The following is a 45,189-nucleotide window of genomic DNA, read 5'->3' on the forward strand; positions in this document are numbered from 1 at the left end:
CCCGCGGCGTCGGCGTCGGACGCGGGCGGGCACGCCCGCGGAAGCCCCGCAGGCCCAGGCCGCCCCGCAGGCCCAGGCCGCCCCGGAGGGCACGCCCGCCGCAGGCGCGGACGCCGCAGATGCCGCTCCCGCGGAGCGCAAGCCCCGCCGCCGCACCCGCACCCGCCGCCGCACCCAGCCGGAGGACTGAGCCTCCTCACGGCCGTCACGGCCATTGACGCCCGAGCCCCAGGCCCGCCTTCGCCGCGGGGTCCTGGGGCTCGGCGGTTTCTCCCCCACCCCGCCCCTTCCCGAAACCGGGGGCTGCGCCCCCGGCCCCCGCGGAGGTGTGCGTCCGTGCGGGCCGCACCCGCGGGCTCCCGGGCACGGCGCCTTCGCGCCGCGTGCCCCGTCCACGGACAGGTACGAACCCCCAACGGCGAATCTGTCTGCGGCCGCCGCGCAAACCCAGGGGACGGCCGGCCCAGCCGCGGCGATAGCCTCGTGTCATGAGTCGGCCGCCCACGTTCACCCCGCCCCCCTCCGCCCGTGCCCGCGCACTGCGCACCGCGCGGGGGGAGTTCGCCGTGCTGGAGGCGCTGCCCGCGGGCGAGCCGCGCGCGGACGCGCTGATGCTGCCCGGATACACGGGGAGCAAGGAGGACTTCATCGCGCTGTTGGAGCCGCTCGCCGCCGCGGGCTACCGGGTCGTCTCCGTCGACGGACGCGGGCAGTACGAGACGCCCGGGCCGGACGACCCGCAGGCCTATGCGCAGGGCGAGTTGGCGCGGGACGTACTGGCGCAGGCCGAAGCGGTCCGGGACGGCGGCGGCCACGCCAGGCCCCTGCACCTGCTCGGGCACTCGCTCGGCGGCCAGATCGCCCGCGCCGCCGTGCTCCTCGACGCCGCGCCCTTCGCCAGCCTCACGCTCGTCTCCTCCGGGCCCGCGCAGATCGCGCCGTCCCAGCAGCAGAAGGTCAAGCTGCTCGGCGAGGCCCTCGCCACGATGAGCATGGCGGAGGTGTGGGAGGCCATGCAGGCGTTCGAACCGCCGGAGGACGCGGCGGCCGAGGCCGGAAACGGCGCGGATCTGCGCCGCCGCTGGCTGCGTCACACGCCCGCCCAGCTGCTGGCCACCGGGCGGCAGCTGACGGCAGAACCGGACCGGGTCGGCGAACTCGCCGCCGTACGGGGGCTGCCCAAGCATGTGCTGTCCGGCGAGCGGGACGACACCTGGCCGGTGTCGCTGCTCGACGCGATGGCCGAGCGGCTCGGCGCCCGCCGTACGGTCATCGCGGGCGCCGACCACTCCCCCAACACGGACCGGCCGGCGCAGACGGCCGAGGCGGTCGCGGCGTTCTGGGAGCGGTGCGACGCCCCGCTCTGACTCAGCGGCGGTCAGGTGACGGACCGCAGATGCTGCCAGAAGCCGTCCCGCAGCACCCGCCTCAGCTGGGCGTGCCCGCGCAGCGATCCGCGCAGCACGCGCTCCGCCTCGATCAGCAGGTCCTGGTCGATCGGCCCGGGCAGATACGGGTGCCCCGGCAGCAGCTCCGTCATCGCGTCGCGCCCCCGCTCCGCCAGCCAGGCCGCCGCGATCTGCGCGCCGACGAAGCGCACCTCGTCGCGGGAGGGCGGCGGCTGCTGTGCGTCGGCGTCACCCGCGCCCTCCCCCTCGTACATCGTCACGGGCCGCCTGGTGACATAGGGCCGGCAGAAGTCGAGGTCGAAGGTGCGCTGGCTGTCGACCTCCCACAGCAGCGGCTCCGCCTGGTTGCCTCCGTCGGCCGCCTCGATGCCCCACAGATGGACCCGCGCCCCGTATCCCTGCGCCGCCTCGACCGCGGAGACCAGATCCTCGTCCCCGCCGACCAGCGCCGCGTCGCTGATGGCGCGGTGCCGGGCGAGTGACTCCAGGTCGCCGCGGATGAGGGAGTCGACGCCCTTCTGCTGGTTGCTGGCGTTGAGGTTGCCCAGCCGCACCTTCACATCCGGCAGCCCGGCGATGGACTGCTGCTCGGCCGTGTGGATGCGGCGGCGGGCGCCGTCGTACCAGTAGACCCGCAGCAGCCTGCTGTCGGCGAAGATCGTGCGGGCCTTGTCGATGAACGCGTCGATCAGCCCCTCCGCGTCCAGGTCGAAGGCGCGCCGGTCCTCGGTGCCCGTGACCAGCAACCCGGCCGCAGCATAGACGTAACCCGCGTCCACGAAGATGGCATGCGTGGACGGGGTCTTGGCGACCTCCGCGAGCATCCGCTCAAGGAGCGCGTTGGTGCGGTCCAGACGGGCGGCGATGTCCTGCCCCGGTGGGGAGCCGTTCTCTGAGTCGTTCATACGGGCGTCGTTCATACCGGCCTCATTGTCCGCGGGGCGCGGCCTTACTCGCGAGTAGTTAGCCATCCAAAAAATTTCCTTAGCGTAGGGAATGTTTTCTGGAGGGCACCTGTTCTCACCGTACGTACGCTCACGACGAAGGGAGAGTCATCTTGCGCTTCGAGATCATGCGACTCGACGACATCGACGGCGCCGCGGTGGACAGCACGGTGGTGGACGCCGCCTCCGTGAACCGGCTGGTCCAGCAGGCAGCGGCCATCGGGCAGCGCATCTACATCCGCCCGGCGGACTCCGCCGGTGCCTCGTACACCTCGTACACCTCATAGCCGGCGGCGCGCCGCTCACGCACCCCGGACGACCTGGGTGACACCGTTGATGATCTGCTGCACGGCGATCGCGGAGAGCATCATGCCCGCCAGCCGGGTCACCAGCACCACACCGCCGTCCTTGATGACGCGGATGATCAGCAACGAGTGACGCAGCGTCAGCCACAGCACCGCGTGCATCGCGGCGATCGCCGCCCAGACGGATATCTGGCCGCCGAGGCCGTCCGCCTTCTCGACGGCGAGGATGACCGAGACGATGGCGCCGGGGCCCGCCAGCAGCGGCATGCCCAGCGGCACCAGCGCGACGTTGACGTCCTTGGTCTGCTTGGGTTCGTCCGTCTTGCCGGTCAGCAGGTCGAGCGCGATGAGCAGCAGGAGCAGACCTCCCGCGATCATCAGCGAGGACTCGTCCACATGCAGATAGGCGAGGATCCGCCGGCCCATGATGCCGAAGAGGGTGATCACGCCGAACGCCACGGCGACCGCCTGCCACGCCATCCGGCGCTGCACCTTGGCCGGACGGCCCGCAGTCAGGGCGAGGAAGATCGGAGTGATCCCGGGGGGATCCATGATGACGAAAAGGGTCAGGAACAGAGAGCCGAAAAGGGCAGCGTCGAACACAGTGAGGCCTTGCGGTGACGTGGGTCGTACAGGGGCGGGCGAGGACTACGGGCGCGGTCCCCCGGCGCCCGGGACGGGGAACGCTCCCGTCGCCCGGCGCGTGATCTCGCCGTAGATCTCCGGGTCGGTCGTGTACTCGCCGAGCCGGCAGGTCTTGCGGCTGCCGTGGTAGTCGCTGGAGCCGGTGGCCAGCAGCCCGAGATCGGCCGCGAGCCCGTGCAGCCGGGCGCGGGTGGCGGCGTCATGGTCCATGTGGTCGGCCTCGATGCCGTCGAGACCCGCGGCGGCGAGGCGGGCGACGGCCTCCTCGGGCACCACCTCGCCGCGCTTGACGGCGAGCGGGTGCGCGAAGACGGTCACCCCGCCGGCGGCCTTGACCAGGCGGATCGCCTCGAACGGGTCCAACTCGTGGCGCGGCACGAAGACCCGGCCGCCGTCCGCGAGCCACTCGCGCGTGAAGGCGTCGGAGACGGTCTCGACGACGCCCAGGTCGACCAGGGCGGAGGCGATGTGGGGCCGGCCGACCGAGCCGTCGCCCGCGATCCGGGCGACCTGCTCCCAGGTGACGGGAACGCCCAGCTCCCGCAGCTTTGCGACCATCGCCCGCGCACGCGGCACACGGTCGTCGCGCACCAGCTCCCGCTCGCGCAGCAGCTCCGGCTCGTCCGGGTCGAAGAGGTACGCGAGCATGTGCAGGCTCACACCCTCGATACGGCACGACAGTTCGGCTCCGGTGACGAGGGTGAGGCCCTCGGGGAGCGCGGCGGCGGCTTCCGCATGGCCGCGGGTGGTGTCGTGGTCGGTGAGCGCGACGACGTCCAGTCCGGCCGCGGCGGCGTTGCGCACCAGCTCGGCCGGGGTGTCCGTACCGTCCGAGGCCGTGGAGTGGGTGTGCAGGTCGATGCGCACGACGCGTGACTCCGGAGCGGCTCGGGGCGGAGAGGGGGACGCTCCAGGATAACCGCCCCCCGGCGGCGCCGGGACCGTCGCGTGTCCAACGCCATAGCCGGTGGGCGCCCGGGCCCGGAGGGGCTACGACAGCAGTCGGGGGGAGAGCGCCCCGCAGGGGAGGAGTTCGACCTCCGCGCCCGCGTCCCGCAGATCCGTGAGGACCAGTTCGTCGTACATCAGCAGACCGGACTGCTCTGGCCAGGCGATCGCCCACAGCCACAGCCCGCGCGCCTCGCCCGCGAAGACCGCGCGGTCGTCGGGCGCGCCCGCGACATGCCACAGAGGGGTGGGCCGGCCGGCCGCGAGGACCTTCGCCTCGGGCTGCTTGTCGACGCAGATGTGCGGGCCGGGGTCGGGGCCGTCCGTGCCCGCATAGCGCGCGCCGAGGCCGACGCCGAGCTCCTCGGCGACCAGCAGCAGCTCACCCAGGCCGCCCAGGGGCCCGGGGCCCGAGCAGGCGACGGCGGTCGCCCGGCCGCCGCTGCGGTCGTCGCCCGCATAGGCCACGCCCGTGTACAGCCAGCCGACGGGCAGCGGCCACGGCATCCACACCGGCACCTCGGCCCGGTGCACGACGACGCCGAGGGCCTCGACGCTGGGCGGGATCACCGGTTGCAGCGGGTGCACGGCCCCATGCACATCGCACTGCCAGGAGTCGGCGAAGAGACCGGGCGCCCTGACCCGGCCACCGCACTTCGGGCAACTGGGTTCGCCCCTCATAGCGTTCCACGGTCCTCTCCGGCCGTCGCCGCGTCAAGGACGATCACCCGTCCGGAGCGCACCGCCGTCGCGTTCAACCGCTCAGTCCAGGGCCGCTGACCTGCGCAGCGGATCGCGCAGATCGGTTCCGCCGGTGAGCCAGCGCTCCTCGAGAGCCTGCGCTCCGTGGACCCGCTTCCAGGCCGCCTCGTTGGGCGTCATCGGCAGCAGCGGCAGAAAGCGCACCGGATCCCTCGGGGCGTCCAGCTCCAGGTCCTCCACCAGGCCGCCCGGCTCCGCGACCAGCACCGAGGTGAACGGCGCGCCCGGCCACAGCGGCCCGCCCACGTCCAACGAGGCCCCGGGGGCCACGACCACCCCCTCGACCTGCGGCGAGGCAGCCAGTACGGCGAGCGGGCGGAGCACCTTGTCGGTGTCGGCGAGACCGGCGCGCACCGAGAGGACCAGTTCCGCGCGCGGACCCTTCACGGGATCGGCGAGGGCCGCCGTGGGGTCCGTCATCGGCTGGGCGGACATGCCGAGCGTGGCGTAGCGGACGATGTCGCCGCCCCGGTCCACAAAGCGCAGCACCTCGATGCGGTCTGTGCCGAGGAAGGTGACCGACGCCCGCGCGTCCGGCTCCCCGAGCGCCGTACGCAACCGTGTCTCGACGAGAGCAAGAACATCTTCCATGCGGCGAGCATAAAGCGCGTATGGAACGGGCAAAGGAAAGGATTGGCCCTCAGTCGGCTGATAGTCTTGGCCGCTGGTCGGGGCACTCGCGTTGAGACCCGTAACCCGACGACACGTCATCCCCCACGGGGGACCGGCCGGAGGAGGTGGGGCTGCGATGGATCGAAGTCGATCGTGCAGTACCAGCCGCTCTTCCGGACCGCCTTCACTCCGTCCATGAGCTGACCCCGGTCTGATCCGCCGGGGCCTCCCGGGATCTGCCCGGACCTCACGGGCGAGCTGAGCCTCCCGCACGGCGCACGCCGGAAGAGCACGTCACCTTTGCATTCCGCCTGTCTGCAGCGAACGCCGTCCCTTCCACGGACTCGCGGTGCCGCCCGCTTTGCGGACGTGCGCGCCCCGGTCGCCCATGCGCACCGGCCCGCCTCACGTCCCCGTTCCGGGCTGTGCCTCGTATGCCGCCGACGGCCTTCAGTCGTGAAGGAGCCAGCCATGTCGATGATCCGTGACCTGCGTGCCGTGGTCCGTCCCGCCCTGCGCCCCGCACTGCGCAAGAACGGCGCATACGGCTCGTACAACGCGTACGACCCCACCCGCGACGCGTCCGCCTCCAGTGCGGTCGTCGACTGCGCCGTCTACCGCGACGGGCGGCGGCTGGAGGACGAGAGCTGCCTGACGCCGCACGAGGCGATGCTGCGGGTGCGCGAGGGCGGCGGCTTCGCCTGGATCGGGCTGCACGAGCCGACCGAGGAGGAATTCGCCGGAATCGCGGCGGAGTTCGGGCTGCACCCGCTCGCCGTCGAGGACGCGGTCCACGCACATCAGAGGCCCAAGCTGGAGCGGTACGACGACACGCTGTTCACCGTCTTCAAGACGGTCCACTACGTCGAGCACTCCGAACTGACGGCGACGAGCCAGGTCGTGGAGACCGGCGAGGTGATGTGCTTCACCGGGCGGGACTTCGTCATCACCGTCCGGCACGGCGGCAAGGGCTCGCTGCGCGCCCTGCGCCACAGCCTGCAGAAGGACGCGGAGCTGCTGGCCAAGGGGCCGTCCGCGGTGCTGCACGCCATCGCCGACCATGTCGTGGACGGCTATATCGCGGTGGCCGACGCGCTGCAGGACGACATCGACGAGGTCGAGATCGATGTGTTCTCCGCGCCCGCGAAGGGCAGCCCGCGCGGCAGCGACGCCGGGCGGATCTACCAGCTCAAGCGTGAGGTGCTGGAGTTCAAGCGGGCGGTGACCCCGCTGCTGCGACCCATGCAGCTGCTGAGCGAGCGGCCGATGCGGCTGGTCGACCCGGACATCCAGAAGTACTTCCGGGACGTCGCCGACCACCTCGCACGGGTGCAGGAGGAGGTCATCGGCTTTGACGAACTGCTGAACTCGATCCTGCAGGCGAATCTGGCGCAGGCGACGGTGGCGCAGAACGAGGACATGCGCAAGATCACATCGTGGGCGGCGATCATCGCGGTGCCGACGGCGGTGTGCGGGATCTACGGCATGAACTTCAAGTACATGCCGGAGCTGGAGTGGCGCTACGGCTACCCCCTGGTGCTCACCGGCATCCTGGGCGTCTGCTTCGCGATCCACCGCACGCTCAAGCGCAACGGCTGGCTCTAGCGGGGCGGCGGCCGGGCGCCCAGGGGCCGGCGCCCGGCACTGACCGGGCCGGGTACTGCTCGGCTGCCTCGGTGCTGCTACGGGTGGCCGTTCACGGGAGAAGTTGTTCGGCCCAGATGGTCTTGCCGTCCGTCGTGTAGCGGGTTCCCCAGCGTTGGGCGAACTGGGCCACCAGGAACAGTCCGCGCCCGCCTTCGTCGTTGGTGTGGGCGCGGCGCAGGTGGGGGGAGGTGTGGCTGCCGTCGGAGACTTCGAAGATCAGGTTCACGTCGCGGATGAGGCGGAGGCTGACGGGGCCGGAGGCGTGACGGATGGCGTTGGTCACCAGCTCGCTGACGATCAGTTCGGCGGTGAAGGCGAGATCTTCCAGATCCCAGGCGTCGAGTTGCTCGGTGGTGAGGGACCGGGCTTGGCCGACGGCGGTGAGCTCGCGGGGCAGGCGCCAGGTCGCGACGTTCTCTTCGCTGAGGGAGCGTGGGCGTGCGACGAGAAAGGCGACGTCGTCGCGGGGACGGTCCGGGAGCAGCAGGTGCTCCATGTCGTCGCAGATTTCCTCCAGCGGGCGGTCGGGGTACGCCAGCGCGAAGGCCAGCCGTGTGAAGCCAAGATCTATGTCGCGGTCGGAGGAGGCGGTGATGAGGCCGTCGGTGTAGAAGGCGAGGACGCTTCCGTCCGGTATCGGTACCTGCGTGCATTCGAAGGGCAGGCCGCCCAGTCCCAGCGGGGGTCCTGCTGGGATGTCCAGGAACTCGACGGCTTTGTCGGGGTGGGCGATGGCGGGTGGGGGATGTCCCGCACGGGCGACGTCCGCGGTGCGGGAGATGGGGTCGTACACGCAGTACAGGCAGGTGGCTCCGATCACGCCGGGGACATGGCGGTCCGCGCTCTCCGCCTCGTCGAGGTGGGCGACCAGGTCGTCGAGGTGGGCGAGGAGCTCATCGGGCGGCAGGTCGAGGTCGGCGAGGGTCTGGACGGCGGTGCGCAGGCGTCCCATGGTGGCGGCCGCGTTCATTCCGTGGCCGACGACATCTCCGACGACCAGTCCGATGCGTGTGCCGGACAGGGGCAGCACGTCGAACCAGTCTCCGCCGACGCCGGCGTGGGTGTCGGCGGGCAGATAGCGGTAGGCGACGTCCACGGCGGTCGGGGTCGGCAGGTCCTTGGGGAGCAGGTTGCGCTGGAGGGACAGGGCGGCGCGGTGCTCGCGTGCGAAACGCCGGGCGTTGTCGATGCAGACGGCCGCGCGGGCGGCGAGTTCTTCGACCAGGAGCAGGTCGTCGGCGTCGAAGGCTTCGGGATTCTTCCAGCGCACCAAGGTGGTCGCGCCCATGGTGATGCCGCGGGCGCGCAGGGGGACCACCAGGTGGGAGTGGATGCCGACTTCTCTCAGCTTGGCCGAGCGCGCCGCGTCCTGGGACAGCCAGGGGGTGGACAGGTCCACGACGGGGTCCAGCACGGGACGGCCGGTGGCAACGCAGCGGTGCTGAGGCGATGTCTCGGAGTAGGTGACCCGTGCCCCCAGTGGCGCCACAGATTCCGGGAGATCGTCTCGGATGGACTGCTGAGCGCGCCGGATCAGTTCGGCGGACCCGGCGATGAGGACCGGATCGGGCTCGTGACCGTGGATGACGGCAGCGGACAGGTCGACGGCGACGAAGTCGGCGACCTGCGGCACCAGCACCTCGGCGAGTTCCTGGACGGTGCGGTCCAGATCCAGCGTGCTGCCGATGCGGACGCCGGCCTCGTTGATCAAGGCAAGGTGCCGTCGCGCACGGTAGTAGCCGGTGACATCGAGTACCGCCTGGCCCATGCCCAGGGTGTGGCCGGCGGGGTCCTGAAGCCTGAAGGAGGAGCGGGAGCGGACGTGCGGCGGATAGGAGGAAGAAGCGCCCGGGGGATCGGCGTGGGAGACGACGACCTGTGGCTCACCGGTCTCCATTACTTCCCGGGCGCGGGCTTCGGTCATCGGACCGGCCTCTTCGGGAACGGTGTCGCTCAGTGCGCGGCCCAGCCGCAGCCGTGCGGGGACACCCTCCATGCGTTCCAGGGCAGGGTTGATCATGACGAATCTGAGTTGCGGGTCCACGACAGCCAGCCCGAACGGAGACTGGGTGAACAGTCCGCGCAGGATCGCATGCTCGCGCTCCCGCGCCTGAGTGGTGGCGAGGTCGGCGGCCACGATGAGCCAGCTCGCCTGGCGATCGGGGCCCAGCGGGCAGGCCTGCGCCCTGATCTGCAGGGGCCTGCCGTCGCGGCGGTGCGCGGTGAGCGTGCCCGTCCATCCTCGTCCGGCCAGGCTCCGTTCGGCCATCTCCCAGCGCTCGTCCCACGGGATCGCCAGGATTTCCGTGACCGGGTGTGCGACCGCGTCCGTCATGGCGTAGCCGAACAGCGCCTCGGCACCACCGCTCCAGTGCTGGACCAGGCCGTATGAGTCCACCACCACGACTGCCGCATCGGTGATGTCGAACCGAGAGCCTTCCGTCTCGCCGCCGGGCGCTGGCGGCTTGTCGGTTTTCGGTGATCCCACACCTCAATGGTGCATCTGTTCGGCTGAGTGCACTGCCGCAGGCGGCGGCGCTCTCGGGGCCGGGCGGCGGGGTTATTCGGCCGTGGCGAGGATGCCGGCCAGTGCCGCGACGGCCTGTTCGGCGTCAGGGCCGTCGGCACGCACGGTCACGGTGCTTCCGGCCGTGGCGCCCAGGCCCATCACCGCCAGGACGCCGGTCGGGTTGACGGTCCGGCCGGCGTATTCGAGCTGCACGGTACTGGCGAATTCGGCTGCGGCGCGGGCGAGCTGCCCTGCCGGGCGGGCGTGCAGGTTGGCGGGCAGGACGACGTCACTTTCGTGACCGGCCGTGGTCGTGGCGGTGGAGTCAGAGTTTGTGGACATTGCGGGCCTCCTTGGCGGCGTCGGCGACGGTCTTGAGGTCGCCGCCGGATGCGGCCGTGACGACGGCTGCGACGGCTCCTTCGACGAAGGGCGCGTCGACGAGGGTGACGTCGGGGCGGGGGTGGTCTTCCAGGACGGTGCGGGCGGTCAGGACGGAGCTGCCGAGGTCGGGAAGGACGACGACGCCACCCCCGCGGTCGGCGTCCTTGATCGCGTTGAGAACCAGGTCATAGCTGGTGCCGATCCGGCCGTCGTCGGTTCCTCCGGCGGCAGCGACGGGGACGTCCTCCGAGCCGATCTGCTCCACCAGCAGGCGAAGACCCGAGGCCAGCTCGGCGCTGTGGGACACAAGGACGATGCCAACAAGTGCGTTCATGAACGGCTACGCTAAATCTCGGAACGCCGTTCATCAATACGGAACCCGCTGTAAATTTTTTCGATGCAGCAGGCGGTGCTCGCCGACGGTCGCGTCCCGGTGGTGCACATCGCCCTTCCTGCGGTCGACCGCCCTACAAAGGCAGCCGACGAACCTCTTGACAGCCACGAAACGTGGACTTAATTTCTCGGAACACAGTTCATCCATGATGAATCGCTTGCCCGGATGCCGCTGGCTTTCCGGTTCCCAATGAGCCGGCCGCCAGGTTGCCCGACCCTGACCACCTGGCGGCCCCCTCCCTTCACACCCGCTCATGCGGAGGAGGTGAGCGCCCCATGCAATGTGGCGTGGGCGCCCAACTATGGAAGAGAACACTTACCCTCAGAAACTCCTCGCCGAGATGCTGGGCACCGCCGTGCTGGTGTTCATCGGCGTCGGTTCGGTCCCCGCGACGCTCATCGTCGCAGGCGATGCCCCGTTCACCATGGCGCAGCTGGGAATGATCTCGCTCGCGTTCGCCACCGCGGTCATCGCGATGGTCTACGCGATCGGCCACATCTCCGGCTGCCATATCAACCCGGCCATCACGCTGGCGCTCGCGGCCACAAGGAAGATGCCCTGGCGGGACGTCCCCGGCTACATCGCGGCCCAGGTGGCTGGAGCGGTGCTGGGCGCGCTCGCGATCGTGGGGGTCCTGGGAAAGAAGGCGGTCGACGTCGGCCTCGGCATCGCCGCCTACGGCACCGGTGTAGGGGCCGGGCAGGCCTTCTTCGCCGAAGCGGTCGGCACGTTCCTCCTCGCGTTCATCGTGTTCGGCGCGATCGACCGGCGCGCGCCCGGCGGCTTCGCGGGCCTGGCCATCGGCCTCGGCGTCTTCGCGATCATCATCCCGGTGGCGCCGGCCACGGCGGCGTCGATCAACCCGGCCAGGACACTGGGCCCGATGATCACAGGCGAGCTGTTCGGGGGCACGGTCCACTGGGACCAGCTGCCGGTCTACCTGGCCGCCGAGGTCATCGGCGCCGTCGTCGCCGGCTTCCTCTACGTCGCCCTCAACAAGGCAATCGCCGCAACCCCCGCCCAGAGCCCGGCGGTTGAGCCCGCCACGGCCGAAGGAGCCCTGTCATGAAGAAGCTCATCAACGCGCCCGAGGCGGTCCTCGCCGACGCCCTGTCCGGTATCGCCGCCGCCCACTCGGGGTTGAACGTCGACACGGAGAACAAGGTGATCACCCGCACGGCTGGCACCAGAGCGGGCAAGGTGGCCCTGCTGTCCGGGGGCGGTTCCGGGCACGAGCCGCTGCACGGCGGCTTCGTGGGGCTGGGCATGCTGGACGCGGCCTGCCCCGGCGAGGTGTTCACCTCGCCCGTCCCCGGCCAGATGCTCACCGCGGCCCAGGCCGTCGACGGCGGCGCGGGCGTGGTGTTCATCGTGAAGAACTACACCGGTGACGTCCTCAACTTCCAGATGGCGGCCGAACTCGCCGCCGAGGAAGGCCTCAGTGTGGAGACCGTCCTGGTCGACGACGACGTCGCCGTCCGGGACTCCACCTACACCGCCGGCCGCCGCGGCACCGGGGCCACCGTCTTCGTCGAGAAGATCGCCGGGGCCCTCGCCGAGCAGGGCGCCGACCTCGCCGCCGTCGCCGAGATGGCCAAGCGGGTCAATGCCTCTTCCCGGTCCTTCGCCGTGGCCCTGACCGCGTGTACCACGCCTGCCTCCGGCAAGCCCGGCTTCGACCTGTCCGAGCACGAGATGGAGGTCGGCGTCGGCATCCACGGCGAGCCCGGCCGCCGCAGGGAGAAGCTGCGCCCCGCCAAGGAGATCGTGGCCACTGCTCTGGACGCGATCCTCGACGACCAGCCGCTGGCCGCCGGGGACGACGCCATCGTCATGGTCAACGGCCTGGGCGCGACCCCGCTCATCGAGCTGTACGTGGTGTTCAACGAGGTGGCGCAGGTGCTCGCCGCGAAGAACGTGACCATCGCCCGCAGCCTGGTAGGCAACTACGTGACCAGCCTGGACATGGCGGGCGTCTCCATCACGGTGTGCAAGGCCGATGCCGACATGCTCGCCCTGTGGGACGCGCCCGTGAACACCCCCGCCCTGCGCTGGGGCGCCTGAACCGAGCCGGGGGCCGGCCGCGATGTCCTCAAGGGCCCGGGCCAGAGCCCTTCGCAGCCAGCTCTCCCCGGACCGCACCCCTTGCCGCATCAAGCGGCCGGCCCCCGGCTCATCTGCTCGTGAACCCGCTACGCACGCATCGAACGGAGAATTCCGTGGACATCGACCTCGCCCGCGCGTGGGTGCAGGCCATCGCCACCGCCGTGGATCAGCACAAGGACCAGCTCACCCAGCTCGACTCGGCCATCGGCGACGCCGACCACGGCGTCAACATGCACCGCGGCTTCTCCGCCGTCACCACGGCCCTGGAAGGCGTCGAGCCGGACACCGTCGGCGCCCTGCTGGTGAAGGCGGGCACCACCCTCATCTCCAGCGTCGGCGGCGCCTCCGGCCCGCTGTACGGGGGCGCCTTCCGCGCCATCGGCAAGATGCTGGATGCCCCCAAGGCCACACCGGGGGAATTCGCCCACGCACTCGCCGCCGGCCTGGACAGCATCAAGAAGCTCGGCGCAGCCTCGCCGGGTGACAAGACCATGATCGACGCCTACGCGCCCGCACTGGCCTCCTTCCAGCAGCAGGCCGATGCCGGAGCCGACCTCGCCGCGGCCGCCCTGGCCGCAGCGGACGCCGCAGAGGACGGCATGCGCGCCACCACCCCGCTGCAGGCCCGCAAGGGACGCGCCTCATACCTCGGCGCCCGCAGCGTCGGCCACCAGGATCCCGGCGCCGCCTCCACCGCCCTGATCTTCCGTGCCCTGGCCGAGACGGCGGTGGCCCGATGACAGACCGCCTCACCTATGAAGGGCGCACCGCCGCAGCCGGCACCGCGTTGGGCTTCCTGCTCAGGACCGACCGGCCCGCCACCCGCAGCTCGCTGCCGCAGCGCACCAACGGCGACGGCGCACAGCAGATCACCGACGCTTTCGACGCCGTCGCCTCCCGCCTGCTCGAGCTGTCCGCCTCGCTGCGCGAACAGGGCAAGGACGAACAGGCCGACATCATGGAGGTCAACGGCTACATCGCGCAGGATGCGGATCTGCGCGACCAGGCCATCAAGCGAGCGCACGGCGGCCAGCCGGTGGCCGTCGCCGTGCGGCAGGCCATCGACGCCTACGCCGGAGTCATCGCCGCCCTCGATGACCCGACACTCGCCGACCGTGCGGCCGATGTGCGCCAGGTCGGCCGCCGTGTCCTGGCCCACCTGTACGGCGAGACGGGCCCCGCCCCCGACCAGCCCCTGATCCTGGTGGCCCACGAGATCGGCGCGGCAGACCTGCTGGAACCGGGCCAGACCGTGACCGGCGCCGTCTCCGTCACCGGTGGCCCGAACTCCCACGCTGCGATCGTCGCCCGCTCCCAGGGCATCCCTCTCCTGCTCGCCGTCGACCCGCAGCTGCTGGAGCTGCCCGACGGTCAGGAAATCCTCCTCGACACCGACCGGGCCACCGCCGTCGTCCATCCCGGCGACGACGAACGCGCCACCGCTCTGCGGGCCGTCGACGCGGCGCGGCGCCGCAGGCTCGCGCTCGCACAAGAGCGCCACCTGCCGGCCCGGACACTGGACGAGCACGACATCATTCTGCGGGCCAATGTGGCCACGCAGGCCGAGGCCCGGACCGTCCTGACCGCCGGCGCCGACGGGGTCGGCCTGCTCCGCACCGAGCTGCCCTTTCTCAACCGCGCCGCCTGGCCCACCCGCAACCAGCACGCGGCCGCCCTCGTCCCGGTGCTGCGCGCCCTCGCCGGGCAGACCGTCACCGCCCGGACCCTCGACTTCGCCGACGACAAACTGCCGCCGTTCCTCGCCAAGGGCCTTGAGGGCGAGCGGCTCGGCCGCGGCCTGCCGCTGATGCTCGCCCAACCCGACGCCTTCGCAGACCAGTTCCGCAGTCTGCTCAGCGCCGGAGCCGACACCGACCTGCGCATCATGATCCCCATGGTCGCGAGCGTCGATGAACTGCGCGCCTGCCGCGCCCTTCTCGATGCTGCGGCCGTCGAACTCGGCGTCGGCGCACCCCCGCTGGGCATCATGGTCGAACTGCCCGAAGCCGTCGCCGCGGCTGATGAACTCGCCCGCGAAGCGGCCTTCTTCTCGATCGGCAGCAACGACCTCACCAGCCAGATCCTGGGCATCGACCGCCGCGACCCCGCCGCCACCCCGGCCATGGCCGCGCACCCTGCCGTCCTCAACGCCATCGCCGAGGTCGTCACCGCCGCACACCGCCACCACCGTCAGGTCTCCGTCTGCGGTGACGCCGCCGCCCACCCACTCGTCACCCCCCTGCTCATCGGTCTGGGCGTCGACATCCTCTCCGCAGCCCCCTCCGCGCTCGACGAAGTCCGCGCTCGCATCCGCCGCCTGCGCTACGACGCCTGCTCGTCTCTTGCCGCCATCGCCCTTACCCGCGAAAGTCCCGAAGAGGTCTGGCAGCTCGTGCAGCAAACGTGCATGCCGTCGCTGCCATGACGCCTGCCATCGCCTGCGCCGGAGCTCCGCCCCGGCGCAGGCTCGCGCCACGGCCCAGTGGCGCCAGATCTCGCCAGGGCAGACGGGCGTCGTGACCGCCGGGGCCCAAAACGGCGGGGTGTTGAGGTCAGATGGAGGGGCTGGCGGTGCGGCTCACGCCCAGGCCAGCTGTGATCGGTGCGTCCAGTAGGCGCCGGCGGGTTCGGCCAGCTCGGTGAGCCGCTGAAGCTGGGTGGGCTGGAACTTGACGCGCGCTGCCGCGAGGTTGCTGGTGAGCTGGTCGACCGTGGCGGCTCCGGAGAGCACGACGTCGGCCCAGGGCTCGGCGGCGACGGCGGCGAGGGCGACGGCATCGCACGAGGCACCGGTCTGCTGGGCGATCTCCCGCAGAGCGCTCATCTCGGGTGCCACAACATGGGGGTCGGCCAGGCGGCCGTTGGCCAGGGCCTCTTTGACGATCACCGCGCAGCCGGCGTCGTGTGCTTCGGCCAGCGCCTCACCTGCGGAGCGCTCCAGCAGGTTGTAGGTGGTCTGGACGCTGCGGAACAGCGGCCTTCCGCTCACCGTGACCGACAGTGCTGCGCGGATGGTGTCCGCCTGGTTCGGGCCGCTGGTGGACAGGCCGACGGTCACGCCCTCTTCCGCCAGTCGTGCGAGCCGCTCATGCAGGGCGGTGTCGCTCAGTGCGGGGCTGTCCGGTGTGACGGAGTGAGTCTGGTACAGATTGAGCCGGTCTCCCAGCAGGGCGCGGGTCTCGGCGACTTGCCGGTCGTACGCGGCCGTGCTGTGGTCCTTGACCTCGTGGACGTCTGCCTGGGTGCTCCAGTCGGCGGTGTAGGTGTAGCCCCACTTGCTGCCCACCACGATGTCCGTGCCGTCGGGACGGGCCTGAAGCCACTGGGCGAGATACGTTTCCGCCAGCCCGTAGGAGCGGGCGGCATCGAAGTAGCGCACCCCCTGGGCATAGGCCGCGTCCATCAGGGCGAAGGCCCGCTGTCTGAGGGCTTCGGCCGAGCGGACGGCGGGCAGATCCGTGTCCCGACCCAGCGTGATGTAGCCGGGTCGGCCGACGGCCGCCAGCCCCAGACCGATCCGCAGGGGCGAGGCCGCCCGGAGTGTCAGACTCATGCGAGGAAACCTCCGTGGCAGTTCTTGTGACAGTGGGCCGCAGCAAGCGCCGGGCGGAAACGGGTCATCCCAGGCCGATGCCAGGAGCCGGTTGACGCTTGGTGCGGGTGGAGCGGTCGGTCACGCATGGGCCGCTGTGTCGGCGAGGGCACGGAAGATCAGGGCCGTCGAGGTGGCCCCCGGGTCCTGGTGGCCGACGCTGCGCGCCCCGAGGTAGGAGGCTCTGCCCTTGCGTGCCTGCAGGGGCGTGGTGGCGCGCATGCCCTCCTCGGCGGCGTCGGCGGCAGCCGCTGCCGCGGCGGCGAAGCCGGCTCCCTGACGGATCTGCTCCTCGAAGGCAGCCACCGCGGGCGCATACGCGTCGATCATCGTCTTGTCGCCCGGGACGGCCGTGCCCAGCTTCTGGATGCTTTCCAGACCGGCGGCGAGTGCCCCGGCGAACGCGAGCGGTTCGGCGGCAGGAGTGTCCAGGGCCTTGCCCAATGCGCGGAAGGCGCCCCCGTACAGCGGTCCCGAAGCGCCCCCGATGGTGGAGATGAGGGTGGTGCCGGTCTTGATGAAAACGGCTCCGACCGTGTCCGGCTCGACGCCTTCCAGAGCCGTGGTGACGGCGGAGAAGCCGCGGTGCATGTTGACGCCGTGGTCGGCGTCGCCGATGGCCGAGTCGAGCTGGGTGAGGTGATCCTTGTGCTGATCCACGGCGACGGCAATGGCCTTCACCCACGCACGGGCGAGGTCGATGTCCATGGGGGTCTCCGTTCGATGATCGGTGCATACGGGGTCGGTGGTTGGAAGAGCCGGGGGCGGGGCGCAGTTCACACGACTGCCTCTGGAGGGCCGCGCCCGATGCACAGCCCCGCCCCCGACCCGGTTCAGGCGGCCCCGTCGCAGGGCGGAGGTGTTCACGGGTGCGTCCCACAGGGACAGCATGTCGGCATCCGCCCTGCACACCGTGGTGGAGACACCCGCCATGTCCGGACGGGTCGCATAGTTCCGGCGCCGACGCCGGCACGGACGCTTCACCTCCTCCGCGTGATGCGGGCTGTGAACGGGAGAGCAGCGCAGGGTCCTGCTGTCTTGGGCGGAAACCGGCGGCCCTGTGGGAACCCGACGGACCACCCTCTCCGGCATTGTTCATCATTGATGAACAATGTTCCGGAAGCTAAGCCCATGTTTCACGCTTGTCAAGAGGCTCAGCACCCGGTCGGCCGCAGTACCGTGCCGGGGCGAGGCCGCGATGCCGGGCTGTGCGTCTCAGGCGCCCGGGGCGTAGGCGGCCCGGCGCGGGGCCCCCAGGTCGCGGGAGAGATTGCGGGCGGTTTCCCGCACGGCCACGGCGAGTTCCCGGCGCGTCGACTCACCCAGCATGCGCTCGACCGGGCCGACGATGCCGATGGCACCCGCCACCTCCCCGGAACGGTCGAAGACCGGCGAGGCGATGCCCGCATCCCCGATGGCCGACTCCTGGTCCTCCAGCGCGTAACCGGCCTTCAGGACCTCCTCCAGTTGGTCTGCCAGCGCCTTCCGGTCGGTCATGCTGGCGCCGGTGAGCACCGCCAGCTCTCCGGCGAGCAGGCGCTCGCGCACATCCGGCGGCGACGACGCCACGACGGCCTTGCCCAGGGCGCATGTGTTCCACGGGATGCTCGCACCCACCTCGAGAATCTGCACCGCACCCTCGGGGCGGAACGCATGGTGGACGATCAGCACGTGGTCGCCCGTGAGGACGCCCACCCACACGGCCTCCTTGGTGCGGTTGGCCAGAGCGTCCGACCAGGTCAACGACCGCGTCCGCAGCTCATGCGTATCCAGATAGGCGTTGCCCAGCTGCACGAGGTTCGGCCCCAGCTGGTACTTCGAGCTGTCCCGGTCCTGTCCGACCAGGCCCTCGATCTCCAGCGTGCGCAGCAGTGCGTGCACCGTGGGCTTTGCGACGCCCAGCCGGTCAGCCAGCTCGGTCACGCCCAGCCGGGGACCGCCGGAGGCGAGTTCCCGCAAGATCTGCACTGCCCTGTGCACGGACTGGACCATCGAGATCTCCGATTCAGTATTGCCGAACAGCATTCCGGGATTTAATGTGACTGTTCATGAGCACACCCGTCGGCATCGTACTCGTGTCCCACAGCGCCCAGCTCGCTGCAGGTCTGCGCCTGCTGGTGGAGCAGATCGGCTCCGCCGCCGTTCCCGTCGTCACCGCGGCCGGAACCGACGACGGCGGGATCGGCACCAGCTACGGCCTCGTGCTCAACGCGATCAAGGACGCGGACCGGGGCGCCGGGGTGCTGGTCCTTCCCGACCTCGGCAGTTCCGTTCTGACCGCCCGCACCGTCCTGGACGACCACCCCCGCCCGGACGCCGTCATCGTCGACGCTCCCTTTGTCGAGGGCGCCGTCGCCGCGGTGGTCGCCGCCGCGTCCGGTGCCGATCTGCACACCGTCGTCAAGTCCGCTGAAGAGGCCCGCCATGTCCGCAAGCTCTGACACCTCCCCCGCCGCCACCGGCCACGAAGCAGCCGTGGTGCTTCCCGCGAACCTCCACGCCCGCCCCGCCGGGCAGCTCGCCCGCGCAGCGGGTCAGTTCTCCAGCACCATCGAGCTGGACTACAACGGCAAAACGATCAATCCCACCGGTGTCCTCGGCGTCATGGGCCTGGGGGCCACGGCCGGAAGCACGGTGACCGTACGGGCCACCGGCCCCGACGCCCACGACGCGGTCGCCGCGCTGACCGACGTCCTCGCCAGCGCCGAATAGCCCTGACCGTCATCAGGCCGCAGATGACGAGCCGGCGGGCGGACCTCCCCGTCGCAGCCTGAGCAGGCCGGCGCGGTCGGTGAGCGGCAGACGGATATACGGCTATACGGCATGAGTGCGACTGACAATCTAGGCCTGACCGCCCGCCTCGCCTCACGGCGGGGCGGGGAATGCAAGGCCCCCCTTTGCTCGATCTCAATCGTCTAGGCTGCCGGGTATGACAGACAAGCTGCTCGGCCAGGCGCTCGTCGAGGAGGCCGCCAAGAAGTCCGGCCTGATCTGGGTGCGCGGCGACGGACCCGAGCGTGCTCTGTGGCATGTGTGGCACGAGGGTGCCGCGTATGTCGTCGGCGACGGCCCCGGCGAGCAGCCCCTCCCCGGGCTCACGGACGGCGGCCGCGCCGAGGTGACCGTGCGCAGCAAGGACAAGGGCGGCCGGCTGGTGGCCTGGACGGCCGAGGTGCGCGAGCTCGCGCCTGGCTCCGAGGCGTGGGAGGCGGCGGTCGCCGAGCTGAAGGGCAAGCGGCTGAACGCGCCGGACGCGGAGCGGATGCCGGAGCGGTGGGGGCGGGAGTGCCGGGTGCTGCGGCTGGAGCCGCGGGACGTGAGCACGGAGCTGCCGGCGGATTCGCTGGCGGCGGCGCCGTTGCCGTCGGACGCGGTCACCCGTCGGCCGGTTCCGGCGGCGCTTCCCCGCCTGCTCTTCAGGCGCCGGAGAGCCTGACGCCTGTGGCGGGCGCGCCTTGACCGGGGCTCCGCCCCAGCCCTGGAGCTGGTTGAGCTGCATCTCCAGCCTCTTGCGCGAGGTGGCCACGTCGGCGACGCCGCGCCTCAATCTCCCCCAGCTACCTCCCCCAGACTCCGTCCGGAGGTACCCCCAGAGGTACCCCCAGGCGGGGCTGGATTTCCGCTCACACTGCTGACGGCACCTCCGCCTTGTCGTCCGGCGTCACCTCATCCGCCCCCGACGCCTCCAGCGCCTTGTTGCGGCGGACCGAGGCGAGGAAGGAGGCGGCGATCAGGACGACGCCTATCAGACCTGTGATGATCTCGCTGATCTGGTGCTGGATGGTGATCAGCAGGATCACGGCGAGGGCGCCGATCGCGTAGTGCGCGCCGTGCTCCAGGTAGACGTAGTCGTCGAGGGTGCCCTGGCGGACCAGGTAGACCGTGAGCGAGCGGACGTACATCGCGCCGACGCCCAGGCCGAGGGCCATCCAGAAGATGTGGTTGGTGATGGCGAAGGCGCCGATCACTCCGTCGAAGGAGAACGAGGCGTCCAGGACCTCGAGGTAGAGGAAGAGGAAGAACGCGGCCTTTCCGGCGAGGGCGACCGCGGAGACCGGCTCGCCCTGCGCCCGGGCCTTCTCCTGCTCGTGCTCGTGTTCCTCCCCTTCCTCGAGCCTGTCCTCGAAGTGGGCCGACAGGCCGCCGACCACGAGGTAGGTGATGAGTCCGGCGACTCCCGAGAGCAGCACGGTGGCGGTCTTGTCCGCGTTGCCGGTGCTGACGTGTGCGTGGGTGGCGAAGGTCATCGCGGTCGCCAGCAGGGCGATGAGCGCAAGGCAGACCCCCAGCATGTCGATCTTGCCGAGCCTGGCCAGCGGGCGCTCCAGCCAAGCCAGCCACGTGATGTCGCGGTCCTCCAGGATGAAGTCCAGGAAGATCATCAGCAGGAACATGCCGCCGAAGGCGGCGATCGCGGGGTGGGCGTCGGTGACCAGGTCCTGGTAGCGGTCGGGGTCGTCGAGGGCGAGCTGGACCGCCTCGACGGGGCCGACCTTGGCGCTGACGGCGACGATCACCACCGGGAAGACCAGCCGCATGCCGAACACCGCTATCAGGATGCCCAGGGTGAGGAAGACGCGCTGCCAGAAGGCGTTCATCTTCTTCAGGATCCCGGCGTTGACGACCGCGTTGTCGAAGGACAGGGAGATCTCCAGGATGGAGAGGATCAGGACGATCCCGAAGGCCTCCCAGCCCCACTGCCACGCGGCGAAGGCCAGGCCGGCCGCGGTGACGGCGAACGACCAGCCGAAGGTACGCAGCATCATCGTCAGCCCTCCGCCTTCACGGCGAGCACCGGACAGCCCACGCCCAGCAGGATCTGCTGGGCCGCCGAGCCCATGATCAGCTTGCCGACCGCGCTGCGCCGGCGCAGGCCGATCACCACCAGGGAGGCGTCCAGCCGCTCCGCCAGGTCGATGATCTCCTCGCCGGCGTCCCGGGCGCCGAGGACCTGGCGGATGTCGAAGTCGACGCCCAGCGCCGCGAGATCCTCGCGGACATGGGTCAGGTCGGGTTCCCGGGCGAAGCGCGGGTCCACGAGCGCGTCGCCCCGGGTGGTATTCACCACCAGCAGTTTCTCCTCACGGCGGCGGGCCTCGCCGATCGCCGCGCGCAGGGCCGCCTCCCCCTCGGGCGAGGGGACGTAGCCGACCAGGATGGTCATCTCGGACTCCAGATGTCTCAGGCGGCGGCGTTTCGCGCGCGCAGAGGGCTTAGGACGAAGCGACGGATCAGCGGCCACACCAGGACCAGCGCGACCGTCGTGTAGACCGTGTACGACACCGGACCGCCCAGCAGCCCCGACAGCTCACCGCCGGACAGCTGGAGGGAGCGCCGGCCCTGCAGCTCCGCGCGCGGGCCCAGGATCACGCCGACGATCAGCGGCAGGACCGGCAGCCCGAAGCGGCGCATGGCGAAGCCGAGCAGGCCCAGGGTGAGCAGGAGGAACAGGTCCAGGGGCTGGGCGCCTACGGCGTAGGCGCCCATCGACGCGAAGAACAGGATCCCCGCGTACAGATGCGGCCTCGGGATCTGGAGCAGCTTCGCCCAGGCCGGGGCCAGCGGGAGGTTCAGCAGCAACAGCAGCAGGTTGCCGATGAACAGGCTGGCGATCAGGACCCAGACCAGGCTCGCCTCGCGCTCGAAGAGCAGGGGGCCGGGCTGGATGCCGTACGACTGGAAGGCCGCCAGCATCACGGCCGCCGTGGCGTTGGTCGGGAGGCCGATCGCCAGCATCGGCACCAGGGTGCCCGCCGCCGACGCGTTGTTCGCGGCCTCCGGGCCCGCCACGCCCTCGATGGCGCCCTTGCCGAACTCCTCGGGGTGCTTGGTCAGCCGCTTCTCCGTGGCGTACGACAGGAACGTCGGGATCTCCGCGCCACCGGCCGGCAGCGCGCCGAACGGGAAGCCGTACGCCGTTCCGCGCAGCCAGGGCATCCAGGACCGCTTCCAGTCGCTCCGGCCCATCCACGGGCGGCCCACCGGGATCACCTCGGCCGGCCGGCGGCGCAGATGCGCGGCCACCCACAGCGCCTCGCCGACGGCGAAGATGCCGACCGCGACCACGACGACGTCGATGCCGTCGGCGAGCTGCGGTATGCCCAGGGTGAGCCGCTGCTGGCCCGACACCGAGTCGATGCCGACCAGGCCGATCGTCAGGCCCAGGAGCAGGGATACGAAGCCTCGGATGCGGGACGAGCCCAGCACCGACGTCACCGCTATGAACGCCAGCAGCATCAGCGCGAAGTAGTCGGGCGCGCCCAGGCTGACCGCCAGGTCCACCACGAACGGCGTGACCAGGACCAGCAAGAGCGTGCCGATCGTGCCCGCCACGAAGGAGCCGATGGCGGCCGTGGCCAGGGCCTGGGCCGCGCGGCCCGCCTTCGCCATCTTGTTGCCCTCGATGGCGGTGACCACGGACGAGGACTCGCCGGGGGTGTTCAGCAGGATCGACGTCGTCGAGCCGCCGTACATGCCGCCGTAGAAGATGCCGGCGAACATGATGAACGCCTGCACCGGCTCCATGCCGTACGTGATCGGCAGCAGCAGCGCCACCGTCATCGCCGGGCCGATGCCCGGCAGCACGCCCACTGCGGTGCCGACGAGGACGCCGATCAGGGCGAGGAGCAGGTTCATCGGGTCCATGACGTCCGCGAAGCCCTGCATGAGGTTGTTCAGGTTGTCCATCGCCCAGGCCTCACAGGATTCCTTGCAGGACACCGGCGGGGAGGTTCACGCCGAGGCCGATCGCGAACGCGTAGAACGTCGTCAGGGACAGCGTCGCCGCGATGAGGAGGTTGCGGACGTAGTGGCGGTTGCCGAGCGCGAAGGCGGTGCCCCAGAAGAGCAGACCGCCGCTGATCACCCAGCCGAGGCGCTCGATGAGCAGCGCGTTCGCCAGGAACACGCCGACCAGCAGCAGCACCGTGCGCCAGTCGGCGCCCTGGGACAGGTCGACGTCCTCGCCGGCCTCCGGCTCACCGCGGCCGCCCCGGGCCACATCCACGGCGTAGAACACCACGAGCACCAGCAGCAGCGCGCCCAGGATCAGCGGCACCGCGCGCGGGCCGACGGGGTCGGTGCCGCTGGTGATGTGCGGGATGCCGAGGGCGTCCACGATCACGGCCGTGCCCAGCAGGGCGAGGAACACGCACACGCCGTACTGCGCGCGGTCCCCGCCCTGACGGGACCCGGGGGTGTCCTCCACAGTCCGGTCCTTCACCGGATTCACCTGCAAGCTCATGCCAGCCCGAGTTCGGCCAGCAGGTCGGCGACCGCCTTGTCCTGCTCGGTCATGTAGGCGCCGAACTCGTCCCCGGTGGCGAAGGCGTCGACCCAGCCGTTCTTCTCCAGCTGCGCCTTCCACGCGTCCGAGTCGTGCATCTTGGTCAGCGCGTCGACCCAGGTCTGCTTCTGCTCGTCGGTGATGCCGGGCGGGGCGACGATGCCGCGCCAGTTGGTGAAGACCAGGTCGATGCCCTCGTCCTTGAGGGTGGGCACGTCCTTCAGCGCCTCGATCGGCTTCTCGCTGCTGACCGCTAGGACACGCACCTGGCCCGCCTCGACCTGGTCGAGGAACTCACCGAAGCCGCTCGCCCCGAAGGCGATCTTGTTGCCGAGGATGGCCGGGAGCAGCTCGCCGCCACCGTCGTAGGAGACGTAGTTGACGTCCGTCGGCTTGATGCCGACCGCCTTCGCCAGCTGCATCGGCAGCAGGTGGTCGGGGCCGCCCGGCGACGAGCCGCCGCCCACCGCGAACTTCTGCGGGTTCTTCTTCCAGGCGGTGACGAGGTCGTCCATGGACTTGTACGGGGAGTCCTTCGGCACGACGATCGCGCCGGCCTCCTCGATCAGCTTGGCGAGCGGCGTGGTGTCGGTCAGCGTCGCCTTGGACTTCTGCGTGTACGAGGCTCCGACGACGCCCAGGCCCATCTGCATGGCCATCTTGCCGTTGCCCTTTTCGTTCACCAGGCGCTGCAGGCCCACCGTGCCGCTCGCCCCGGGCAGGTTGAAGACCTGGACGCCGGAGGCGACCTTGGTGTCCTGCATGACCTGGGAGACGGTGCGGGCGGTGAGGTCGTAGCCGCTGCCCGGGGTGTTGGGGACCATGAGTCTCAGGCCGGTGGCGGGCTTCGAGGACCCGCTTCCGCTCCCGGACTCCTCCTTGTCGGCGGTGGCGCCACAGGCGCTGACCGCGAGCATGGACGCGGCTGCAAGAGCTCCGACAAGTGCGGCTCGTCGAGTTCTCATGGCTCATCTCTTTCGCTTGGGCCGATCCGACGCCATGATTGTGCGGTTCCTGAGACACCCCATCTCGGTTGTGTGACCATTGAAGGTTGAGTTCATAGTGGTCATAACGTCACGGTCGCCGTCCCGAAGACGGCGACGCCATACGCTCGCCGGTGAGCTGCTGAGATGGCAGCTCGCCATTGTCGTGATCGTGCTGGCCGCCGTCGCCGCGGTCTCGCTCGCGCAGTCCAAGGCGACCTTCGACCGCGTCGAGGGGCGCCGGGTGACCGCGCTCGCCGAGGAGACGGCGGGCAACCCGCTGGTGCGCACCCAGCTGGCGCGGCCCGCCCCCGCCGAGATGCTCGCCCCGCTGCTCCAGTCCACGCTGAACAGGTCCGGGGTCACCTCCGCCACGGTCGCCCGGACCGACGGCACCATCGTGGCCTCCACCAACCCCACCCTCCTCGGGACGCGGCTGCCGGTCTCCGGCAAGGACGCCGCCGGGGGCCGCGGCTGGTCCGGGGAGCTGCCGGTGAACGGCGTCACCGAGCTGGTGGCCCAGGCCCCGGTGCTCCGGGCGCACGGCGAGAACGTCGGGGAGCACCTCGGCACGGTGATGATCGGGCGGGCCTCGCCGTCGGTCTGGCAGCGGCTGGTGGGCGCCTCGTCCTATCTGCTGGTCTACCTCGGCGTCGCCAGCGTCCTCGGGGTGGCCGGCTCCTGGCTGCTGGCCCGCCGGATCAAGCGGCAGACCTTCGGCATGGAGCCGCGCGAGATCGCCGGGCTCGCCGAGCACCGGGAGGCGATGCTGTTCGGGATCGCCGAGGGCGTGGTGGCCCTCGACCCGCAGCAGCGGCTGACGCTGGTGAACGCGGTCGGCCGCCGGCTGCTGGACCTGCCCGAGAACTGCGTCGGGACAAGCCTGGCGGATCTGGGGATCGAGGGGCGGCTGTACGACGTCCTGGCCGGCAGTGCGCGGGATCATCAGGACGAGGCCGGTGCCGAACGGCGCGACGAGGTCGTCGTACGGCGGGGCCGCGTCCTGGTGATGAACCGGATGGACGTCACCAAGGACGGCCGCCGCCTCGGCTCGGTGACCACCCTGCGCGACCGCACCGAACTCGCGCAGTTGGAAAGGGAGTTGGGCTCCTTCCGCAGCACCACCGAGCTGCTGCGCGCCCAGGCGCACGAGTTCTCCAACCAGCTGCACACCATCTCCGGGCTCATCCAGATCGGCGAGCACGACGAGGTCGTGAAGTACGTCCGCGCCCTGCGCAAACACCGTGAGTCGCTCGATCTGACCCTCACCAGCCGGGTCCGCGACCGGGCGATCGCCGCGCTGCTCATGGCCAAGTCGGCGCTTGCGTCGGAACGCAAGGTGCGGCTGAAGATCTCGGAGCGGACCGCCCTGGAGCAGCTGGAGCCGACCGACTCCGCGGACGTGGCGACCGTGCTCGGCAACCTCGTGGACAACGCGGTCGACGCGGCCGCGGCGGGTGTCCCCGGCCATGACGCGTGGGTGGAAGACGCGTGGGTGGAAGTCGAACTGCGCCAAGACGCCTCCAGCGTGGAGATCGTCGTACGGGACTCGGGGCCGGGCGTGGCTCCCGAGCTGGCGCAGGAGGTGTTCCTGCACGGGTTCACCACCAAGGCCGCGCAGGGCGGCGACCGGGGGATCGGCCTGGCGCTCACGCGTCTGGTGTGCAAACGCCGGGGCGGTGAGGTGTCGGTGGCCAACACGCAGGCGGGCGCCATGTTCACCGCCCGGATGTCCGTCGGCCGACCGGCCGACCGAGCGACGGAGACAGTCCGATGATCGATGTGATGATCGTGGAGGACGACTTCATGGTGGCGCGGATCCACCGCGGATTCGTCAATGACGTCGCCAGGTTCCGGGTGGTCGGCACAGCGAACTGCGGCGAGCAGGCGCTCACCGCGGTCGCCGAGCTCCAGCCCGACCTGGTGCTCCTCGACCTCTACCTGCCCGACATGTTCGGCCTGGAGATCATCCCCCGGCTGCGCGCCGCCGGGCACGACTGCGACGTCATGGTGATCAGCGCGGCACGCGAATCGGAGGCGGTCCGGGGCGCCGTGCGCCAGGGCGTCGTCGACTACCTGCTGAAGCCCTTCGATGCGGAGGACCTCAGGGCACGCCTCGAGCAGTACGCGGCCCGGCGCGGCAACCTCTACGCGGCGGTCGTCAGCGGCCAGTCCGACGTGGACCGGGCCCTGGCACGGGGCGCGGCCCCGGCCGCCACAGCGGCCTCCTTGCCCAAGGGCATGAGCGTGGAGACCGCCGAGCTGATCGAACGCGAGCTGCGCGCGGCCGACGGCAGCCTCTCCTCGGCCGAGTGCGCGGCCCGGCTGGGGGTCTCGCGGGTCAGCGCCCGCCGCTACCTGGAGCACTTCAGCGTCACGGGCCAGGCGGAGGTGTCGCTGCGCTACGGGCAGGCCGGGCGCCCGGAGCGGCGCTACAGCTGGGTGGCCGGCTAGTGTCCTGCGCCGGAGATCCGTCGGCAGAAGCGGGCGAGGGATCTCCGGCGCATCACACTAGCCGTCGCTCGTCTTGGGGAGCTGGCCCCCGTAGTCCACCGTCTCCTCCTTCGGCGGCTCCTTCAGGGCGAAGTCCTCGCCCCAGTCCCCCAGGGTCAGCACCCCCGTCCCGCCCGCGCGGGTGAACTGGAGGGGGTAGGGCGTGCCCTCGAGGGAGACGTCGAGGACGTTGCCGCCGCCCTCACTGCCGGTGACCTTGATGGCGCGGACGCCGCCCACCTTCGTGCGGTCGCCCTTGACCAGCTCGCCGTGCATGCCGAGCAGCCCGTCCAGCAGCAGGTCCATGTCGGTGAAGCCGCGGAACTGCTCGTACGCGGGGTCGCCCTTGGGGACCTTCACATACTTGCCGTTGAGCTTCTCCGCTGCCTCCAGGTCCGCTTTGCTCGGCTTCTCGCCGCCCTTGGCGTCCGTATGGGCCCAGAAGCCGGCGTCCGCCCTGAGGTAGAGCGCGTCGCCGATCCGCAGCAGCTCGAAGGTGGTGTCTTTCGCGGTGACGGACCCGCTGCCGCCGTCCTGCTTCAGACGCATGTTCAGCTTGTACGTCGTGCCCTCGGTCACCAGCGTGCCCGACAGCCGCACCGACGGCGCCGCGTCCGCCGCCGCCTTCGCCTTCGTCTCGATCTCGGCCGCGGAGAGCTTGCCCACGCCGTTGGTCCCCGCGTCCGGATCCTCGCCGCCGCCGCAGGCCGTGAGCGACGCGGTCAGCCCGGCGCACAGCGCCAGGGAAAGCGCAGCTCTTCGCCTTCGCGCAGCGGGGGGGAGGGGAGTCACAGGCGCACTGCCTCTCTTACGCGGTGGTGGTGGCAGTCGGCAGCGTACCTGTGCGGTATTCACCCCTCCGCAGTCAGGCGTAAGAGGTTCGTGCGAGTTCCGTACGGGCGCTTCATCAGGGCGGCGCAGAACGGAACGGACTAGCCTGAAAGGCCTGGAACGCGGCATTCCGCAGTGAAGAGGAGGCGCATCGCATGGCCTCAGGCGCCCCCCGCGTCTTCGTCTCCCACCTCGCCGGCGTCGCCGTCTTCGACCCCAACGGCGACCAGGTCGGACGCGTCCGCGATCTGGTGGCGATGCTGCGCGTGGGCCGCCGTCCGCCCCGGCTGCTCGGCATGGTCGTCGAGGTGGTCAGCCGCCGCCGGATCTTCCTTCCCATGACCCGGGTGACGGGCGTGGAGTCAGGACAGGTGATCACCACCGGCGTGGTCAACATGCGGCGCTTTGAACAGCGGCCGACCGAGCGGCTCGTCCTCGGCGAGCTGCTGGACCGACGGGTGCGGCTGGTGGAGACGGGCGAGGAGGTCACCGTGCTGGACGTCTCGATCCAGCAGCTGCCCGCCCGCCGCGACTGGGAGATCGACAAGGTCTTCGTACGCAAGGGAAGGGGCGGGGCGCTGCGCCGCAAAGGGGAGGCGCTGACCGTCGAGTGGTCGGCCGTCACCGGCTTCTCACTGGAGGAGCACGGGCAGGGCGCGGAGAGTCTCGTCGCCACCTTCGAGCGGATGCGCCCCGCCGATCTGGCGAACGTGCTGCACCATCTGTCGCCGAAGCGCCGCGCCGAGGTCGCCGCCGCGCTGGACGACGACCGGCTGGCCGATGTGCTGGAGGAGCTGCCGGAGGACGACCAGGTGGAGATCCTCGGCAAGCTGAAGGAGGAGCGGGCGGCGGACGTCCTGGAGGCGATGGACCCGGACGACGCGGCCGATCTGCTCTCCGAGCTCCCGGAGGAGGACAAGGAGCGGCTGCTGGCCCTGATGCGACCGGACGACGCGGCGGATGTGCGCCGGCTGATGTCGTACGAGGAGCGGACCGCGGGCGGTCTGATGACCACGGAGCCGATCGTGCTGCGGCCGGACGCGACGGTCGCCGACGCGCTCGCCCGCGTACGGCAGCAGGATCTGTCCCCGGCGCTGGCGGCGCAGGTCTATGTCTGCCGGCCGCCCGACGAGACGCCCACCGGCAAGTACCTGGGCACGGTGCACTTCCAGCGGCTGCTGCGCGATCCGCCGTTCACGCTGGTCAGCTCGCTGGTCGAGAGCGATCTGCCGCCGCTGGGGCCGGACACCGCCCTGCCGGAGCTCACCAGCTATCTCGCCGCGTACAACATGGTCGCCGCGCCCGTCGTCGACGAGGGCGGCTCGCTGCTGGGTGCGGTGACCGTCGACGACGTGCTGGACCATCTGCTGCCCGACGACTGGCGGGAGACGGAGTTCGAGGAGACCGCGGGCCCCGGGGACACGCATGAGTAGCGGCGAGGGCGGCGGCCCGGACCGTATGGACCGCATCGAACGGCTCGAACGTCTGGAGGGGCGCGAGCGTGTGCCGTCGGGCGCGAGCGCGGTCTCCCGCCACCGCACGCGGATCGACATGCCGCGCGCGCCCCGTCGCACGCTGCTGCCCCAGTACGACCCGGAGGCCTTCGGCCGGCTCTCCGAGCGGATCGCCCGCTTCCTGGGCACATGGCGGTTCATCGCCTGGATGACCGGGATCGTCATCGTGTGGGTCGTGTGGAACGTCGCCGCGCCGGAGGAGCTGCGCTTTGACGAGTACCCGTTCATCTTTCTGACGCTGGCCCTGTCGCTGCAGGCCTCCTATGCGGCCCCGCTGATCCTGCTGGCGCAGAACCGCCAGGCCGACCGCGATCGCGTCACCCATGAGCAGGACCGCAAGCAGAACGAGCGCTCGATCGCGGACACCGAGTATCTGACCCGGGAGATCGCGGCGCTGCGGATGGGCCTCGGGGAGGTCGCCACCCGCGACTGGATCCGCTCCGAGCTGGAGGTCCTAACCAGGACGCTGGAGGGCACGCTTGAGGAGCAGCACGCCGTATTCCCGTCCGGGGACGGGAACCGGAGTGACGAACACGACCGCTGACTGCTCTTTCCGGCGGTGGGAGCCAGCGCCGTACCATCGTCCCTATGGTTACGGAAGACGCGGTGCTCGAGGCACTGTCGACGGTGAACGACCCCGAGATCAACCGACCGATCACCGAACTCGGCATGGTCAAATCGGTGGAGATCGGCGCGGACGGTGCGGTCGCCGTCACGGTGTATCTGACCGTTTCCGGCTGCCCCATGCGGGAAACGATCACCAGGAACGTAACCGACGCGGTCGCCCGGCTCGACGGGGTGAGCGGGGTCGATGTGGCGCTGGACGTGATGAGCGACGAGCAGCGGCGGGAGCTCGCCGCCTCGCTGCGCGGCGGCGGCGCCGAGCGCGAGGTGCCGTTCGCCAAGCCCGGCTCGCTGACCCGGGTGTACGCGGTGGCCTCCGGCAAGGGCGGCGTCGGCAAGTCCTCCGTGACCGTGAACCTGGCCGCCGCGATGGCCGCCGACGGGCTGAAGGTCGGCGTCGTCGACGCGGACATCTACGGCCACAGCGTGCCGCGCATGCTGGGCGCCGACGGCCGGCCCACCCAGGTCGAGAACATGATCATGCCGCCGTCGGCGAACGGCGTGAAGGTCATCTCGATCGGCATGTTCACCCCCGGCAACGCGCCGGTGGTGTGGCGCGGCCCGATGCTGCACCGCGCCCTTCAGCAGTTCCTCGCCGATGTGTACTGGGGCGATCTGGACGTGCTGCTGCTGGACCTGCCGCCCGGCACCGGCGACATCGCCATCTCCGTGGCCCAGCTGGTGCCGACCGCGGAGATCCTGGTGGTCACCACCCCGCAGCAGGCCGCGGCCGAGGTCGCCGAGCGGGCCGGCTCGATCGCCGTACAGACCCACCAGAAGATCGTCGGCGTCGTCGAGAACATGTCGGGGCTGCCCTGTCCGCACTGCGACGAGATGGTCGACGTGTTCGGCACCGGCGGCGGTCAGCAGGTCGCCGAGGGCCTGACCAGGACGACCGGCACGACGGTGCCCGTGCTCGGCGCGATCCCCATCGACGTACGGCTGCGGGAGGGCGGCGACGAGGGCAAGCCGGTCGTGCTCACCGACCCGGAGTCCCCGGCGGGCGCGGCACTGCGCACCATCGCCGGAAAGCTGGGCGGCCGTCAGCGCGGTCTGTCGGGCATGTCCCTGGGCATCACCCCGCGCAACAAGTTCTGACGGACACGAGTCCGACGGACACGAGGAGGGGCGTCGCTCGGGTGAGCGGCGCCCCTCCTCTTCTCGTATGCGCTCCTCTTCTCGTATGCGCTCTCCTCAGGTGTACGCCGCGAGGTCCTGGATCACCGAGAACCCCAGGCCGTAGGCGCTCATCCCGCGCCCGTAGGCGCCGATGTGCACCCCGCCGTCCGTGGGACCGGCCAGCACCCAGCCGAACTCCGACTCCCGGTAGTGGAACGGCGTCGGTTCGCCGTCGACCGGAAGCGACAGGCTGGACCAGGCCGGCCCCGCCAGATCGTCGGCGAGTTCGAACGCGGTCTCCGTCTGCTGCTCCAGCCAGTCGTCGCGCAGCGCGTGGTCCAGCTGCGGCGGCCAGGTGTGGGCGAGCAGCCCCGACCCGGCCAGCCAGGCCGCCGAGGAGACCGTGGTGGCGTCCAGGACGCCCGTTCCGTCGCCGCTGCGCCGCACCGGGCTGGCCGCCACGGTGACGACCACGGCGAAGCGCTCACGCTCCGCGCTCTGGCTTCCGTCGGACTTTATCGACGGCTCGTCGCCGTGCCCCACGGAGCCGTGCTGGACCGTGCCGTCCGCCGCCGTGCCCACCTGCATCAGGCGGCGGGGGCCGCTGAACGCCTCATCCAGTCCGTACCAGGGGAAGGACGCACTCAGATATCCGTCGATCAACCGCCGAGCCGCTATCTTCTCCTTGGCCCCCAGCGGTCGCTCCCCGCCCTGAGCGGGGGATGGGTCGGTCACACCCGGTACCGCTACTCGACTCGTCGTCTCCATCTATCCGGCCGCCTCCTTGAGTTTCGAGACCCGGAACGGACCCGCCCCCCTCGGGCGTCCTGACTTCCGGACAGATGGAGAATAGCCACCCTGTCCCGTCTCGCAGGGATTGACGGTACTCAGGTGGCGTCTGCGTCGAACGGCGGCCGCTCGTCCTTCTCGAGCGTTACGCGCTTCTTGAGCAGGTCGGGGCCGGTGGAAGAGGAGCTTCCGGGCGCTGCGGCGGAGACCGGGGCATCGGGCTCCGTGCCGTTCACCGCATCGGCGACCTCGTTGACTTCCTTCTTGAAGTCAAAGGAGCTGCGGAGCTCCTTGAGCTCCTTCAGCTCCTCGTTCTGGTCGAGCTGCTTGCGGATGAACGCCTTGGGGTTGAGGTCCTCGAACTCGAAGTCCTTGAACTCCGGCCCCAGCTCGCTGCGGATGTCCTGCTTTGCGTTCTCGGAGAACTCGCGGATCTTCCGGATGAAGCGGGCGGCGTCCTGGATGACCTTCGGCAGCTTGTCGGGGCCGAAGATGAGCACCGCGAGGATCACAAGCGCCACCAGCTCCAGTCCGCCTATGTCGTTGAACACCCTGCTGCTCCTCGTGGTCCGCGGGCCCGCACGTCGACGATTCGATGAGGGCGAAAGGCCCGCTCCACGGTACCCGCCCGCACTCGCCGGGCGGTACCTTGCCCCGCCCCGCCGGGTGAGAGTGCAGCCGCTGTTCAGCTGCCGGCCCGGCGCAGCTGTCGGCCGGGCGTTCAGCTGCCGGCCCGGCGCAGCTGTCGGCCGGGCGTTCAGCTGCCGGAGGAGCCGAGGGTCAGCGTCAGGGTGCGGGCGCCGGAGCCGCCGCGCCGGAGCGTCAGCTCCAGTTCGTCGCCGGGGCGGTGGGCGCGGATCTTGACGATCAGCTCCTCGCCGCTGTGCACCCGCTGGCCGTCCACCTTGGTGATCACATCGCCGGGCCTGATGCCCGCCTTGGCGGCCGGTCCGCCTGGTGTGACGGACGGCCCGCCGTCCCGGCCCTCGTCGCCGACGCGCGCGCCGTCGCCGGTGAACTTCATGTCGAGGCTCACGCCGATGACCGGATGGGTGGCCCTGCCGGTGTTGATCAGCTCCTCGGCGACCCGCTTGCCCTGGTTGATGGGGATGGCGAAGCCGAGGCCGATGGAGCCCGGCTGGCCGCCGTCCGAGCCGACGCCGTCGTCCGCCGCCCGGATCGCGCTGTTGATGCCGATGACCCGGGCCTTGGAGTCGACGAGCGGCCCGCCTGAGTTGCCGGGGTTTATCGGGGCGTCGGTCTGGAGCGCGTCGACATAGCTGATGTCGCTGCCGTCGCCCTTCTGGCCACCCGCGGTGATGGGGCGCTCCTTGGCGCTGATGATGCCCGCGGTCACCGTGTTCTGCAGATCGAAGGGTGCGCCGATGGCCACGACGGGGTCGCCGACCTGGACGTTGTCGGAGTTGCCGAGGGGCAGCGGCGTGAGGTTCGAGACGCCGGTGACCTTCACGACGGCGAGGTCGTAGCCGCTGTCCTTGCCGACGAGCGTGGCCCTGGCGGTGTCGCCGCTGCTGAAGGTGACCGAGATGTCGCCCGTTTCGCCAGCCGGGTCGACCACATGGTTGTTGGTGAGGATGTGGCCCTTCCGGTCGAGTACGAAGCCGGTTCCGGTGCCTGCCTCGCCGCCGCCGCTGACGTGCAGGGTGACCACGCTCGGGAGCGCGCTGGCGGCGATGCCGGCGACGCTGTCGGGCGGGCGGACGCCGTTGTCACGGCCGGCCTGCGGCAGTTCGACCCGCGTGAGGCCGCCGTTGCGCTCGATGTACGCGCCGATGCCGCCGCCGACCCCGCCCGCGACCACCGCGATGAGCAGCGCGGCGAGGGCCAGCGCCCCGCGCCGCCTGCCCTTGCGGGCGGGCTGGGGCGGATGGCCGGAGTGGACGAGGTGGCCGGGCTGGCCGTTCTGGGTCAGCTGGCCGTTCTGGGTCAGGGGCTGCTGTCCGGGAGCTCTCCACGGGTCGTACTGCAGCCACTGCGGCGAAGGCTGCGACGGGGACTGAGGCGCGCCCTGGGGCTCCGGCGGCAGCGGGGTTCCCTGGGGCGGCATGCCAGGAGGGGCGGGGGCGGCCGCAGGGACTCCCGGGGTCGGCGTCCCATGCGCAGGCGTCCCGTGAGCGGGCGTCCCATGGGTGTGCGTCCCATGCGCGGGCGTGCCGTGCGGCGGGGTCGCGCCGGGGACCGCCGGGCGCTGCACGGGCGGTGCGGGAGCCCAGGGGCCGGGCTCGCCGTACGGCGGAGTCCGGTACTCGTCCGGTTCGTGCAGCGGCTGCGGCCGGGCCGGTGTCCCGGCGGAAGCCGCGGCGGCGGCCTGCGCCTCCGCGGGCGGCCCTTCGGAGGCGGGCGTCGGCGGCGTCACGGGGGCAGCCGTGGAGGGCTCCGGACCGGTGGCGTCACCGGCGGACGCCGCGGCGGCCGCGGCGTCCTTCGCCGCCTCCCCGGGCTCCGGCTGGGAGGGGGCCCCGCCCGCCGCGCCGGGTCGGCTCCACCACCGCGCCTTCGACCCCGTGGGCTGTGTGGGCTTCCCGTCGTCCATGCTCTCCCCGCAGACTGCGACTGCCGAAACGCTGCGGCGCCGGTGGGCGCCGCTCCGCAGATTCAACCAGGTTTGCGATTCGCCGCGCAGGGCCCTGACCGGCTGGGTCAGGGCCGCGGGGAGAGCGAGTCCCCGGGTCGGCCGGGGGCGGAGGGATGCGTGGGGACGGAGGCGGGCGACGGGGCGATCCCGGAGGCGTGGGCGAGGCGGAAGGCCGGGTCCGCAGCTCCGGCCGCCGGCGGCAGTCCGCGCGAGGGCTCCGTCGGCATCGACGCGCCGAACAGCATGGACGTGTCGAACGGCCGGTTCGGCGACAGAGGCGACCAGAGCGAGAGCGGCGCCAGGGGCGGTGTCGTCTGCTGCGCCGACGGGACGCTCCGGCCCGGCCGGGTCGGAGCGGACGAGGGCGAGGCTCCGTCGGAACGTGCGACGTCGTACGCCCCGTACCCGCCGTTGCGGCGGCGGTCCGCCTCCGAGGCGCCGCGCACGCTCGTCGCGCCTCCGGGGAACGAGCCGCTGACGCCTGCTCTCCCGGCGCCGCCGGACGCGCTCCGCGCCGAAGGAGACGCGTTCGAGGCGGCCTGGGCGGCCGTGTTGGAGGCGGCCGTGCGCGGCGGGGTGATGTTGGTCCCGCGGCCCTCGCCCCGTGCGCTGTTCTGCGCGGAGCCGTCCAGGGACACCGTGCCGCCCAGCGCGATCGCCGCAAAGGAGACCGCGCTCGCCGCGGCGAAAGCGAGCCTCCGGCCTCGCCACGGCGAGCGGTCGGCGGCGGCGTGCCCGGTCTCATGGATCCGGAAGCCCGCTCCGGAGCCGCCCGGCAGGACCGTCGCGCGGGTGCCCGCGGGGACGTGGCCGAACGTCTCCGCGCTGCGTTCGCCGGTATGTTCCGCCGACGGCCTCAGCGCTCCCCTCACCCCGTCGCCGCGGCTCACGCCGTCGCTCTGCCGGTCGCCTCCGAAGCCGCCGCCGAAGGGGCTGCCGGGGCCGCCGAAAGCGCCGAGGTCGCCGAAGGGGCGGCGGACCCCTGGGCCGCCGTCATCGCCGCCGGGACCGGCCGGGAGCCCCTGCAGCCGCGCCAGCAGCCCCTCGGGGGGCGGGGGCGGGGCGGCATGCGCGAAGACGCTCTTCAGGCGGCGCTGGGCGTCTGCCTCGGCCTTGCATTTGGGGCAGGTCGCCAGATGGGCCAGGACACGGTCGCGGGCGTCGTGCGCCAGCTCGCCGTCGACCAGCGCGGCGAGCCTGTCCCCCAGGTGCTGCTCCGCGGGAGTCGGACGTGTGCTGCTCACGCCGTTCCGACCTCCCCTGCTCCGGCGCCGGCGAACCCGAGCGCGGGCACGGGTGCGGCGCCGCGCTGCTCGGCGCGGGCCTCCGGAGAACGGTGGCTGAGCGCCTTGCGCAGATGGGAGCGCCCGCGGTGGATACGGCTGCGGACGGTGCCGAGCTTGACGCCCAGCGTCGCGGCGATCTCCTCGTACGACAGCCCCTCGATGTCACAGAGCACCACGGCGGCGCGGAACTCGGGCGCGAGGGTGTCGAGCGCCTGCTGCACGTCCGCGTCGAAGTGGGTGTCGTTGAACGCCTGCTGCGGGGAGGGCTCGCGGCTGGGCAGCCGCTCGGCCGCGTCGTCGCCCAGCGCGTCGAAGCGGATGCGCTGCTTGCGGCGGACCATGTCCAGGAAGAGGTTGGTGGTGATGCGGTGCAGCCAGCCTTCGAAAGTGCCCGGGGTGTATGTGGACAGTGAGCGGAAGACCCGGACGAAGACCTCCTGGGTCAGGTCCTCCGCATCGTGCTGGTTGCCCGTGAGGCGGTAGGCGAGGCGGTAGACCCGGCCGCTGTGCGTGCTGACGATCTCCTCCCAGGTGGGAGGGGTCCACGCCTGCGATTCCGCATCCGATGCGAAGGTCGCCGTGGTTGCGGAGTCGGAGGTGCGAGAACTGTCAGCGGTGTATGTCACGGATTTCGGCTCACCCGCCGACCTGAGAAGGCGCCTCAGCACTCCTCCCCGATCCGCAGGTGCAGCCGCACCTCCCCTGTCGGCTCTGGTGGTGTCCAGCGGAGCCCCTACCATAGCCACCTCGCCCGTTAGCACCGGATAAGAATCTTTACGCGAACTTGGGCCCCGCGGTCGGTCGCGTTCCTGTTTGCCCGCGCTTCGTGCGGTTCCCCCTGCCCCTGCCTAACGCCCGGTCCCATCAGCGGGTTCCCGGGGCAGCGGATACAGTCGGCCTCGCGCGCACTACGGGGCAAGGAGAGGGCCATTACCGCCAACCGGCAGACGAGCTGGGCGTTCGCCGACGCCTTTGTCGCCGAGGACGAGGCACTGCGCTGGGCCCGGGACCGGGCCCGGGAGTCAGGGCTCCCCTCGGTGTCCCCGGGCGCCGGCGCCGCGCTGCGACTGCTGGCCGCGACCGCGGGCGCGAAGGCGGTGGCCGAGATCGGGACGGGCGCCGGCGTCTCCGGGATCTATCTGCTTCAGGGGATGCGCCCGGACGGCGTGCTGACGACCGTGGATCTGGAGCCGGAGCGGCAGCAGTTCGCCCGCGAGGCGTTCCGCGAGGCGGGCTTCGCCGGGAACCGTGCGCGATTCATACCCGGCCGGGCCCTCGATGTGCTGCCGCGGCTGGCGGACGGCGGGTACGACCTCGTCTTCTGCGACGGCGACCCGATGGAGTCCCTCGACTACCTCGCTGAATCGTTGCGTCTGCTGCGGCCCGGCGGCCTCGTCTGCTTCGAGGGGGTCTTCGCGGACGGCCGCACGGTCGACTCCTCGGCCCAGCCCCCCGAAGTGCTGCGGGTGCGGGAGCTGCTGAGGGCGGTGCGGGAGAGCCAGGAGCTGCTGCCCACGCTGCTGCCGGTCGGCGACGGGCTGCTGTGCGCGGTGCGCAGGGGCTGAGCCGCTCCCGGCACGCCTCTGCCCCGGCACAGGACTCCGTGCCGGGGCAGTGCAGCGTAATGGATGCGTCCGCGTCAGGCGGTGACCTTCTCCAGGGCCTCACCCAGGGCCTTGGCCTCGTCCGGAGTCAGCTCGACAACGAGCCGACCGCCGCCTTCGAGCGGAACGCGCATGACGATGCCCCGCCCCTCCTTGCTCACCTCGAGCGGGCCGTCGCCCGTCCGCGGCTTCATGGCCGCCATGCTCGTTCCCCTTCCTGAAACCAGCTCATCGTCAGCCGACGGCCCTGTGGAAGGGCACGCGTCACCGGCATCGAACACATTGCTTCCAGGTCATTATCCCGCATCGCCGGACCCGATGACCAACATCGGTCGGCATCGCTTGCGCAACGCGCTCAGTCAAAACCACTCAATTCGGCGATCCGCCTGCGATACTTCGCCCCCGCGCCATGGCCGGGAGCTGCGCAATGTTTGACGCAGGTCACATGTTCACGTGCCGATGATCTCCGTCATGCTTGGGCTGGACACTGCCGTTCGACCCGCGAAGGGACCTGACATGGCCGACAGCGTGCTGTACGAGGTGAGCGACGGGCTCGCGACCGTCACGATCAACCGGCCCGAGGCCATGAACGCGATGAACATCAGGGCCAAGGCCGCCCTGCGGGACGCGGTGCAGTCCGCCGCGGCCGACCGCGCGGTGCGCGCGGTGCTGCTCACCGCCGCCGGGCGCGCCTTCTGCGTCGGCCAGGACCTCAAGGAGCACGTCGCCCTGCTGCAGTCGGACCGCGACGCCGGCACCCGCCACACCATGGAGACCGTGCGCAAGCACTACAACCCGATCGTGCGGGCCATCGCCGAGATGCCCAAGCCCGTGGTGGCCGGGGTCAACGGCGTCGCCGCGGGCGCGGGCCTGGGTTTCGCGCTCGCCGCGGACTACCGGGTGGTCGCGGACAGCGCGTCGTTCACCACGTCGTTCGCGGGGGTCGCCCTGACCGCCGACTCGGGCGTCTCCTGGACGCTGCCCCGTCTGGTCGGCCGGAGCCGCGCCACGGAGCTGCTGATGTTCCCGCGGTCCTTCTCCGCCCAGGAGGCGTACGACCTGGGCATCGCGAACAAGCTGGTCCCCGCGGGCGACCTCGCCGCGGAGGCCGCCGCTGTGGCCCGGGCGCTGGCGGACGGTCCGACGCTGGCCTACGCGGCGCTCAAGCGGTCCCTCGACTTCAGCGCGGACCACTCGCTGAGCGAGACCCTGGAGAAGGAGGACGAACTCCAGACGATGGCGGGCGCGTCCGAGGACCACCAGATCGCGGTGCAGGCGTTCCTGGCGAAGGAGCAGCCGAAGTTCACAGGCCGCTGAGCCGCGCCGCCCGTGCCCTTTCCGGGCGGGGGTTCGCCCTTCGCGGCGCCCGTGCCCTTTCCGGGCGGGGTTCGCCTTCGCAGCGCTCGTGCCCCCCTCCCGGCGGACTTCACTCCGTCACACTGCGCCGCGCGCGCTGCCGCCCCCCGCGACGGTCCGGGCGCGGGAGGCGCTCCCCCAGCGCCGGACGACGCTCGTCGACGGGCGGACACTGCCCGTCGCGGCGCTAGCGGGCGGCACAGGCGGCCCGCGCCGAGCAGTCCGCCAGGTGGTCGTTGACCAGGCCGCACGCCTGCATCAGGGCGTAGGCGGTGGTCGGGCCGACAAAACGCAGCCCGCGCTTCTTCAGCGTCCTGGCCAGCGCCGTGGACTCGTCGGTGACGGCCGGCACGTCCGCGAGCGTCCGCGGGGCGGGCCGGACAGCCGGGTCGGGGGCGTATGACCAGATCAGCGCGTCCAGCTCGCCGGGCGCCCACCCGGCGAGCACGCGCGCGTTGGCGAGCGTCGCCTGGATCTTGGCGCGGTTGCGGATGATGCCGGCGTCGGCGAGGAGGCGCTCCTCGTCGCCGCCGGTGAACTCCGCCACCGCCGCGATCCTGAAGCCGGCGAAGGCGGCGCGGAAGCCCTCCCTGCGGCGCAGGATCGTGATCCACGACAGCCCCGACTGGAAGGCCTCAAGACACAGCCGTTCGAACAGCTCGTCGTCGCCGTGGACCGCGCGGCCCCATTCCTCGTCGTGGTACGGCACATAGTCGTCGGCCGAGAGCCCCCACGGGCAGCGGAGCCTGCCGTCGGGCCCCGGCAGCGCCGTTGCCTGCGCCGTCATCGCCCGTTCTCCTCTCCGGGGCCCCGGAAGGGGTCGTCCGCGGGCGCGGCGAACCCGTCACCGGGCCTGTGCCCGTCGGGCTTGTCGAACAGGCCCGGGCCGCTGCGCGCCGTCGCCTGCGCACCGGCGAGCGCCGACTCCAGCTCCGCGATGCGGGCGTCCCGCTCGGCGAGCTCCGCTCCGAGCCGGCCCAGCACCTCGTCGACCTCGGTCATCCGGTAGCCGCGGGCGGCCACCGGCAGCCGCAGCGCCTCGACGTCCGCACGGCCGAGCGGACGGGCGGCGGGCAGCGGGTCCACGAGGTGCTCGGGCGCCGCCTCGGGCAGCGCCGCGCTGTCGCCGCCGCCGACGACGGCCAGCGTGACCGCGGCGACGACCACGACCATCGCGATCAGCAGAAAGAAGAACACGGTCGAGCCTCCCCAGGCGGAAAACGTCCGGTGCTGATCGTGCCACGGGTCCGGGGGGCGGAAGTGCCGCGGCCACGGAGTTAGGGTCGCAGGCGGACGAGCTGAGGAGGAAACCGCGAGATGCTGCGGCTGGGACGGCGCGAATTCGAAGCGCACGAGCCGGTGATCATGGCCATTGTGAACCGGACGCCGGACTCCTTCTACGACCGGGGCGCGACCTTCCGCGACGAGCCGGCTCTCGCCCGCGTCGAGCAGGCGGTGTCGGAGGGCGCGGCCATCATCGACGTCGGCGGGGTGAAGGCCGGTCCCGGGGAGGAGGTGACCGCCGAGGAGGAGGCGCGGCGCACGGTCGGCTTCGTGGCCGAGGTGCGCAGACGCCATCCGGATGTGGTGATCAGCGTGGACACCTGGCGGCACGACGTCGGCGAGGCGGTCTGCGAGGCGGGCGCGGATCTGCTCAACGACGCGTGGGGCGGGGTGGACCCCGGACTGGCGGAGGTCGCCGCGCGGTACGGCGCGGGGCTGGTGTGCACCCACGCGGGCGGCGCACGGCCGCGGACCCGGCCGCACCGCGTCGCGTACGACGATGTGGTCGCCGACATCCTGCGGGTGACGCTGCAGCTCGCCGAGCGGGCGGCCGAGCTGGGGGTGCGCCGGGACGGGATCATGATCGACCCCGGTCATGACTTCGGCAAGAACACCCGTCACAGCCTGGAGGCCACCCGCCGTCTGGGCGAACTCACCGAGACCGGCTGGCCGGTCCTGGTGTCGCTGTCCAACAAGGACTTCGTCGGCGAGACCCTCGACCGCCCGGTGAAGGAGCGCCTCATCGGCACCCTCGCCACGACGGCGGTCTCGGCGTGGCTGGGGGCGCAGGTGTACCGCGTCCACGAGGTCGCGGAGACCAAGCAGGTCCTCGACATGGTCACGGCGATCGCGGGCCGCGGAGGCCCTGCGGTGGCCAGACGGGGCCTGGCATAAGGGGCGCCGGCACAGCTGCGGCGGGCGGCCCCCTCCCCTGCCCCCGGGAAATCCAGCCTCTCCGGCGATTGAGGAGCGGGGTCCGGGGGCGGAGCCCCCGAAAACCGGGGGCTGGGACGGAGCCCCGGTTTCGGGAGGGGGCGGGGAGGGGAAACGGCCCCGGGCGGCCGGCTACCTGCCCGTCTCCTTCGTCACCAGCCCCACCGCCTCCTCCACGTCATCCGTCACGTGGAACAGCAGCAGATCCTTCTGCGACGCCTTCCCCTGCCCCACTACCGTGCTCCGCAGCCACTCCACCAGGCCGCCCCAGTACTCCGTGCCGAAGAGGACGATGGGGAAGCGGGTGACCTTGCGCGTCTGGACGAGGGTGAGGGCCTCGAAGAGTTCGTCCAGGGTGCCGAGGCCGCCGGGCAGCACCACAAAGCCCTGTGCGTACTTCACGAACATGGTCTTGCGGACGAAGAAGTAGCGGAAGTTCACCCCGATGTCGACATGCGGGTTGAGCCCCTGCTCGTAGGGGAGCTCGATGCCGAGGCCGACCGAGATGCCCCGCGCTTCCCGGGCGCCCCGGTTCGCCGCCTCCATCGCTCCCGGGCCGCCGCCCGTGATGACGGCGAACCCCGCCTCGACGAGCGCTTTGCCGAGGGCGATGCCCGACTCGTACTCGGGGGTGCCGGGTCCGGTCCTGGCGGAGCCGAAGACGCTGATGGCACTGGGAAGTTCGGCGAGCGCGCCGAAGCCCTCCACGAACTCCGACTGGATGCGCAGCACCCGCCAGGGATCGGTGTGCACCCACTGGGAATCGCCCTCGGTGTCCAGCAGTCGCTGGTCCGTGGTACCGGGCTGCACCTGTTCCCTGCGGCGCAGCACCGGCCCCAGCCGCTGCTCCTCCAGAGCCCGCAAACCCTCGGAGTTGCTCATGACCTGCTCCCTCCGCCGAACATCGACGCGCTTCGTGCCTGGGCTCAGGGTAGGTCGCAGTACGTTACGACATGCGAAATACCAGGGATCGCCAGCCCGGCGATCATGCGGTGAGCCACTCCCGCAGTCGCTCCTCACAGTGTCTGATCTTGTCCACGGCGACATGTTCGTCGCGCTTGTGCGCGAACAGCGCGTCACCGGGACCGTAGTTGACCGCGGGCACGCCGAGCGCGCTGAAGCGGGAGACGTCCGTCCACCCGAACTTCGGCTGGGCGGTCCCGCCGACGGCCGCCATGAACGCGGCGGCGGCCGGGTGGGACAGCCCCGGCAGCGCCCCGCCCGTGTGGTCGTCCACTGCGATCTCGTGGACGCAGTCGGCGAAGATCTCACGCACATGGGCCTCGGCCTCGGCCATGGAACGGTCCGGCGCATAGCGGTAGTTGACGACGACGGTGCACTCGTCGGGGATGACGTTGGTGGCCACTCCCGCCTCGATGCCCACGGCGTTGAGCCCTTCCCGGTACTCCAGCCCGTCGATCACCGGCCGCCGGGGCTCGTACGCGGCCAGCCGGGCCAGGACCGGCGCGGCGGCGTGGATCGCGTTGGAACCCATCCAGCCGCGCGCCGAGTGCGCCCGCTCCCCCCTCGTCCGCAGATGGACCCGGAGCGTTCCCTGGCAGCCGCCCTCGACCTGGGCGTCGGAGGGTTCGAGGAGAATGGCGAAGTCGCCCTTCAGCCAGTCGGGGTGGGCCTCGGCCACATGCCCGAGACCGTTGAGGTGGGCGGCGACCTCCTCGTTGTCGTAGAAGACGAACGTGAGATCGCGGTTCGGGGCGGGGACGGTCGCGGCGATCCGCAGCTGTACGGCGACGCCCGACTTCATGTCGCTGGTGCCGCAGCCCCACAGGACGCCGTTCCCGTCGAGTCGCGAGGGGACGTTGTCGGCGATGGGCACGGTGTCGATGTGCCCGGCGAGCACGACCCGCTCCGCGCGGCCCAGGTGCGTCCGTGCGACGACGTTGTTGCCGTGCCGGTCGACGGTCAGATGAGGGAGGGTGCGCAGGGCGCTCTCGATCGCGTCGGCGAGGGGCTTCTCCGCGCCGCTGACGGACGGGAAGTCCACGAGGGCGGCGGTGAGCGCCGGGCCGTCGAGGGAGAGGTCGAGCGCGGGCGCGGCGTCCGCGGGCACGGTGCCTGCGGGGGCGGCGAGCGCCGTGGTGACACGACTGGTCGCGGGGCTGGTCTCGGGGCCGGTGGCGGGGCTGCTGTCGGGCATAGGTCCGACCATAACGCGGGCTCCAGTACGGTGGGCGCGTGTCCGAGTCCGCCTCTTCCGCCGCCTCCGGGGTCCGGCGTGGCCGTCTGCTGCGCCACGGGGCCGCGTTCGCCGTGCTGCTGGCCCTGGTCGGCTATGTCGTGGCGCAGTACGTCGCCGGCGGCCGGGCGGCGCCGCGCTGCACGGTGCGCGCGCCCGAGGGCGACGGGCCGTCGTACGAGCTGAGCGCGGAGCAGGCGTCGAACGCCGCGACGATCTCGGCGGTCGGCACCACCCGCGGCATGCCGGAGCGCGCGGTGACCATCGCGCTGGCCACCGCGCTGCAGGAGTCGGCACTGCGCAACATCAACCACGGCGACCGCGATTCGCTGGGGCTCTTCCAGCAGCGCCCCTCCCAGGGCTGGGGCACACCGCGGCAGATCCTGGACCCGGTGTACGCGTCGGCGAAGTTCTACGACCATCTGGACAAGGTTCCGGGGTACTCGCGGCTGCCGTTGACGGTCGCCGCGCAGCGGGTGCAGCGCAGCGGATTCCCTCAGGCGTACGCGAAGCACGAGCCGGACGCCGCACTGCTGGCCGCGGCGCTGACCGGCCGCTCCGCCGCCTCCCTGACCTGCGAGAGCCACGAAGTGCCCGGCGCCGAGGAGAAGACGGCCGATACGGCGAGGTTCCGGTCGGAGCTGATCCGGGCTTTCGGCCGCAAGGTGCTGCCCGCCCCGGAGGGAGGCGCGGGACGCGCCGGGGCGCCCTCCTCACCGGAGGTGTCCGTGCCGGTGCCGGTCACGGCGGGGACGGAGCGCGTCGGGACTGCGGACCGCGGCTGGGAGCTGGCCCACTGGGCGGTGGCACGCGCCGGCGACCTCGGCATCGACCGGGTCTCGTACGACGGCCGGGTGTGGAGTGCGGACGCGTCCGACGAAGGCTGGCGCCGGGAGAGGCCGAAGGCCGGCGGCTCCGGGGCGTCCGGGGCGTCCGGCTCCTCTTCCGCGGCGGAGGTCCGCATCCGTCTCACCGCGCCCTGACACCGCGCGGATCGCAGGCGGTCGCACAGATCGCAGGGATGGCGGGGAAATCGCAGGGGGATCGCAGGGAGATCGCACGGATCCCGCAGCTCCCAGCGGCCCGGCGCCCCTCTCCGTGCATCGAGCAGCGGACTCGCACGACCGTCCGCCGAGTCCCTCGGACGAAGCACTCCGGCCACCTCCGGACGATGCGCCGCGCAGCCGTTCGCGGTTGTGGAGACAACCTCCCCACTCCCTTGCGCCACCAGGGAAGTAACGGTTCTGCAGCCCATTGCGCAATGGAATGTTTGCCCGTTTTTATCCGTAGCCGATAATGCGACGTATTACCAACTCTTTACTGTGGTCCGCCGCAACTTCCCCGCCCCTTCCAGCGGTTGTCACAGCGTCCGAGGCGCCCGGACCGCCGGACCACCGAAGCGGGGCCCGCACCGGAACCAAGGACAGACACCACCCCAAACGTCCTCTCGTTTCAAGGAGCATCATGTCCCTCCCCCTGACCCGTCGGATCGCCCGTGCCGCGCTGCTGGTCGCGGCCGGCGCAGCCCCCGTGGTCGGTGCGGCCGGCTCCGCAAGCGCCCTGGAGGCCCCGCAGCTTCCGGCCGGCGGTCTGACCGCGCTCGACGCGGGCAGCGCCGCCGGCACCCTCGACGGCGGTGCCCAGCAGAGCACCGCCCTGGTGAGCGAGGTGGGCGGCGACGCGCTCCAGAACGCGGTCCCGGCCGCCGGTTCGGTCGTCGGGCAGGCGGGCAGCGCCACTGTGCCGGCCGCTCAGCAGGCCGCCGGCAACGCCGCCGCCACCACCGGCGACGCCGTCGGCAAGACCGCCGGAACCGCGTCCAGCGGAGCCGGCGGCGGCATGATCGGCGGCCTGCCCGCCGGCGTGCCCCTCGGCTGATCAACCACCTCGGCCGCACCCACGCGGAGGGCCCCGGGAACACCATGACGCTGTTGGTTAATTCGGGGCCTGCTGCTTCGCCCCGTCGAGCTGTTGCTCGGCGGGGCGAAGTCGTGCGAAGTGGCTGGTGCGGGTGTGGGCCCGGGGTGTGTCGGCGAGG

47 protein-coding genes and 1 pseudogene are annotated in these 45,189 nt (G+C 71.5%); 21 read left to right on the plus strand and 27 right to left on the minus strand.

What is annotated here, in order from left to right; all coding sequences use genetic code 11:
* Together QCN29_RS29755 and QCN29_RS29760 are read left to right on the plus strand one after the other, a co-directional pair.
* Window positions 1-190 (plus strand): annotated as a pseudogene (locus QCN29_RS29755) (hypothetical protein); the annotation flags it as partial.
* 298 nt (window positions 191-488) lie between these two features.
* Complete coding sequence (locus tag QCN29_RS29760; protein WP_279932063.1) at window positions 489-1,367, plus strand: alpha/beta fold hydrolase; 879 nt, start codon at window positions 489-491, stop codon at window positions 1,365-1,367.
* Window positions 1,368-1,378: 11 nt separating this feature from the next.
* Here the strand turns inward: QCN29_RS29760 and QCN29_RS29765 are convergent, their stop codons facing one another.
* Window positions 1,379-2,329: an NYN domain-containing protein gene (locus QCN29_RS29765; RefSeq protein ID WP_398860232.1), complete on the minus strand. Its 951-nt coding sequence runs from the start codon at window positions 2,327-2,329 to the stop codon at window positions 1,379-1,381.
* A gap of 137 nt (window positions 2,330-2,466) precedes the next feature.
* Between QCN29_RS29765 and QCN29_RS29770 the strand changes: the two genes are divergently transcribed.
* The gene (locus tag QCN29_RS29770) at window positions 2,467-2,640 is read left to right on the plus strand and encodes a hypothetical protein (protein ID WP_240136688.1); all 174 of its coding nucleotides are present in this window, start codon (window positions 2,467-2,469) and stop codon (window positions 2,638-2,640) included.
* A 15-nt stretch (window positions 2,641-2,655) separates the two neighbouring features.
* On the opposite strand, the gene QCN29_RS29775 is transcribed toward QCN29_RS29770, so the two are convergent.
* The 4 genes from QCN29_RS29775 to QCN29_RS29790 all read right to left on the minus strand — a co-directional run bounded on the left by QCN29_RS29775 (window position 2,656) and on the right by QCN29_RS29790 (window position 5,604).
* Window positions 2,656-3,261, minus strand: coding sequence for a MarC family protein (locus tag QCN29_RS29775; protein WP_279932064.1), 606 nt, complete (start codon window positions 3,259-3,261; stop codon window positions 2,656-2,658).
* Between the two features lie 45 nt (window positions 3,262-3,306).
* Complete coding sequence (locus tag QCN29_RS29780) at window positions 3,307-4,170, minus strand: PHP domain-containing protein (RefSeq protein WP_279932065.1); 864 nt, start codon at window positions 4,168-4,170, stop codon at window positions 3,307-3,309.
* Between the two features lie 123 nt (window positions 4,171-4,293).
* Entirely contained in the window at window positions 4,294-4,932 is a 639-nt protein-coding gene (locus tag QCN29_RS29785) for a DUF6758 family protein (protein WP_279932066.1), read from the minus strand.
* Between the two features lie 81 nt (window positions 4,933-5,013).
* Window positions 5,014-5,604 (minus strand): suppressor of fused domain protein, encoded by a 591-nt coding sequence (locus tag QCN29_RS29790; protein WP_240136684.1) that lies wholly within the window; start codon window positions 5,602-5,604, stop codon window positions 5,014-5,016.
* Window positions 5,605-6,096: 492 nt separating this feature from the next.
* Between QCN29_RS29790 and QCN29_RS29795 the strand changes: the two genes are divergently transcribed.
* On the plus strand, window positions 6,097-7,230 hold the full coding sequence (locus QCN29_RS29795; protein WP_240136683.1) for a magnesium and cobalt transport protein CorA: 1,134 nt from the start codon (window positions 6,097-6,099) through the stop codon (window positions 7,228-7,230).
* Window positions 7,231-7,321: 91 nt separating this feature from the next.
* Here the strand turns inward: QCN29_RS29795 and QCN29_RS29800 are convergent, their stop codons facing one another.
* The 3 genes from QCN29_RS29800 to dhaM (QCN29_RS29810) form a co-directional block, all read right to left on the minus strand.
* The gene (locus tag QCN29_RS29800) at window positions 7,322-9,760 is read right to left on the minus strand and encodes a SpoIIE family protein phosphatase (protein ID WP_279932068.1); all 2,439 of its coding nucleotides are present in this window, start codon (window positions 9,758-9,760) and stop codon (window positions 7,322-7,324) included.
* A 72-nt stretch (window positions 9,761-9,832) separates the two neighbouring features.
* On the minus strand, window positions 9,833-10,123 hold the full coding sequence (locus tag QCN29_RS29805) for an HPr family phosphocarrier protein (protein WP_279932069.1): 291 nt from the start codon (window positions 10,121-10,123) through the stop codon (window positions 9,833-9,835).
* Window positions 10,107-10,499: a dihydroxyacetone kinase phosphoryl donor subunit DhaM gene (gene dhaM, locus QCN29_RS29810; protein WP_279932070.1), complete on the minus strand. Its 393-nt coding sequence runs from the start codon at window positions 10,497-10,499 to the stop codon at window positions 10,107-10,109. Before dhaM (QCN29_RS29810) ends, QCN29_RS29805 begins: the two co-directional genes overlap by 17 nt.
* A gap of 361 nt (window positions 10,500-10,860) precedes the next feature.
* On the opposite strand from dhaM (QCN29_RS29810), the gene QCN29_RS29815 reads away from it, so the two are divergent.
* From QCN29_RS29815 to QCN29_RS29830, 4 genes are all read left to right on the plus strand, one after another.
* Entirely contained in the window at window positions 10,861-11,628 is a 768-nt protein-coding gene (locus tag QCN29_RS29815) for an MIP/aquaporin family protein (RefSeq protein ID WP_279932071.1), read from the plus strand.
* Entirely contained in the window at window positions 11,625-12,623 is a 999-nt protein-coding gene (dhaK, locus tag QCN29_RS29820) for a dihydroxyacetone kinase subunit DhaK (RefSeq protein WP_279932072.1), read from the plus strand. The genes QCN29_RS29815 and dhaK overlap by 4 nt, the downstream gene beginning before the upstream one ends.
* Window positions 12,624-12,778: 155 nt before the next feature.
* Entirely contained in the window at window positions 12,779-13,405 is a 627-nt protein-coding gene (dhaL, locus tag QCN29_RS29825) for a dihydroxyacetone kinase subunit DhaL (RefSeq protein ID WP_240136678.1), read from the plus strand.
* The gene (locus QCN29_RS29830; RefSeq protein ID WP_279932073.1) at window positions 13,402-15,090 is read left to right on the plus strand and encodes a phosphoenolpyruvate--protein phosphotransferase; all 1,689 of its coding nucleotides are present in this window, start codon (window positions 13,402-13,404) and stop codon (window positions 15,088-15,090) included. Before dhaL (QCN29_RS29825) ends, QCN29_RS29830 begins: the two co-directional genes overlap by 4 nt.
* A 153-nt stretch (window positions 15,091-15,243) precedes the next feature.
* On the opposite strand, the gene QCN29_RS29835 is transcribed toward QCN29_RS29830, so the two are convergent.
* From QCN29_RS29835 to QCN29_RS29845, 3 genes are all read right to left on the minus strand, one after another.
* Window positions 15,244-16,218 carry an aldo/keto reductase gene (locus QCN29_RS29835; protein WP_240136676.1) on the minus strand — a complete coding sequence of 325 codons (975 nt, stop codon included), beginning with the start codon at window positions 16,216-16,218 and terminating at the stop codon, window positions 15,244-15,246.
* Between the two features lie 120 nt (window positions 16,219-16,338).
* Window positions 16,339-16,965 carry a dihydroxyacetone kinase subunit DhaL gene (dhaL, locus tag QCN29_RS29840; protein WP_240136675.1) on the minus strand — a complete coding sequence of 209 codons (627 nt, stop codon included), beginning with the start codon at window positions 16,963-16,965 and terminating at the stop codon, window positions 16,339-16,341.
* A 507-nt stretch (window positions 16,966-17,472) separates the two neighbouring features.
* Window positions 17,473-18,282 carry an IclR family transcriptional regulator gene (locus tag QCN29_RS29845; protein ID WP_279932074.1) on the minus strand — a complete coding sequence of 270 codons (810 nt, stop codon included), beginning with the start codon at window positions 18,280-18,282 and terminating at the stop codon, window positions 17,473-17,475.
* A gap of 23 nt (window positions 18,283-18,305) precedes the next feature.
* On the opposite strand from QCN29_RS29845, the gene dhaM (QCN29_RS29850) reads away from it, so the two are divergent.
* From dhaM (QCN29_RS29850) to QCN29_RS29860, 3 genes are all read left to right on the plus strand, one after another.
* Complete coding sequence (gene dhaM / locus QCN29_RS29850; RefSeq protein ID WP_240136673.1) at window positions 18,306-18,698, plus strand: dihydroxyacetone kinase phosphoryl donor subunit DhaM; 393 nt, start codon at window positions 18,306-18,308, stop codon at window positions 18,696-18,698.
* Window positions 18,682-18,969 carry an HPr family phosphocarrier protein gene (locus QCN29_RS29855; protein ID WP_240136672.1) on the plus strand — a complete coding sequence of 96 codons (288 nt, stop codon included), beginning with the start codon at window positions 18,682-18,684 and terminating at the stop codon, window positions 18,967-18,969. The genes dhaM (QCN29_RS29850) and QCN29_RS29855 overlap by 17 nt, the downstream gene beginning before the upstream one ends.
* A 217-nt stretch (window positions 18,970-19,186) precedes the next feature.
* Window positions 19,187-19,693: a hypothetical protein gene (locus tag QCN29_RS29860; RefSeq protein ID WP_279932075.1), complete on the plus strand. Its 507-nt coding sequence runs from the start codon at window positions 19,187-19,189 to the stop codon at window positions 19,691-19,693.
* A 187-nt stretch (window positions 19,694-19,880) separates the two neighbouring features.
* Here the strand turns inward: QCN29_RS29860 and QCN29_RS29870 are convergent, their stop codons facing one another.
* The 5 genes from QCN29_RS29870 to QCN29_RS29890 are packed head-to-tail and all read right to left on the minus strand — an operon-like array spanning window position 19,881 to window position 24,507.
* Window positions 19,881-21,023 carry a DUF475 domain-containing protein gene (locus tag QCN29_RS29870; protein ID WP_279932076.1) on the minus strand — a complete coding sequence of 381 codons (1,143 nt, stop codon included), beginning with the start codon at window positions 21,021-21,023 and terminating at the stop codon, window positions 19,881-19,883.
* Window positions 21,024-21,025: 2 nt separating this feature from the next.
* Entirely contained in the window at window positions 21,026-21,421 is a 396-nt protein-coding gene (locus QCN29_RS29875; protein ID WP_279932077.1) for a universal stress protein, read from the minus strand.
* A 17-nt stretch (window positions 21,422-21,438) separates the two neighbouring features.
* A complete protein-coding gene (locus QCN29_RS29880) occupies window positions 21,439-22,944 on the minus strand; it encodes a tripartite tricarboxylate transporter permease (protein ID WP_279932104.1) in 1,506 nt (501 codons plus the stop codon).
* Window positions 22,945-22,954: 10 nt separating this feature from the next.
* Window positions 22,955-23,479 (minus strand): tripartite tricarboxylate transporter TctB family protein, encoded by a 525-nt coding sequence (locus QCN29_RS29885; protein ID WP_279932079.1) that lies wholly within the window; start codon window positions 23,477-23,479, stop codon window positions 22,955-22,957.
* A 17-nt stretch (window positions 23,480-23,496) separates the two neighbouring features.
* Window positions 23,497-24,507: a Bug family tripartite tricarboxylate transporter substrate binding protein gene (locus QCN29_RS29890; RefSeq protein WP_279932080.1), complete on the minus strand. Its 1,011-nt coding sequence runs from the start codon at window positions 24,505-24,507 to the stop codon at window positions 23,497-23,499.
* Window positions 24,508-24,604: 97 nt separating this feature from the next.
* Between QCN29_RS29890 and QCN29_RS29895 the strand changes: the two genes are divergently transcribed.
* Entirely contained in the window at window positions 24,605-26,302 is a 1,698-nt protein-coding gene (locus QCN29_RS29895; protein WP_279932081.1) for a sensor histidine kinase, read from the plus strand.
* On the plus strand, window positions 26,299-26,979 hold the full coding sequence (locus QCN29_RS29900; RefSeq protein WP_279932082.1) for a response regulator: 681 nt from the start codon (window positions 26,299-26,301) through the stop codon (window positions 26,977-26,979). The genes QCN29_RS29895 and QCN29_RS29900 overlap by 4 nt, the downstream gene beginning before the upstream one ends.
* 57 nt (window positions 26,980-27,036) lie before the next feature.
* Here QCN29_RS29900 and QCN29_RS29905 read toward each other — a convergent pair whose 3' ends face one another.
* The gene (locus tag QCN29_RS29905; protein ID WP_279932083.1) at window positions 27,037-27,810 is read right to left on the minus strand and encodes a hypothetical protein; all 774 of its coding nucleotides are present in this window, start codon (window positions 27,808-27,810) and stop codon (window positions 27,037-27,039) included.
* Between the two features lie 194 nt (window positions 27,811-28,004).
* On the opposite strand from QCN29_RS29905, the gene QCN29_RS29910 reads away from it, so the two are divergent.
* From QCN29_RS29910 to QCN29_RS29920, 3 genes are read left to right on the plus strand one after another with little or no spacing between them, the layout of a single operon-like run.
* Window positions 28,005-29,282, plus strand: coding sequence for a magnesium transporter MgtE N-terminal domain-containing protein (locus QCN29_RS29910; RefSeq protein WP_240136660.1), 1,278 nt, complete (start codon window positions 28,005-28,007; stop codon window positions 29,280-29,282).
* Between the two features lie 25 nt (window positions 29,283-29,307).
* Window positions 29,308-29,907, plus strand: coding sequence for a DUF1003 domain-containing protein (locus QCN29_RS29915; RefSeq protein ID WP_279932105.1), 600 nt, complete (start codon window positions 29,308-29,310; stop codon window positions 29,905-29,907).
* Between the two features lie 44 nt (window positions 29,908-29,951).
* Complete coding sequence (locus QCN29_RS29920) at window positions 29,952-31,085, plus strand: Mrp/NBP35 family ATP-binding protein (RefSeq protein WP_240136659.1); 1,134 nt, start codon at window positions 29,952-29,954, stop codon at window positions 31,083-31,085.
* A 96-nt stretch (window positions 31,086-31,181) separates the two neighbouring features.
* On the opposite strand, the gene QCN29_RS29925 is transcribed toward QCN29_RS29920, so the two are convergent.
* The 5 genes from QCN29_RS29925 to sigE all read right to left on the minus strand — a co-directional run bounded on the left by QCN29_RS29925 (window position 31,182) and on the right by sigE (window position 36,517).
* Window positions 31,182-31,874, minus strand: coding sequence for a hypothetical protein (locus QCN29_RS29925; RefSeq protein WP_279932086.1), 693 nt, complete (start codon window positions 31,872-31,874; stop codon window positions 31,182-31,184).
* Window positions 31,875-31,993: 119 nt separating this feature from the next.
* On the minus strand, window positions 31,994-32,446 hold the full coding sequence (locus QCN29_RS29930) for a sec-independent translocase (RefSeq protein WP_279932087.1): 453 nt from the start codon (window positions 32,444-32,446) through the stop codon (window positions 31,994-31,996).
* A gap of 206 nt (window positions 32,447-32,652) precedes the next feature.
* Entirely contained in the window at window positions 32,653-34,449 is a 1,797-nt protein-coding gene (locus QCN29_RS29935) for a S1C family serine protease (RefSeq protein ID WP_279932089.1), read from the minus strand.
* A 107-nt stretch (window positions 34,450-34,556) separates the two neighbouring features.
* Complete coding sequence (locus QCN29_RS29940) at window positions 34,557-35,735, minus strand: anti-sigma factor family protein (RefSeq protein ID WP_279932091.1); 1,179 nt, start codon at window positions 35,733-35,735, stop codon at window positions 34,557-34,559.
* Window positions 35,732-36,517 carry an RNA polymerase sigma factor SigE gene (gene sigE, locus QCN29_RS29945; protein WP_279932093.1) on the minus strand — a complete coding sequence of 262 codons (786 nt, stop codon included), beginning with the start codon at window positions 36,515-36,517 and terminating at the stop codon, window positions 35,732-35,734. Before sigE ends, QCN29_RS29940 begins: the two co-directional genes overlap by 4 nt.
* 147 nt (window positions 36,518-36,664) lie before the next feature.
* Here sigE and QCN29_RS29950 point away from each other — a divergent pair, with 147 nt between their 5' ends.
* Entirely contained in the window at window positions 36,665-37,342 is a 678-nt protein-coding gene (locus QCN29_RS29950) for an O-methyltransferase (RefSeq protein ID WP_279932107.1), read from the plus strand.
* A 74-nt stretch (window positions 37,343-37,416) separates the two neighbouring features.
* Here the strand turns inward: QCN29_RS29950 and QCN29_RS29955 are convergent, their stop codons facing one another.
* Complete coding sequence (locus QCN29_RS29955) at window positions 37,417-37,584, minus strand: DUF3117 domain-containing protein (RefSeq protein WP_240136653.1); 168 nt, start codon at window positions 37,582-37,584, stop codon at window positions 37,417-37,419.
* 313 nt (window positions 37,585-37,897) lie between these two features.
* Here QCN29_RS29955 and chcB point away from each other — a divergent pair, with 313 nt between their 5' ends.
* Window positions 37,898-38,698 carry a 2-cyclohexenylcarbonyl CoA isomerase gene (gene chcB, locus QCN29_RS29960; RefSeq protein ID WP_240136652.1) on the plus strand — a complete coding sequence of 267 codons (801 nt, stop codon included), beginning with the start codon at window positions 37,898-37,900 and terminating at the stop codon, window positions 38,696-38,698.
* 226 nt (window positions 38,699-38,924) lie between these two features.
* Here chcB and QCN29_RS29965 read toward each other — a convergent pair whose 3' ends face one another.
* Both QCN29_RS29965 and QCN29_RS29970 read right to left on the minus strand, forming a co-directional pair.
* Entirely contained in the window at window positions 38,925-39,524 is a 600-nt protein-coding gene (locus QCN29_RS29965; protein WP_279932095.1) for a DNA-3-methyladenine glycosylase I, read from the minus strand.
* On the minus strand, window positions 39,521-39,934 hold the full coding sequence (locus tag QCN29_RS29970; protein ID WP_279932097.1) for a hypothetical protein: 414 nt from the start codon (window positions 39,932-39,934) through the stop codon (window positions 39,521-39,523). Before QCN29_RS29970 ends, QCN29_RS29965 begins: the two co-directional genes overlap by 4 nt.
* 120 nt (window positions 39,935-40,054) lie before the next feature.
* On the opposite strand from QCN29_RS29970, the gene folP reads away from it, so the two are divergent.
* Window positions 40,055-40,915 carry a dihydropteroate synthase gene (gene folP / locus QCN29_RS29975; protein WP_279932098.1) on the plus strand — a complete coding sequence of 287 codons (861 nt, stop codon included), beginning with the start codon at window positions 40,055-40,057 and terminating at the stop codon, window positions 40,913-40,915.
* A 171-nt stretch (window positions 40,916-41,086) separates the two neighbouring features.
* Here the strand turns inward: folP and QCN29_RS29980 are convergent, their stop codons facing one another.
* Both QCN29_RS29980 and dapE read right to left on the minus strand, forming a co-directional pair.
* Window positions 41,087-41,836 (minus strand): LOG family protein, encoded by a 750-nt coding sequence (locus QCN29_RS29980; RefSeq protein ID WP_240136648.1) that lies wholly within the window; start codon window positions 41,834-41,836, stop codon window positions 41,087-41,089.
* A 103-nt stretch (window positions 41,837-41,939) separates the two neighbouring features.
* Window positions 41,940-43,112, minus strand: a complete 1,173-nt coding sequence (gene dapE, locus QCN29_RS29985; RefSeq protein WP_279932099.1) for a succinyl-diaminopimelate desuccinylase — start codon at window positions 43,110-43,112, stop codon at window positions 41,940-41,942.
* 38 nt (window positions 43,113-43,150) lie between these two features.
* On the opposite strand from dapE, the gene QCN29_RS29990 reads away from it, so the two are divergent.
* On the plus strand, window positions 43,151-44,134 hold the full coding sequence (locus QCN29_RS29990) for a hypothetical protein (RefSeq protein WP_279932101.1): 984 nt from the start codon (window positions 43,151-43,153) through the stop codon (window positions 44,132-44,134).
* Window positions 44,135-44,615: 481 nt separating this feature from the next.
* Window positions 44,616-45,029 carry an ATP-binding protein gene (locus tag QCN29_RS29995; protein ID WP_279932102.1) on the plus strand — a complete coding sequence of 138 codons (414 nt, stop codon included), beginning with the start codon at window positions 44,616-44,618 and terminating at the stop codon, window positions 45,027-45,029.
* Window positions 45,030-45,189: the final 160 nt, after the last annotated feature.

Origin of the sequence: Streptomyces chengmaiensis, assembly GCF_029846775.1 — a bacterium.
Classification (GTDB): Bacteria; Actinomycetota; Actinomycetes; order Streptomycetales; family Streptomycetaceae; genus Streptomyces; species Streptomyces chengmaiensis.

Coding starts and splice junctions, on each gene's coding strand:
- QCN29_RS29760 (WP_279932063.1), top strand. CDS start 489: ATGAGTCGGCCGCCCACGTTCACCCCGCCCCCCTCCGCCCGTGCCCGC.
- QCN29_RS29765 (WP_398860232.1), bottom strand. CDS start 2,329: ATGAACGACGCCCGTATGAACGACTCAGAGAACGGCTCCCCACCGGGG.
- QCN29_RS29785 (WP_279932066.1), bottom strand. CDS start 4,932: ATGAGGGGCGAACCCAGTTGCCCGAAGTGCGGTGGCCGGGTCAGGGCG.
- QCN29_RS29790 (WP_240136684.1), bottom strand. CDS start 5,604: ATGGAAGATGTTCTTGCTCTCGTCGAGACACGGTTGCGTACGGCGCTC.
- QCN29_RS29795 (WP_240136683.1), top strand. CDS start 6,097: ATGTCGATGATCCGTGACCTGCGTGCCGTGGTCCGTCCCGCCCTGCGC.
- QCN29_RS29805 (WP_279932069.1), bottom strand. CDS start 10,123: ATGTCCACAAACTCTGACTCCACCGCCACGACCACGGCCGGTCACGAA.
- dhaM (WP_279932070.1), bottom strand. CDS start 10,499: ATGAACGCACTTGTTGGCATCGTCCTTGTGTCCCACAGCGCCGAGCTG.
- QCN29_RS29815 (WP_279932071.1), top strand. CDS start 10,861: ATGGAAGAGAACACTTACCCTCAGAAACTCCTCGCCGAGATGCTGGGC.
- dhaK (WP_279932072.1), top strand. CDS start 11,625: ATGAAGAAGCTCATCAACGCGCCCGAGGCGGTCCTCGCCGACGCCCTG.
- QCN29_RS29830 (WP_279932073.1), top strand. CDS start 13,402: ATGACAGACCGCCTCACCTATGAAGGGCGCACCGCCGCAGCCGGCACC.
- QCN29_RS29835 (WP_240136676.1), bottom strand. CDS start 16,218: ATGAGTCTGACACTCCGGGCGGCCTCGCCCCTGCGGATCGGTCTGGGG.
- dhaL (WP_240136675.1), bottom strand. CDS start 16,965: ATGGACATCGACCTCGCCCGTGCGTGGGTGAAGGCCATTGCCGTCGCC.
- QCN29_RS29845 (WP_279932074.1), bottom strand. CDS start 18,282: ATGCTGTTCGGCAATACTGAATCGGAGATCTCGATGGTCCAGTCCGTG.
- dhaM (WP_240136673.1), top strand. CDS start 18,306: ATGAGCACACCCGTCGGCATCGTACTCGTGTCCCACAGCGCCCAGCTC.
- QCN29_RS29855 (WP_240136672.1), top strand. CDS start 18,682: ATGTCCGCAAGCTCTGACACCTCCCCCGCCGCCACCGGCCACGAAGCA.
- QCN29_RS29860 (WP_279932075.1), top strand. CDS start 19,187: ATGACAGACAAGCTGCTCGGCCAGGCGCTCGTCGAGGAGGCCGCCAAG.
- QCN29_RS29870 (WP_279932076.1), bottom strand. CDS start 21,023: ATGATGCTGCGTACCTTCGGCTGGTCGTTCGCCGTCACCGCGGCCGGC.
- QCN29_RS29875 (WP_279932077.1), bottom strand. CDS start 21,421: ATGACCATCCTGGTCGGCTACGTCCCCTCGCCCGAGGGGGAGGCGGCC.
- QCN29_RS29880 (WP_279932104.1), bottom strand. CDS start 22,944: ATGGACAACCTGAACAACCTCATGCAGGGCTTCGCGGACGTCATGGAC.
- QCN29_RS29890 (WP_279932080.1), bottom strand. CDS start 24,507: ATGAGAACTCGACGAGCCGCACTTGTCGGAGCTCTTGCAGCCGCGTCC.
- QCN29_RS29900 (WP_279932082.1), top strand. CDS start 26,299: ATGATCGATGTGATGATCGTGGAGGACGACTTCATGGTGGCGCGGATC.
- QCN29_RS29910 (WP_240136660.1), top strand. CDS start 28,005: ATGGCCTCAGGCGCCCCCCGCGTCTTCGTCTCCCACCTCGCCGGCGTC.
- QCN29_RS29915 (WP_279932105.1), top strand. CDS start 29,308: ATGGACCGCATCGAACGGCTCGAACGTCTGGAGGGGCGCGAGCGTGTG.
- QCN29_RS29920 (WP_240136659.1), top strand. CDS start 29,952: ATGGTTACGGAAGACGCGGTGCTCGAGGCACTGTCGACGGTGAACGAC.
- QCN29_RS29925 (WP_279932086.1), bottom strand. CDS start 31,874: ATGGAGACGACGAGTCGAGTAGCGGTACCGGGTGTGACCGACCCATCC.
- QCN29_RS29935 (WP_279932089.1), bottom strand. CDS start 34,449: ATGGACGACGGGAAGCCCACACAGCCCACGGGGTCGAAGGCGCGGTGG.
- sigE (WP_279932093.1), bottom strand. CDS start 36,517: ATGGTAGGGGCTCCGCTGGACACCACCAGAGCCGACAGGGGAGGTGCG.
- QCN29_RS29955 (WP_240136653.1), bottom strand. CDS start 37,584: ATGGCGGCCATGAAGCCGCGGACGGGCGACGGCCCGCTCGAGGTGAGC.
- chcB (WP_240136652.1), top strand. CDS start 37,898: ATGGCCGACAGCGTGCTGTACGAGGTGAGCGACGGGCTCGCGACCGTC.
- QCN29_RS29965 (WP_279932095.1), bottom strand. CDS start 39,524: ATGACGGCGCAGGCAACGGCGCTGCCGGGGCCCGACGGCAGGCTCCGC.
- folP (WP_279932098.1), top strand. CDS start 40,055: ATGCTGCGGCTGGGACGGCGCGAATTCGAAGCGCACGAGCCGGTGATC.
- QCN29_RS29980 (WP_240136648.1), bottom strand. CDS start 41,836: ATGAGCAACTCCGAGGGTTTGCGGGCTCTGGAGGAGCAGCGGCTGGGG.
- dapE (WP_279932099.1), bottom strand. CDS start 43,112: ATGCCCGACAGCAGCCCCGCCACCGGCCCCGAGACCAGCCCCGCGACC.
- QCN29_RS29995 (WP_279932102.1), top strand. CDS start 44,616: ATGTCCCTCCCCCTGACCCGTCGGATCGCCCGTGCCGCGCTGCTGGTC.